This is a genomic window from Cupriavidus sp. HPC(L), from assembly GCF_000307735.3.
GTDB lineage: Bacteria > Pseudomonadota > Gammaproteobacteria > Burkholderiales > Burkholderiaceae > Cupriavidus.
This window is the reverse complement of record NZ_AMPR02000046.1, coordinates 1-44,844: the sequence shown is the minus strand read 5'-3', so window position 1 is coordinate 44,844 and position 44,844 is coordinate 1. Positions and strand designations below refer to the sequence as shown.

Annotated in this window: 28 protein-coding genes and 3 tRNA genes; 18 read left to right on the top strand and 13 right to left on the bottom strand. The window is 68.1% G+C overall.

Going from position 1 to position 44,844, the window contains the following annotated elements; translation table 11 throughout:
* Positions 1-90: 90 nt before the first annotated feature.
* Both hpnD and hpnC read right to left on the bottom strand, forming a co-directional pair.
* Positions 91-927, bottom strand: coding sequence for a presqualene diphosphate synthase HpnD (gene hpnD / locus B551_RS04330; RefSeq protein WP_006578558.1), 837 nt, complete (start codon positions 925-927; stop codon positions 91-93).
* Positions 928-1,025: 98 nt separating this feature from the next.
* Positions 1,026-1,913 (bottom strand): squalene synthase HpnC, encoded by an 888-nt coding sequence (gene hpnC / locus B551_RS04325; protein ID WP_006578559.1) that lies wholly within the window; start codon positions 1,911-1,913, stop codon positions 1,026-1,028.
* A 469-nt stretch (positions 1,914-2,382) separates the two neighbouring features.
* Between hpnC and B551_RS04320 the strand changes: the two genes are divergently transcribed.
* From B551_RS04320 to B551_RS04300, 5 genes are all read left to right on the top strand, one after another.
* Entirely contained in the window at positions 2,383-3,516 is a 1,134-nt protein-coding gene (locus tag B551_RS04320; protein ID WP_023263548.1) for an efflux RND transporter periplasmic adaptor subunit, read from the top strand.
* Positions 3,517-3,526: 10 nt separating this feature from the next.
* Positions 3,527-6,634, top strand: coding sequence for an efflux RND transporter permease subunit (locus B551_RS04315; RefSeq protein WP_023263547.1), 3,108 nt, complete (start codon positions 3,527-3,529; stop codon positions 6,632-6,634).
* A 219-nt stretch (positions 6,635-6,853) separates the two neighbouring features.
* A tRNA-Leu gene (locus B551_RS04310) sits at positions 6,854-6,940 on the top strand.
* 167 nt (positions 6,941-7,107) lie between these two features.
* The gene (locus B551_RS04305) at positions 7,108-7,428 is read left to right on the top strand and encodes a PXPV repeat protein (protein ID WP_023263546.1); all 321 of its coding nucleotides are present in this window, start codon (positions 7,108-7,110) and stop codon (positions 7,426-7,428) included.
* Between the two features lie 184 nt (positions 7,429-7,612).
* Positions 7,613-8,086, top strand: a complete 474-nt coding sequence (locus tag B551_RS04300) for an aminoacyl-tRNA deacylase (RefSeq protein WP_023263545.1) — start codon at positions 7,613-7,615, stop codon at positions 8,084-8,086.
* A gap of 40 nt (positions 8,087-8,126) precedes the next feature.
* Here the strand turns inward: B551_RS04300 and B551_RS04295 are convergent, their stop codons facing one another.
* A complete protein-coding gene (locus B551_RS04295; RefSeq protein WP_006578564.1) occupies positions 8,127-8,984 on the bottom strand; it encodes a 23S rRNA (adenine(2030)-N(6))-methyltransferase RlmJ in 858 nt (285 codons plus the stop codon).
* Between the two features lie 95 nt (positions 8,985-9,079).
* Here B551_RS04295 and mnmC point away from each other — a divergent pair, with 95 nt between their 5' ends.
* The 8 genes from mnmC (at position 9,080) to B551_RS04255 (ending at position 20,222) form a co-directional block, all read left to right on the top strand.
* Positions 9,080-11,131: a bifunctional tRNA (5-methylaminomethyl-2-thiouridine)(34)-methyltransferase MnmD/FAD-dependent 5-carboxymethylaminomethyl-2-thiouridine(34) oxidoreductase MnmC gene (gene mnmC, locus B551_RS04290; RefSeq protein WP_023263544.1), complete on the top strand. Its 2,052-nt coding sequence runs from the start codon at positions 9,080-9,082 to the stop codon at positions 11,129-11,131.
* A 230-nt stretch (positions 11,132-11,361) separates the two neighbouring features.
* Positions 11,362-12,720: a trigger factor gene (gene tig / locus B551_RS04285; protein WP_023263543.1), complete on the top strand. Its 1,359-nt coding sequence runs from the start codon at positions 11,362-11,364 to the stop codon at positions 12,718-12,720.
* 94 nt (positions 12,721-12,814) lie between these two features.
* Positions 12,815-13,465 carry an ATP-dependent Clp endopeptidase proteolytic subunit ClpP gene (gene clpP / locus B551_RS04280; protein WP_006575957.1) on the top strand — a complete coding sequence of 217 codons (651 nt, stop codon included), beginning with the start codon at positions 12,815-12,817 and terminating at the stop codon, positions 13,463-13,465.
* 233 nt (positions 13,466-13,698) lie between these two features.
* Positions 13,699-14,973, top strand: coding sequence for an ATP-dependent Clp protease ATP-binding subunit ClpX (gene clpX / locus B551_RS04275; protein WP_006575958.1), 1,275 nt, complete (start codon positions 13,699-13,701; stop codon positions 14,971-14,973).
* A 241-nt stretch (positions 14,974-15,214) separates the two neighbouring features.
* On the top strand, positions 15,215-17,629 hold the full coding sequence (gene lon, locus B551_RS04270) for an endopeptidase La (RefSeq protein WP_023263542.1): 2,415 nt from the start codon (positions 15,215-15,217) through the stop codon (positions 17,627-17,629).
* Between the two features lie 252 nt (positions 17,630-17,881).
* Positions 17,882-17,957 (top strand) — tRNA-Val (locus B551_RS04265).
* A gap of 69 nt (positions 17,958-18,026) precedes the next feature.
* Positions 18,027-18,103: transfer RNA gene (locus tag B551_RS04260), tRNA-Asp, on the top strand.
* Between the two features lie 184 nt (positions 18,104-18,287).
* Positions 18,288-20,222: a SurA N-terminal domain-containing protein gene (locus tag B551_RS04255; RefSeq protein WP_006575959.1), complete on the top strand. Its 1,935-nt coding sequence runs from the start codon at positions 18,288-18,290 to the stop codon at positions 20,220-20,222.
* 146 nt (positions 20,223-20,368) lie between these two features.
* Here the strand turns inward: B551_RS04255 and B551_RS04250 are convergent, their stop codons facing one another.
* Positions 20,369-21,076, bottom strand: coding sequence for an arylesterase (locus B551_RS04250; protein ID WP_023263541.1), 708 nt, complete (start codon positions 21,074-21,076; stop codon positions 20,369-20,371).
* On the opposite strand from B551_RS04250, the gene B551_RS04245 reads away from it, so the two are divergent.
* Positions 21,075-21,773 carry an ABC transporter ATP-binding protein gene (locus B551_RS04245; protein ID WP_023263540.1) on the top strand — a complete coding sequence of 233 codons (699 nt, stop codon included), beginning with the start codon at positions 21,075-21,077 and terminating at the stop codon, positions 21,771-21,773. The genes B551_RS04250 and B551_RS04245 overlap by 2 nt on opposite strands.
* A 30-nt stretch (positions 21,774-21,803) precedes the next feature.
* On the opposite strand, the gene pgi is transcribed toward B551_RS04245, so the two are convergent.
* The 8 genes from pgi to B551_RS04205 all read right to left on the bottom strand — a co-directional run bounded on the left by pgi (position 21,804) and on the right by B551_RS04205 (position 32,099).
* Positions 21,804-23,465, bottom strand: coding sequence for a glucose-6-phosphate isomerase (pgi, locus tag B551_RS04240; protein ID WP_023263539.1), 1,662 nt, complete (start codon positions 23,463-23,465; stop codon positions 21,804-21,806).
* 135 nt (positions 23,466-23,600) lie between these two features.
* On the bottom strand, positions 23,601-24,545 hold the full coding sequence (locus B551_RS04235; protein WP_023263538.1) for a DMT family transporter: 945 nt from the start codon (positions 24,543-24,545) through the stop codon (positions 23,601-23,603).
* Positions 24,542-26,185 carry a bifunctional ADP-dependent NAD(P)H-hydrate dehydratase/NAD(P)H-hydrate epimerase gene (locus B551_RS04230; RefSeq protein WP_023263537.1) on the bottom strand — a complete coding sequence of 548 codons (1,644 nt, stop codon included), beginning with the start codon at positions 26,183-26,185 and terminating at the stop codon, positions 24,542-24,544. The genes B551_RS04235 and B551_RS04230 overlap by 4 nt, the downstream gene beginning before the upstream one ends.
* A 33-nt stretch (positions 26,186-26,218) precedes the next feature.
* Entirely contained in the window at positions 26,219-27,493 is a 1,275-nt protein-coding gene (locus tag B551_RS04225; protein WP_006579484.1) for a D-amino acid dehydrogenase, read from the bottom strand.
* Positions 27,494-27,499: 6 nt separating this feature from the next.
* Complete coding sequence (locus tag B551_RS04220; protein ID WP_006579483.1) at positions 27,500-28,798, bottom strand: TRAP transporter large permease; 1,299 nt, start codon at positions 28,796-28,798, stop codon at positions 27,500-27,502.
* Between the two features lie 81 nt (positions 28,799-28,879).
* Entirely contained in the window at positions 28,880-29,392 is a 513-nt protein-coding gene (locus B551_RS04215; RefSeq protein ID WP_006579482.1) for a TRAP transporter small permease, read from the bottom strand.
* Positions 29,393-29,573: 181 nt separating this feature from the next.
* A complete protein-coding gene (locus B551_RS04210; protein WP_043437308.1) occupies positions 29,574-30,563 on the bottom strand; it encodes a TRAP transporter substrate-binding protein in 990 nt (329 codons plus the stop codon).
* A 165-nt stretch (positions 30,564-30,728) separates the two neighbouring features.
* On the bottom strand, positions 30,729-32,099 hold the full coding sequence (locus tag B551_RS04205) for an amidase (protein WP_023263535.1): 1,371 nt from the start codon (positions 32,097-32,099) through the stop codon (positions 30,729-30,731).
* Positions 32,100-32,424: 325 nt separating this feature from the next.
* Here B551_RS04205 and B551_RS04200 point away from each other — a divergent pair, with 325 nt between their 5' ends.
* Complete coding sequence (locus tag B551_RS04200) at positions 32,425-33,048, top strand: winged helix DNA-binding protein (RefSeq protein WP_006578849.1); 624 nt, start codon at positions 32,425-32,427, stop codon at positions 33,046-33,048.
* Positions 33,049-33,174: 126 nt separating this feature from the next.
* On the top strand, positions 33,175-36,840 hold the full coding sequence (locus B551_RS04195; RefSeq protein ID WP_023263534.1) for a hydantoinase B/oxoprolinase family protein: 3,666 nt from the start codon (positions 33,175-33,177) through the stop codon (positions 36,838-36,840).
* 165 nt (positions 36,841-37,005) lie between these two features.
* Here the strand turns inward: B551_RS04195 and B551_RS04190 are convergent, their stop codons facing one another.
* The gene (locus B551_RS04190; protein ID WP_023263533.1) at positions 37,006-39,522 is read right to left on the bottom strand and encodes an alkaline phosphatase; all 2,517 of its coding nucleotides are present in this window, start codon (positions 39,520-39,522) and stop codon (positions 37,006-37,008) included.
* Positions 39,523-39,863: 341 nt separating this feature from the next.
* Here B551_RS04190 and purL point away from each other — a divergent pair, with 341 nt between their 5' ends.
* The gene (gene purL, locus B551_RS04185) at positions 39,864-43,910 is read left to right on the top strand and encodes a phosphoribosylformylglycinamidine synthase (RefSeq protein ID WP_006578285.1); all 4,047 of its coding nucleotides are present in this window, start codon (positions 39,864-39,866) and stop codon (positions 43,908-43,910) included.
* A 146-nt stretch (positions 43,911-44,056) separates the two neighbouring features.
* Positions 44,057-44,844: type VI secretion system protein TssA (gene tssA / locus B551_RS04180; protein WP_023263532.1), on the top strand; the 788-nt coding region annotated here is incomplete at its 3' end.

Below are 44,844 nucleotides of genomic sequence, written 5' to 3'. Positions count from 1 at the left end.
CGCCGCCAACGACGCCGACCGCGCCGACCGCGCCGCCGGTCCGCGGCGACGTTGCGTCGGGCGTGGCGGTGCGTTCCGCCATCGCGAGGTTCAGCGGTTGCGTATCCACGTCTTCCATGCGATCCACAGCTTGCGCATGGGTGTCAGCGAAATGCGCTGGTTCAATACCTGGAAGCCGCTGGCCTCGATCTCGTCGAGCAGGGCGTGATAGATCGCGCCCATCAGCAGGCCGGCGCGCTGGGCGCGGCGGTCGCTATCGGGCAGCAGCGCCAGCGCCTCGCGGTAGAAGGTGCGCGCGCGTTCGGCGTGATACTCCATCAGCGCGACGAAGCGCGGCGAATGGCGGCCCTGCATGATGTCGGCGGCCGGCACTTCGAAGCGCTGCAGCACATTGACCGGCAGATAGAGCCGGCCGCGCCGCGCGTCCTCGCCGACGTCGCGGATGATATTGACCAGCTGCAGCGAGCGCCCCAGTTTCTCGGCGAATTCGAGCGTGCGCGGATCGCGGTAGCCGAAGATGCGCGCGCTCATCGTGCCGACCACGCCGGCCACGCAATGGCAATAGCGGTCCAGGCCCGCCTCGTCCAGATAGCGCGTCTGCATCAGGTCCATCTCCATGCCCTCCAGCACCTCGGCGAGCATCGGCTGCGTCAGGCCGCAGGAGGCCAGATGCGGCTGCAGCGCGAGCGTGGTCGGATGGGTCGGTTCGCCGGCGAACAGGCGCTTGAGCTCGCCGTGCCACCAGGCCAGCTGCTGTTGGGCGACGGTCAGGTCCTGGGTCTCGTCGACGACGTCGTCGACCTCGCGGCACCAGGCATAGAGCGCGGTAATGGCCCGCCGCCGTTCCGGCGGCAGGAACAGGAAGCTGTAGTAGAAGCTGGAGCCGCTCTGGGCGGCCTTGTCTTGACAGTACTGGTCGGGCGTCAAAGCGGTCTCGCGCTCGCTAGGGGACACACTCGGTGGACTCGATCGGCGGCTCGGTCCGGGGGGGCGATCCCGGACTCCATCCGGGCTCGATCCCGAGTTCAATGAACGGGCTTGCTCGCCGCGGTGCCACTCCGGTAGCGCGCTGCCGCCCGCCATGCCAGCAGCAGCCAGTCGGCGGGCCCGAGCGTCGGACGGCGCCGGAAGACATCGTAGCCGACGGCCTCGATGCGTTCCAGCACGCGCAGGCCGCCTTGCACCACCAGCCGCAGCTCCCAGCCGATACGCCAGTCCACCGTGCGAGGCAGGTCCAGCGCGAGCGAAGCGCCGGATTGTAGCATCGCCTCCGTGCGGATCTTCAGCTCCTCCATCAGCGCCAGCCAGCGCACATCGCAGCGGCCCTCGGCCAGCGCATTTTCGTCGACGCCGTGGCGCGCCATCGCGTCGGCGGGCAGGTAGATGCGGCCGCGCGCGAAGTCGATCGCGACGTCCTGCCAGAAGTTGACCAGCTGCAGGCCGGTGCAGATCGCATCGGCACGCGCGAAGCGGTCCGGCGTGGCCGCGCCGTACAGATGCAGCATCAGCCGGCCCACCGGATTGGCGGAGCGGCGCGAATAGTCGAGCAGACTGTCCCAGTCGGCATGGCGGTGCACGGTCACGTCCTGCCGGAACGCGTGGAGCAGATCGTGGAACAGCGGCAGCGGCAGCCGGTATTCGGCGATGACCTCGGCCAGCGCGCGCATCATCGGCGTACCGGGATCGGTGCCGGCGGCGATGCGTTCGAGCGCATCGGACAGGGCGCCAAGCGCGGCCAGCCGCTCGGCGGGCCCCGCATCGCCCTCGTCGGCCAGATCGTCGGCGGTGCGGGCGAAGCGGTAGATCACCGCCACTGGCCGGCGCAGCGGCCGGGGCAGCAGCACGCTGGCCACCGGAAAGTTCTCGTAGTGGTCGACGGCATAGCCTTCCGCGGCCGCGGGGGCGTCCGGCATTGACGCCGGCATCGGGGACGGCGTTTGCGGGGTATCGGCGGAAGGCGCGTCGGGCTTGGACATGGCGGCAGCATTGTAACCACGCGGCCTGCTTGAGAGGGCATCCGGGGGCGCCCTGCACCCTACCGAGTGGGGGCGTCTCGACACGCAACACGCGCCAATTGGGGCCTAAATCGATCGTTTCACCCCCCAAATGGGGTGGTTCGTCGCGTCGCGTTTGACGCACCCCGAAGGGGTCGATATATTGCTGACCGGTCGGTTATTTACTGCCGGACCCGCCGTCCCTCGGGCGGCGCCATTGTCGTGTCGCGCGGCAGCGTTGCAGCTCGCCGCCAGTCCGGCCGTGCCGGCGCGCGTCGCCCCTCGTCATGCCGTTGCACCCGTCTTATCGCCATCCATGCCAGTGCCTTGTCCCGGGCCGGAAGTCGCGGCCGTCAACGCTTTGAAGCCCCTGCCGTCGACCGTCGGCATGGTGTTGCCGTTGTTGCTTGCCCTGCTGGTGCTCGGCGGCTGCTCGCGCGAGGCCGAGCGGGCGCCCGACGTCCGGCCCGTGCGCCTGCTGCAGCTGCAGTCGGCCACCGGCCAGTCCGCATATGAGTTTTCCGGCGACGTGCGGCCGCGCATCGAGTCCCGGCTCGGCTTCCGCGTCGGCGGCAAGATCGCCGCGCGGCTGGTCGACGTGGGCGCGACGGTGCGGCGCGGGCAGCCGCTGGCCCGGCTCGATCCGACCGACCTGAACCTGGCCGAGCAGGGCTCCCGCGCGCAGTACGAGGCGGCGCGAACCGATCGCGACCTGGCGGCGGCCGACCTGAAGCGCTACAACGATCTGTTCGCCAAGGGCTTCATCAGCGCGGCCGAACAGAACCGTCGGCAGGCCAGCTACGAGGCCGCCGCCGCGCGGCTGCGCCAGGCCGAGGCCGCGCTGCGCGAGCAGAGCAACCAGACCGGCTATACGGTGCTCGCTGCCGATGCCGACGGCGTGGTTACCGCAATCGACGCGGAAGTGGGGCAGGTGGTCAGCGCCGGACAGTCGGTGGTGCGGGTCGCGCAGACCGCCGAGAAGGAGGTCGCGATCGGGTTGCCCGAGGATCAGGTCGACTGGCTGCGCGACATCCGCGACGTCAGCGTGCGGACCTGGGCCGAGCCGGAGCGCAGGCTGCCGGGCCGTGTGCGCGAGATCGCGGCGGCCGCGGATCCGGTCACGCGTACCTACGCGGCACGTATCACCGTGCCCAATCCGCCCGCCGACCTGAAGTTCGGCATGACCGCGATGGTCACCTTCGTGCGGACCGGCGCATCGCCCGCGGTGCGCGTGCCGCTGACCGCGCTGTTGCAGCAGCAGGGCACCAACCAGGTCTGGGTCTACGACGGCGCGGCCGGCACGGTACAGCCGGTCGCCGTCACGCTGGGCCAGCCGATCGGCAACGAGATCGAAGTCAGCAGCGGGCTGCGTCCCGGCCAGACCATCGTCACCGCGGGCGTGCATCTGCTCAAGCCGGGCCAGAAGGTGCGGCCGCTGCAGACCATAGCGCCAGCGTCGGCACCGGTTCCGACTGCCGCTCCGGCCGGCGCCCCGGCCAGCGCGCCGGCTGCCCGCAGCTAAGGGCGCCGCGATGGAGCATTCCCGATTCAACCTGTCGCGCTGGGCGCTCGAGCACCAGGCGCTGACCCGCTATCTGCTGGTGGTGCTGCTGCTGGCCGGGCTGATGTCGTACTTCCAGCTGGGCCAGGACGAGGACCCGCCGTTCACCTTCCGCGTGATGGTGGTGCAGGCCTTCTGGCCCGGTGCCACCGCCGAGCAGATCGCGGTGCAGGTCACCGACAAGCTCGAACGCCAGCTGCAGGAGGTGCCGTACGCGGACAAGATCCGCAGCTTCTCCAAGCCGGGCGAGACCACGGTGATCTTTCAGCTGCGCGACGATGCGCCGGCCAAGGAGACCGCGCAGATCTGGTACACGGTGCGCAAGAAGATCGGCGATATCGCCGGCACGCTGCCCGCCGGCGTGCGCGGGCCGTTCTTCAACGACGAGTTCGGCGATGTCTACGGCACCATCTATGCGCTGTCGGCCGACGGCTTCACCTACAAGGAGCTGCGCGAGTACGCAGACCTGGTGCGGCAGCAGTTGCTGCGCGTGCCGTCGGTGGCCAAGGTGTCGCTGATCGGGCTGCAGGACGAGAAGATCTATATCGAATTCAATCAGACCCGCTTCGCGCAGCTCGGCCTGGACCTGAACGCGATTGCCGACCAGATCGCCGAGCAGAACAACCTGACCGCCAGCGGCGTGCTGGTGACGCCCAGCGACAACGTGCAGGTACGCGTGTCGGGCCAGTTCGCCGATGTCGCCGACCTGCGCAACATGGTGCTGCGCGGCCCCAATGGCGCGGCCAACATCCGGCTCGGCGATATCGCGCGGGTCTATCGCGGCTATGTCGATCCGCCCGCCCCACGCATGCGCTTCAACGGCAAGGACGTGATCGGCCTGGGCATCTCGATGGAGAAGGGCGGCGACATCATCGCGCTGGGCGAGGCGCTGCGCGCCGAGGCCGACGCGCTGCGCAAGCAGCTGCCGGTCGGCATCGAGATGGAGCAGGTGCAGGACCAGCCCGAGGCCGTCAAGCGTTCGGTGGGCGAGTTCGTGCGCGTGCTGATCGAGGCCGTGGTGATCGTGCTGGCGGTCAGCTTCATCTCGCTGGGCCTGCACACGAAGCCGCTGCGGCTCGATGCGCGTCCCGGCCTGGTGGTGGCGCTGACGATCCCGCTGGTGCTCGCGGTCACCTTCCTGTTCATGAACGTGTTCGACATCGGCCTGCACAAGGTATCGCTGGGCGCGTTGATCATCGCGCTGGGCCTGCTGGTCGACGACGCGATCATCGCGGTCGAGATGATGGTGCGCAAGCTCGAGGAAGGCTTCTCCAAGATGGAGGCCGCGACCTTCGCCTATACCTCGACCGCGATGCCGATGCTGACCGGCACCTTGATCACCGCCGCCGGTTTTCTGCCGGTGGGGCTGGCGCGTTCGACGGTCGGCGAATACACGTTCGCGATCTTCGCGGTGACGGCGCTCGCGCTGGTGCTGTCGTGGCTGGCGGCGGTCTATTTCACGCCGTACCTGGGCTACCTGCTGCTGAAGGTCAAGCCGAGCGAGGGCGGCCATCACGAGGTGTTCGACACGCCGTTCTATGCGCGCTTCCGGCGCGCGGTGGACTGGTGCGTGGACTGGCGCAAGACCGTGATCGCGATCACGCTGGGAACCTTCGCGCTCGGCATCTTCGCCTTCCAGTTCGTCGAGAAGCAGTTCTTCCCCGATTCCAGCCGGCCCGAGCTGATGGTCGAGATGTGGCTGCCCGAGGGCGCCAGCTTCGCGCAGAGCGAGGCCGAGGCCAGGCGCTTCGAGGCGGCGCTGCGCGGCGATGCCGATGTCGGCAGCATCACGACGTTCGTCGGCACCGGCGCGCCGCGCTTCTACCTGCCGCTGGATCAGATCTTCCCGCAGAGCAATGTGGTGCAGCTGATCGTGCTGCCGGTCGACGTCGAGGTGCGCGAGCGGCTGCGCCAGCGCATCATCGCGCTGCTGGCGAGCGACTTCCCGCAGCTGCGCGGCCGCGTGAAGCTGTTGCCGAACGGGCCGCCGGTGGCCTATCCGGTGCAGTTCCGCGTGATCGGGCCCGAAGCGGCGGCGGTGCGCCGGATCGCCGACCAGGTCAAGGCGATCATGAGCGCGAACCCGAACACCGTCGGCGTCAACGACAACTGGAACGAGAGCGTCAAGGTGCTGCGCCTCGACATCGACCAGGAAAAGGCCCGCGCGCTCGGCGTGACCACCAATGCGATCGCCCGCGTCACCCAGACCGTGCTGACCGGCGCGCCGGTCGGGCAGTATCGCGACGGCGACAAGCTGATCGACATCGTGATGCGCTCGGCCAAGGACGAACGCGAGGCACTGGCCGATCTGCACAACGTGCAGGTGCCGACGAGCAGCGGCCGCGCGGTGCCGCTGACGCAGGTGGCTCGCATCGGCATCCGCTCCGAGCCGGGCATCGTCTGGCGCGAGAATCGCGATTTCGGCGTGACCGTGCAGGCGGACGTGGTCGACGGTATCCAGGGGCCGACCGTGACGGCGCAGATCGATCCGCAGCTCGACAAGCTGCGCGCCGAGCTGCCGGCCGGCTACCTGATCACGGTGGCAGGGGCGGAGGAGGAGAGCGGCAAGGCCGGCGCGTCGATTGCCGCGCAACTGCCGCTGTGCGTGTTCCTGATCTTCACGCTGCTGATGCTGCAGCTGCATAGCTTCTCGCGCGCCGTGATGGTGTTCCTGACTGGCCCGCTCGGGCTCATCGGCGCCGCCGCGACGTTGTTGCTGCTGCGCTCGCCGATGGGCTTTGTCGCCCAGCTCGGCATCACGGCGCTGGTCGGCATGATCATCCGCAACTCGGTGATCCTGGTCGACCAGATCGAGCAGGACATCCGCGCCGGCGTGCCAGCCTGGACCGCGATCGTCGAGGCCGCGGTACGCCGGTTCCGGCCGATCATGCTGACCGCGGCGGCCGCCGTGCTGGCAATGATCCCGCTGTCACGCTCGGTGTTCTGGGGGCCGATGGCGGTCGCGATCATGGGCGGGCTGATCGTCGCCACGGTGCTGACGCTGCTGTTCCTGCCGGCGCTGTACGCCGCCTGGTTCCGCGTGCGGCGGCCGGAAGAGGGCAGTGGCGTGATGGCCTGATGGTGCGTTGACCGCCGGATGCCCGCCGGCTGCCCGGGGGACTGGATTCGCGCGAAACCATGCGCTACAATCCGCGGTCTTTGCCGGGCAGCGGTGCAACGCCGCAGGCCGGTCGGAGAAGCAGGGGGCGGCAAGCGGTTCCGGTCGCCTCTTTTGTTTTTTCGGCCCGATGTTCGGCAGACACGCGGCGCCTCCCTTCAGGACGGCACCGCCTGGACCGCGAGGGTGGCGAAATTGGTAGACGCACCAGGTTTAGGTCCTGACGCCAGCAATGGTGTAGGGGTTCGAGTCCCCTCCCTCGCACCACACCGCTTCATCGCTTCGATCGGAACCGGCATGCCCCGGCCGTTGTGATCGGCGAAACATTTGCTTACCGTCGTTTCACCTTCTGCCTCGCCGCGGACCGGTGCCGGCGCTAATCTCCCAGACAAGAAGAACTGCGCATCACGCCCGCGTCGAGGCGGGACACGATCATGACCGCTACCGCAAAGTCCCTCTGTCTCGCCGCCTTGCTCGCCCTGCCGCTGGCCGCCCAGGCCGACCCCTGGAAGGACGAAAGCGGCCATGGCAAATGGCGCGGCCATCACCATGGCGGCGACTACAAGGAAGAGTACTGGGACGGTAACTGCAAGGTCGAACGCAAGTTCAAGGGCAACGGCGACTACAAGGAAGAGCGCAAGTGCAAGGGACCGCGCTATGGCTACTACGGTCCGGCGCCGGTCTATGTCGAGCCGGCCCCGGTCTATGTGCCGCCGGGCGTCACCGTGCACGGTACCGTGACCTTTCCCCGCTGATTTCCCTCCGCATCGGGCGGCGCGATCGCCGCCGTCCCGTTCCCGCGCCACGTCCCCCGCGTCCTATAGTAGATACCCGCAGGCCAGCGTTGCACCGGCGCCCCCCAGTGATGGCTGATGGACGGCGCGCCACGCGCCTCACGCCAGTGCGCGCCATCCCTGTATCTCGATGAGGGGACCCATCATGGCACTGGCAACCACCCTGGCGACTTGCCTGAGTAGCAAGAACAGCCATTTCGATATCATCCGCCACCCCTATGCGCTGGGCAGCATGGCCACCGCGCAGGCCGCCCATGTGCCGGGCGATCGCCTGGTCAAGACTGTACTGCTCGAGGACGAGGCGGGCTACGTGGTCGCGGTGATGCCGTCGACTCGCCTGCTCGACCTGGCGGAACTATGCGAGCGCACCGGCCGCCGGCTGACGATGGCCAGCGAGGACGAGGTGCGCGAAGTGTTCAAGGACTGCGTGCTCGGCGCGATCCCGCCGGTCGGCATGGCCTATGGCATGCGCACCTATATCGACGACAGCCTGCTCGGCCAGCCCGAGGTCTATTTCGAGGCGGGCGACCACGAGGAACTGATCCATATGACGACGGAGGCCTTCCTCGAACTGATGTCCGGCGCCGAGCGAGGGCAGTTCACCCGTCGCATGATGTAGCGGGGAGGGCGCAGCGCCGGCAGGCAGCGCTGTCCTGCGCTCAAGGCTGTTCGCCTTCCAGCGTGAAGGTGGCGCCGGCGTCCTGGCCGAGCAGTTCGGCCAGCGCCGGCAGCGCCGCCTCCAGCGCCGCGCGCAGGGTCCACGGCGGATTGGCGACGAACATGCCGCTGCCGTGCAGGCCTAGCCCGCCGGGCACCGGATGCTTGACGGTCAGCGTCGCGTGCAGCCAGCTCTTGAACGGCAGCGCCTTCATCTGGACCGGCAATTGCACGGACTCGCGCCGCTGCACCTGCGGATACCAGACGGCATAGGTGCCGGTCGCAAACCGCTGCAGGCCGTCGCGCAGGCATTGCACGGTGCGGGCGTAGTCCTGCTTGTCCTCGTACGACGGATCGATCAGCACCAGCGCGCGGCGCGGCGGCGGGGGAAGGATGGCCTTGATGCCGCCGAAGCCGTCGCCGTCATAGAGCATCACGCGGCGGCCCGCGCCGCGGAAGTTGTCGCGCAGCACCTGGATTTCGGTGCTGTGCAACTCGAACAGCCGCAGCCGGTCCGCTTCGCGCAGCATCTGCCAGGCCAGCCACGGCGAGCCGGGATAGTGCCGCAGGCGGCCGTCGGGGTTCAGCGTGCGTACCTGGTCCAGATATTCCTGCAGCAGCGGCGGCAGCGCGCGGCCGTCCGCGGCGGCGCGCCACAGCGGCCCGATGCCGGTTTCGAACTCCGACTTCTTGGTCGCGTAGCCCTCGTCCAGCGCGTAGAGGCCGGCGCCGGCGTGCGTGTCGATATACCAGAACGGCTTGTCCTTCTGCGTCAGGTAGTCGAGCAGTTGGGTGACGATGGCGTGCTTGAGAACGTCGGCGTGATTGCCGGCGTGGAAGGCGTGGCGATAGCTGAGCATGGCAGGGGCGGGCGGAGCAGGGCGCCATGCTACCATCCGGCCGGCTTTGCGGCGGCGTCCTTCTGCCGTTCGCCACCCTGTTTTCCGTTCGCTCCATGCCCCGCGCCCTCGATCCCGCCGAGCCGATCCTGTCCGACCAGGGGACGCCGTACTCGCCCCGCTATGACGACGTCTATCACAGCGTCGAGGGCGGGCTGGCGCAGGCGCGCCATGTCTTTCTCGGCGGCAACGGGCTGCCGCAGGCCTGGCAGGGCCGCGAGCAGTTCGTCATCGTCGAGACGGGCTTCGGCCAAGGCCTTAATTTCCTCGCGACGTGGCAGGCCTGGCGCGACGATCCGCGCCGCTGCGCGCGCCTGCATTTCGTCTCGATCGAGAAGCATCCGTTCACGCGCGAGGGGCTGGCCGAGCTGCACGTCGGCCTCGACGAGCTCGCTCCATTGGCGCGGCAGTTGCAGGCCGCGTGGCCGTTGGCGTTGCCCGGGCTGCATCGGCTCGCCTTCGACGGCGGCGCGGTGGTGCTGACGCTGGCGCTGGGCGACGTGCAGGCGCTGCTGCCGCGGCTGGCCGTCGGCGCCGACGCCTTCTATCTGGATGGCTTCGCCCCGGCGCGCAATGCCGACATGTGGGACCCGACGGTGATGAAGGGGCTGGCCAGGCTGGCCCGTCCCGGCGCCACGCTGGCGACCTATACGGCCGCCGGCTTCGTCAGGCGCGGGCTGCAGGCGGCCGGCTTCGCAGTCAGCAAGGTGCCCGGCTTCGGCAGCAAGCGCGACATGACGGTCGCGCACATGCCCGCCGAACGCCGCCGTCGCCATGCCCCGCCGATGCCCGGTGCCTGGACGCGGCGCCACGCGATCGTGATCGGCGCGGGCCTGGCTGGTTGCGCGGTGACCGAGCGGCTGGCCGCGCGTGGCTGGCGCGTGACGCTGATCGATGCGCACGACGGTCCGGCGCGCGAGACCTCGTCGCATCGCGCCGCGGCCATGCATCCGCATCTTTCGCCGGACGACAGCGTGCTGTCGCGGCTGTCGCGCGCCGGCAATCAGTACGCCTTGCGCGCCTGGCGGGCGCTGGCCGAAGCGGGGCATCCGGTCGGCTGGAAGGGGTGCGGCGTGCTGCAGGTCGGCCAGGACGACGATGACTCGGCGCTCCAGCAGCGCGCGTTGGCCGACCTCGGCTTGCCGCCGGAGTACGTGCAATGGATGAGCGCGCCGCAGGCGGCCGCCGAGCATGGCGCGACGGTGGCGCGCGGCGGCCTGTGGTTCCCGCAAGGCGGATGGGTCGCGCCCCCCGACGTCTGCCGCGCGCAGCTGGCGATGGCCGGCGCGGCCGTGGAGACACGGTTCGGCTGCCGCATCGCCTCGCTGCGCCACGCCGATGACGGCTGGCAGGTGTTCGACGAGGCCGGAGAGCGGGTGGCCGAAGCGCCGGTGCTGGTGCTGGCCAACGCGCACCACGCGAGCAAGCTGTTGCGGCTGCGCCATCTGCCGATCCGCCGCGTACGAGGGCAGTTGACGACGCTGGAGCCCGGCGATGTGGCCCGACTGGGCCGCTGGCCCGACTGCGTGGTGACGGGTAGCGGCTACCTGCTGCCGAGCGACGGGGACGGCAGCGCCAGGATCGGTTCCAGCTACGAGCCCGACGAAGGGCCGCTGATCGAACGGGTCGAGACCCATGCCGACAATCTGCGCCGGCTGTCGACGCTGCTGCCGGACAGGGGCGCGGCCTTGGATGGGTTGGACCCGTCTGCGCTGCATGGCTATGTCGGCGTGCGCAGCGTCTCGCACAATCGCCTGCCGTGGGTCGGCCAGGTTGCCGATGAGGCCGAGTGCGAGCGCCGGGCGGCCTCGCTGCGCGGCGCGCATCTGCGGGATCTGCCGCGGCTGCCGGGCCTGTATGTGGCGCTGGCCTTTGCCTCGCGCGGGTTGACCTGGGCGGCGCTGGCCGGGGAACTGCTGGCCAGCCGGATCGAAGGCGAGCCGCTGCCGCTGGAAAGCGAGCTGGCCGACGCGCTCGATCCGGCGCGGCTGCTGCTGCGGGCGCTGCGGCATGGGCAGCACGGTGGCGCCGACCAGGATGCCGGGCACGAGGCCGGGCAGGGCGATGAGGGCCTCGGTCCGAGCCCCGGTCAAGCCTTGTCAGGGTAAAAACTGCCGGAACCGATTCGAAACCGTGCGATAATCCGCGTTTTCCGTTTGCGCGGTGTGTTTGTTTGCGCGAGTTCGCGATCGGGGCTCAGGCGGCTTGCCCGCGTGCCTCATGCGTGGCTGGTGCGTGCGAACCGTTCGACGGCCTGAGGGAGAAAACCCCTGCACGCAGGCACGCAAGCGGAACGCGCTGACGAACACAACAACATTTCTGGATTGGATTGACGACCATGTCGAATGTGATTGAAAACCTCGGCAAACTCGACCGCAAGGTGACCCTGGCCATCCCGAAGGCCGAGGTCGAGAAGGAGAAGCAGGAACGCCTGGTTCGCCTGTCGAAGACGGTCAAGATGGCCGGCTTCCGCCCGGGCAAGGTGCCGATGAAGATGGTCGAGAAGCAGTACGGCCAGCAGGTCGAGTTCGAAGTGCGCTTCGACAAGGCCGCCCGCAAGTTCTTCGACATCACGCAGCAGCAGGACGTCAAGGTCGCTGGCCAGCCCAAGTTCGAGATCAAGACCGAAGGCGTGGCGGACGACGAAGTGGCATTCGACGCCACCTTCGAGGTCTACCCGGAAGTCAAGATCGGTGACCTGTCGGCCGCCGAGGTGACCCGCACGAAGACCGAGATCACCGACGCCGAGATCGACAAGACCATCGACATCCTGCGCAAGCAGCGCGTCCACTACCACGCCCGCGGCGAAGCCGGCGAGCATGGCGATGGCGGCGGCGAAGTCGCAGCCAAGAATGGCGACCGCGTGACGGTCGACTTCGTCGGCAAGATCGACGGCGTCGAGTTCGCCGGCGGCAAGGCCGAGGACTTCGTCTTCGTGCTGGGCGAAGGCCGCATGCTGCCCGAGTTCGAGCAGGCCGCGCTGGGCCTGAAGGTCGGCGAGAGCAAGACCTTCCCGCTGGCCTTCCCCGAGGACTATCACGGCAAGGAAGTCGCCGGCAAGACCGCTGAATTCACCATCACGATGAAGCAGGTCGAGTGGGCGCACCTGCCCGAGGTCGACGACAACTTCGCCAAGTCGCTGGGCATCGCCGACGGCAGCGTCGAGAAGATGCGCGCCGACATCCGCGAGAACCTGGAGCGCGAGGTCAAGCGCCGCACGCACGCGATGCTGAAGGACCAGGTCATGGAAGCGCTGCTGAAGGCCAGCGAGCTGGACGTGCCCAAGGCCCTGATCGAACAGGACCAGGAGCGCCTGGTGCAGATGGCCCGCCGCGATCTGGAGCAGCGTGGCATGCCGAACGCCAAGGACATGCCGATTCCGCCGGAGATGTTCGCGCAGCAGGCCGAGCGCCGCGTCAAGCTGGGCCTGATCCTGGCCGAGATCGTCAAGGCCAACGGCCTCGAAGCGAAGGCCGACCAGATCAAGGCCGAGATCGAGGAGTTCGCCAAGAGCTACGAGGATCCGAAGGAAGTCATGCGCTGGTACTACGGCGACCAGCAGCGCCTGGCCGAGATGGAAGCCTACGTGCTCGAAAACAACGTGGTAAATTTCGTGTGCGAGAAGGCCAAGGTTACCGACAAGTCGGTGTCCTTCGAGGAGCTGACGGCCGAAGGCAACGGCGGCCAGCAAGCCTGATCGACAGCCGCCTCAGGGCAAAGCCGCCTTCGGGCGGCTTGTTTGCCTTTTGCCGAGGCCACTGGCCTGCCACCGAATTCCTGGAGAACTCTGCATGACCCGCAATGATTTGCTCGATCGTCTCGCCACCACGCAAGCCTCGGCGCTGGAGACCATGGGCCTCGGGCTGGTGCCGATGGTGGTCGAGCAGTCCGGTCGGGGCGAGCGCGCCTATGACATCTACTCGCGCCTGCTCAAGGAGCGCCTGGTGTTCATGGTGGGCGAAGTCAACGACCAGACCGCCAATCTGGTGATCGCGCAGCTGCTGTTTCTGGAGAGCGAGAATCCCGACAAGGATGTCTTCCTCTACATCAACTCGCCGGGCGGTTCGGTCTCGGCCGGTCTGGCGGTGTACGACACGATGCAGTTCATCAAGCCGGACGTGTCGACGCTGTGCATGGGCATGGCCGCCAGCATGGGCGCGTTCCTGCTGGCCGCCGGCGCCAAGGGCAAGCGCCTGGCGCTGCCCAACTCGCGGATCATGATCCATCAGCCGCTGGGCGGCGCGCGCGGCCAGGCATCGGACATCGAGATCCAGGCGCGCGAGATCCTCTATCTGCGTGAACGCCTGAATTCGATCCTGGCCGAGGTGACCGGTCAGCCGGTCGAGAAGATTGCCCGCGATACCGACCGGGACAATTTCATGAGCGGCGACCAGGCAGTCGATTACGGCCTGATCGACAAGGTGATCGCCCGCCGCGGTTAAGCCGGACGCGGCGGCCCGGTTTTCCGGGGCCGCCGGCTTTCGAGTCCCGGCCTGGCCTCAAACGGCCAAGCCTACACCACAAAACGAGGCCCCGCGCCTCGTTTGTGGTGTTTGCCCCCACACCTTGGGGGTTCCGCCCGCTGCCCTAAAGGTTTTGGCGTATGATGCGTTTGACGCGTATCGCCAAGGTCCTTTCTGCGCCCTGGCGCGCCCCTGCTAATGTGACGATTCCTATGGCGGACAAAAAAGGTTCATCCAGCGAGAAGCTTCTGTATTGCTCCTTCTGCGGCAAAAGCCAGCACGAGGTCAAGAAGCTGATCGCCGGCCCGTCGGTGTTCATCTGCGACGAATGCATCGACCTGTGCAACGAGATCATTCGCGATGAAGCCGCCGGCGCCGACAAGGACGCCCCGGCCGCGGCCAAGTCGGACCTGCCGACGCCGCACGAGATCCGCGAAAGCCTGGACCAGTATGTGATTGGCCAGGAGCAGGCCAAGAAGATCCTGGCCGTGGCTGTCTACAACCACTACAAGCGGCTCAAGCATCTCGGCAAGAAGGACGATGTCGAGCTCTCCAAGAGCAATATCCTGCTGATCGGCCCGACCGGTTCGGGCAAGACGCTGCTCGCCCAGACGCTGGCACGCCTGCTCAACGTTCCCTTCGTGATCGCCGACGCGACCACGCTGACCGAAGCCGGCTATGTCGGTGAGGACGTCGAGAACATCATCCAGAAGCTGCTGCAGAACTGCAATTACGAGGTCGAGAAGGCCCAGCGCGGCATCGTCTACATCGACGAGATCGACAAGATCTCGCGCAAGTCGGACAACCCGTCCATCACGCGCGACGTGTCGGGCGAGGGTGTGCAGCAGGCGCTGCTGAAGCTGATCGAGGGCACCATGGCCTCGGTGCCGCCGCAAGGCGGGCGCAAGCATCCAAACCAGGACTTCCTGCAGGTCGATACCACCAATATCCTGTTCATCTGCGGCGGTGCCTTCGATGGACTGGAAAAGGTCATCATGCAGCGCTCGGACAAGACCGGCATCGGCTTCGGCGCCCAGGTCCAGAGCAAGGAAGAGCGCGATGTCAGCGAGGTGCTGCCGCAGACCGAACCCGAGGATCTGATCAAGTTCGGCCTGATTCCCGAACTGATCGGCCGCCTGCCGGTGGTCGCGACGCTGTCCAAGCTGGACGAGGCCGCACTGGTGCAGATCCTGATCGAGCCGAAGAACGCGCTGGTCAAGCAATATCAGAAACTGCTGGCGATGGAAGGCGTCGAACTGGAGATCCGGCCGGCGGCGCTGTCCGCGATTGCCCGCAAGGCCATCAAGCGCAAGACGGGTGCGCGCGGCCTGCGTTCGATCCTCGAACAATCGCTGATGGATGTCATGTACGACCTGCCGAATTACAAGGGCGTGCAAAAAGTCGTGATCGACGAAAGCACGATCACCGGCGACGCGCCCCCCTTGCTGATGTACGAGGAGCAGCCCAAGGTGGCTGGCTCCAACTGACGCGAACGCCGGCGCAAGGGCGTATCCCGCCGGCAGCCAACCGACAGGCCGTTCGCGAGAAGCGAGCGGCTTTTTTTCTTCATTTCGCCAAACGAACGGGACGAAACGCGGGTATGCTGTTTGCGCGGGATTCGCAAGTGTCGGGGCCGTCATTTGACTGATGCTGCGAACCGGTAATTGCTGTCTTGTAATCGGTTCGTGCGACCCAATTTACGCCTTAAATGACTGACTGGGGAAACTGATGTCTGGAACACAACTCCTCCCGGCTGAGCCGATTCGCCTCCCACTGTTGCCGCTGCGCGACGTGGTGGTGTTTCCGCACATGGTGATCCCGCTGTTCGTGGGTCGCCCGAAGTCCATCAAGGCGCTGGAAACTGCGATGGAGTCGGGCAAGAGCATCATGCTCGTGGCCCAGAAAACGGCGGCGAAGGATGAGCCCACCGCCGAAGACCTGTACGAGGTCGGCTGCATCGCCAATATCCTGCAGATGCTGAAGCTGCCGGACGGCACCGTGAAGGTGCTGGTCGAAGGCACGCAGCGCGCGAATATCCGCGAAGTGAGCGAGGACGACTCGCACTTCATGTGCGAGGCCGTGCCGGTGCCCCTGGGCCCGGGCGAGAGCGCCGAGACCGAGGCCCTGCGCCGCGCGATCGTGTCGCAGTTCGACCAGTACGTGAAGCTGAACAAGAAGATCCCGCCGGAGATCCTGACCTCGCTGTCGGGCATCGACGAGCCGGGCCGCCTGGCCGATACCATCGCCGCGCATCTGCCGATCAAGCTCGAGCAGAAGCAGAAGATCCTGGAGATGGTCAACGTGACCGAGCGCCTGGAGAGCCTGCTGTCGCAGCTCGAGGGCGAGATCGACATCCTGCAGGTCGAGAAGCGCATCCGTGGCCGCGTCAAGCGCCAGATGGAGAAGAGCCAGCGCGAGTACTACCTGAACGAGCAGGTCAAGGCCATCCAGAAGGAACTGGGCGAAGGCGAAGAGGGCGCGGATCTCGAGGAACTCGACAAGCGCATCAAGGCCGCCCGCATGCCGAAGGAGGCCAAGAAGAAGGCCGAGGCCGAGTTCAAGAAGCTCAAGCTGATGTCGCCGATGTCCGCCGAGGCGACCGTCGTGCGCAACTACATCGACACGCTGGTCAACCTGCCGTGGCGCAAGAAGAGCAAGGTCAATAACGACCTGGCCAACGCCGAGCGCGTGCTGGACGAGGACCACTACGGTCTCGAGAAGGTCAAGGAACGGATCCTCGAATACCTCGCCGTGCAGCAGCGCGTCGACAAGGTCAAGGCGCCGATCCTGTGCCTGGTCGGGCCGCCTGGGGTCGGCAAGACCTCGCTGGGCCAGTCGGTGGCGCGTGCGACGAACCGCAAGTTCGTCCGCATGGCGCTGGGCGGCGTGCGCGACGAAGCCGAGATCCGCGGTCACCGCCGTACCTATATCGGTTCGATGCCCGGCAAGATCCTGCAGAGCCTGACCAAGGTCGGCGTGCGCAATCCGCTCTTCCTGCTCGACGAGATCGACAAGATGGGCATGGACTTCCGCGGCGACCCGTCGTCGGCGCTGCTCGAGGTGCTGGACCCGGAACAGAACCACACGTTCCAGGACCACTACATCGAGGTGGACTTCGACCTGTCGGACGTGATGTTCGTGGCCACGTCGAACTCGCTGAACATTCCGCCGCCGCTGCTCGACCGGATGGAAGTGATCCGGCTGTCCGGCTACACGGAGGAAGAGAAGGTCAATATCACCCAGCGCTATCTGCTGCCGAAGCAGATCCGCAACAACGGTCTGAAGCCGGGTGAGATCGAGGTCAGCGAAGCGGCGATCCGCGACATCATCCGCTACTACACCCGCGAAGCCGGCGTGCGCTCGCTGGAACGCGAGGTGTCGAAGATCGCCCGCAAGGTCGTCAAGATGCTGCTGCTGAAGAAGGAGAGCGGCACGGTCAAGGTCGACTCGGAGAACCTGGACAAATTCCTCGGCGTGCGCAAGTACGACTTCGGCCTGGCCGGCAAGGAAAACCAGGTGGGCCAGGTCACCGGTCTGGCGTGGACCGAGGTGGGCGGCGATCTGCTGACGATCGAGGCGGCGCTGATGCCGGGCAAGGGCAATATCACGCGCACCGGCTCGCTGGGCGACGTGATGAAGGAATCGGTCGAGGCCGCGCGTTCGGTGGTGCGTTCGCGCGCCCGCCGGCTCGGCATCACCGACGAGATGTTCGAGAAGCGGGACATCCACATCCACGTGCCCGAGGGCGCGACGCCGAAGGACGGTCCGTCCGCCGGTATCGCGATGACGACGGCGCTGGTGTCGGTGCTCAGCGGTATTCCGGTGCGCGCCGATGTGGCGATGACCGGCGAGATCACGCTGCGCGGCGAAGTGCTGCCGATCGGCGGTCTGAAGGAGAAGCTGCTGGCCGCCCACCGCGGTGGCATCAAGCTGGCGCTGATTCCGGAGGAGAACGTCAAGGACCTCGCCGAGATTCCGGACAACGTCAAGAACAACATCGAGATCGTTCCGGTGCGCTGGATCGACAAGGTGTTGGAAATGGCGCTCGAGCGCGTACCCGAGCCGCTGCCGGAAGAGGTCGCCAGCCCTGCCGAAGTCAAGGACAAGGGCGCGGCCGCCACGCACGAGATGATTCACCACTGATCGTGCCGAGCGTGCGCCGGCCGGGCGATTCCACCCGCCGGCACCGCAAAGACCGCAGGGTTCGCCCTGCGGTTTTTTTTGCGCGCCGCGCGGTGTTCGGCTTGGCAAAGCCAAACACGCTGTATTACACTTGCGGCCTCGCAGCGCAAACGGCAGTCGACGGCTGATACGTGCGCGGCGATACAGCCGGATTGGCGGCATTGCGGCCACATGGTGGAAACATCGGGTGGCAACATCGCGGCAACATCGAGCGGGTGCTTAGCTCAGCTGGTAGAGCGGCGCCCTTACAAGGCGTAGGTCGGGGGTTCGATCCCCTCAGCACCCACCACTCTCTCGATGGCCCGATCGTCATGCTTCAACTTATCGGGCCGTGTCGCCGGGCAGCGAGACCGACATCGGAGTGGTAGTTCAGTCGGTTAGAATACCGGCCTGTCACGCCGGGGGTCGCGGGTTCGAGTCCCGTCCACTCCGCCACATTGCATCCGGGCACCGCCAGGTGGCCGGCCGAATCAGCCGCCTCCATGCGGCTGTTTTCATTTGCAGACCCGGTCTGTAGCCCACCCTTAGCGGCCGCCGACGCCACATCCACCGGGCGGCCCCGCGCAGCCTGCTAGAATCGCGGAGTTTGACCTCCGTCCCAACTTGATCCCGAGTCAGCATGCTTGATTTCGTTCGCAACAACCGGCGCCTGATGCTTTTGCTGCTGCTGGTGCTGGTGTTTCCGTCGTTCGTGTTCTTCGGCGTGGAAAGCTATTCGCGCTTCATGGACAGTTCGCACGACGCCGCCAAGGTCGATGGCCGTGCCATCACCCAACAGGAAGTCGACAACGTGCTGCGCGAGCAGTCCGAGCGGATGCGTCAGGTGCTGGGCGCCGCCTACGATCCGCGCCAGTTCGAAGGTCCGGAAGCGCGCAAGGCCGTGCTGGACCAGCTGATCCTGCAGCGCGTGGTCGCCAACGAGGTCAATCGCGAGCATCTGACCGTGTCGAACGAGCGCCTGTACGAGGCGATCGTGAATATTCCTGCGATCGCGCAGCTGCCGAAGAAGGCGGACGGGCGGGTCGAGGACAAGGCCTATCTCGAACTGCTGGCCTCGCAGGGCATGACCCCCGAACAGTTCGACGCGCGCATGCGCTTCGACCTGGCGACGCAGCAGCTCGGCCAGTCGATCGGCGCGACCGCCTTCATGCCGAAGTCGTTGCTGGACCGCCTGATCGCCGCGCGCGACCAGCAGCGCGAGGTCCAGCCGCTGCTGCTGAAGGCCAGCGACTACGCCGCCAAGGTGTCGGCCGACGACGCCGCGCTGAAGGCGTACTACGACAAGCATCGCCAGGCCTTCAGCGTGCCCGAGCAGGCCAAGGTCGAATACCTGGTGCTGTCGGCCGATGCGCTGGCCGCGGGCATCAGCATCACGCCCGAGCAGCTGAAGTCCTACTACGACAGCAATATCGCGCGCTTCCGTACCGACGAGGAGCGCCGCGCCAGCCATATCCTGATCGCGGCGCCGAAGGATGCGCCCGCCGCCGAGCGTCAGGCCGCCAAGGACAAGGCCACCAGGCTGCTGGAAGAACTGCGCAAGCACCCGGACACCTTCGCCGATGTCGCGCGCAAGCAGTCGCAGGATCCGGGCTCGGCGGAGAAGGGCGGTGACCTCGGTTTCATGGGCCGCGGCGCGCTGGTCAAGCCGTTCGAGGACGCGATGTACGCGCTGCAGCCGAACCAGCTCAGCGATGTGGTCGAGACCGACTACGGCTATCACATCATCAAGGTGACCGAGGTCAAGCCGTCGCAGACGCGTCCGCTCGAGTCGGTCAAGGCCGAACTCGAGGCCGAACTGCGCAAGCAGCTCGCGGCCAAGCAGTTCACCGAGCAGGCCGATGCCTTCGGCAATACCGTCTACGAGCAGTCTGACAGCCTGAAGCCGGCCGCCGACAAGTTCAAGCTGACGATCCAGACCGCCGACAACGTGACCCGCGCGCCGAACCCCGCGCTGGGCGCGAACAATCCGCTGAACAACGAGAAGGTGCTGACCGCGCTGTTCAGCGACGACGCGATCAAGAACAAGCGCAATACCGAAGCGATCCAGGTCGGTCCGGAAACGCTGGTCGCCGGCCGCGTGGTCGAGTATCGCCCGGCGTCGGTGCGTCCGTTCGACGCGGTGCGCGATCAGGTCCGCGCGCAGTACGTCGCCGAGCAGGCCGCCGAACTGGCGCGCAAGGACGGCGAAGCGCAGCTGGCCAAACTGAAGCAGAGCGGGTCGGCCGATGGCTTTGGCGGCGCCGTCACAGTGTCGCGGCAGCAACCGGCCGGTCTCGCGCCGAAGGCGGTCGAGGCCGTGATGCGCGCCGATGCATCGAAGCTGCCGGCGATGGTCGGCGTCGATCTGGGCGCGCAGGGCTATGCGATCTATCGCATCGCCAAGGTTTCGCAGCCGGCGCAGGCCAATCCGGCGCAACGCCAGGCGGATGCCCAGCAGCTGTCGCAACTGGCCGGCCAGAGCGAGCTGGAAGCGTTCTTCGAGAGCCTGAAGGCGCGTTCGGACGTCGAGGTGCTCAAGCCCGCGGCGCCGGCGGAATCGCAGCCGGCAGGCTGACGACGATTGACGTGGCCGGCCGCACAGGTCGGTCCTGCAGCGATGAAGAAGGGGCCCCGCGGGGCCCCTTTGTCATGCGCCGATGTCATGCGCCGATGTCATGCGCCGGTGTCATGCACCGGCGGCCGACGCCGCCGGCCCGCCGTTCATCCGCGCCGTTGCTGCGCCTTGCCTTCCTCCGCGCTGCGCCGCTGGCGCTTGAGCAGCGGCTCCAGCTGCGGCCACACGGTGTCGAGCAGCGCCGGCTGGGCCTGCGCGGTCGGATGGATGCGATCGTCCTGGAACCAGTCCGGCCGCGTCACCACCTTGTCCAGCAGGAAGGGCACCAGCGGCAGCTGGTATTCCTTGGCCAGCTTCGGATACAGCGCGAAGAAGCGCTCGGTGTAGTCGGGCCCGTAGTTCGGCGGGATCCGCATGCCGATCAGCAGCACATTGGCCTTCGCGGCCTTGGCGCTGGTGACGATCTGGCGCAGGTTGGCCTCGGTGCTCTGCAGCGGCAGGCCGCGCAGCGCGTCGTTGGCGCCGAGTTCGACGACCACCACGGCGGGCCGGTGCCGGGACAGCAGATCGGGCAGACGGGTCTTGCCGCCTACCGTGGTCTCGCCGCTGATGCTCGCATTGACGACGCTATAATCGAACCTCTCCGCGCGCAGGCGGTCTTCCAATAACTTGACCCATCCTGCGCCGCGCGCGATGCCGTATTCCGCCGACAGGCTGTCGCCAAGCACCAGGATCGTGGGCGCGCGTTGCGCCAGCGCGGGCATCGCTGCCAGCGCCAGCAGCCCGCCCAGCACCAGGGCGCGCCAGCGTCCACCGATGTCCCGCCAGAAACCGTTCCGGAAACCCTTGCTCATGTCCTCATCCATTCTTGCTGTCGAATCCTTGGGAAAGACCGTGACGGACGCGACCGGTTCGCTGACGATTCTGCACGACGTGTCCTTTTCCGTCACGCCCGGCGAAACGCTGGCCATCGTCGGCGCCTCGGGGTCGGGCAAGTCGACGCTGCTCGGGCTGATGGCCGGGCTCGACCTGCCGAGCCGCGGCACCGTGTCGCTGCACGGTCACGACCTGTTCGCGCTGGACGAGGACCAGCGCGCCGCGCTGCGGGGGCGGCATGTCGGCTTCGTGTTCCAGTCGTTCCAGCTGGTCGGCCATCTGACCGCGCTGGAGAATGTGATGCTGCCACTGGAGCTGCGCGGCGAGGCCGACGGCGTGCGAGAGCGCGCCAAGGCGATGCTGGAGCGGGTCGGCCTGGGCGCGCGGCTGTCGCACTATCCGCGCACGCTGTCGGGCGGCGAGCAGCAGCGCGTCGCGCTGGCCCGTGCCTTCGTCACGCGGCCCGACATCCTGTTCGCCGACGAGCCGACCGGCAGCCTCGACACCGCGACCGGCGAAGCGGTGATCGCGCTGATGTTCGAACTGAATCGCGACGCCGGCTCGACGCTGGTGTTGGTCACGCACGATCGCTCGGTGGCGGCCCGCTGCGGTCGCATCCTGACGATCGAGGCAGGCAAGGTCGCCAGCGACGAGTGGATGGGCGCGGAAGTCTGAGAACGCGAAATCGAGGGCAAGGGCAGGCCCTCAGCCTCCCCGGGCCAGCGCGCCTCGCGCGCGCGCGATCAGCGCGCTGGTGGACGGATCGTGCGGCCCCTCGGCGCGTCCGTTCAGCTCGGCCTCGATCGGCCGCGCCAGCAGCTTGCCCAGTTCGACACCCCACTGGTCGAACGAATTGATATTCCAGATCGCGCCCATCACGAAGGTGCGGTGCTCGTACAGCGCGATCAGCGCGCCCAGCGCGCGCGGCGTGATGCCGTCGATCAGCAGCATATTGCTGGGCCGATTGCCCTCGAAGCGCATATGCGCGATACGGTCGGGCTCGACGATGCCGGCCGCGCGCAGTTCTTCCTCGGTCCGCCCGCGCATCAGCGCCTCGGCCTGCGCGAAGCAGTTGGCCAGCAGCTTGGCATGATGGCCCGGCAGCGTGCGCGGCGCGGACAGCGGTGCAACGAAATCGACCGGCACGATCTGCGAGCCCTGGTGGATCAGCTGGAAATACGCGTGCTGGCCATTGGTGCCGGCCGTTCCCCAGACCACCGGCGAGGTGTCCACGCGCACCGGCTGGCCATCGCGCTGCACCGACTTGCCGTTGCTCTCCATTTCCAGCTGCTGCAGGAAGGCGGGAAACAGTTCCAGCGAGGTCGAGTAGGGCGCCATGCAGCTGGTCGGCAGGCCGAACACATTGCGGTACCAGACCCCCAGCAGGCCAAGGATCACCGGCATGTTGCGCGCGAGCGGTGCGCTGCGGAAGTGCTCGTCCATCTCGCGGCCGCCGGCCAGCAGTTCCGCGAAGGCTTCGAAGCCGAGCGCCAGCGTGATCGACAGCCCGACCGAGGACCACAGCGAGAAGCGTCCGCCGATCCAGTCCCAGAACTCGAACATATTGGCCGGATCGATGCCGAAGGCGCGCACCGCTTCCAGGTTGGTCGACACCGCGACGAAATGGCGCGCCAGTCCGCTCTCCGGCACGCCGCGCGCGATAAACCATTGGCGCGTGCTGTTGGCGTTCGCCATCGTCTCCAGCGTGGTGAAGGTCTTCGAGCAGACGATCACCAGCGTGCGTTCGGGATCGAGCCGCGCCAGCGTCTCGGCCAGTTCGGTGCCGTCGACGTTGGACACGAAATGCACGCGCGGGCCAGAAGCCGCGCTACCGCTGCTGTCACCACGGCCATCGCCCGCAAGGTGCGCCAGCGCCCGGCACACCATGCGCGGCCCGAGGTCCGAGCCGCCGATGCCAAGGTTGACCACGTCGGTGATGGTCTTGCCGCCATGGCCCTTCCATTCGCCGCTGCGCACGCGCTGCGAGAAGTCCCGCATGCGCGAGAGCACATCGTGCACGGCCGGCATCACCGGCTTGCCGTCGACCTGGAACGGCGCGTCCGGTGCGGCACGCAGCGCCATATGCAGCGCGGCGCGGTCCTCGGTCGCATTGATATGTGTGCCAGCGAACATGGCATCGCGCCGCGCGGGTACCTTGGCCTCTTCGGCGAGCTGGACCAGCAGGTCCATCGTCTCCGGCACGATGCGGTTTTTCGAATAGTCCAGGAACAGGCCGGCCGCTTCCAGCGAGAACCGGTCGACCCGCTCGCCGGCGTCGGGCGCGGCAAACCAGTCGCGCATCCGCTGGTCGCGGATCGCTTGGTAGTGCTGCTGCAGACGTGGCCAGGCGGGAAGGTCAGTGGGCATTGCGAAATACGGGCGGAAAAGGGTCGAGCGGATAGTACGACCGGGTAGTACGACCGGATAGTACGAGCGCAGAAGACGCGGAACGTGCCGAGTATAGCGTGCACATTCGGCGAAAACTGTCAGACAACGCCGCAATCAGCGCGTTCCGCCGAGGCTGCGGGCCACCAGCCGCAATGCCGATTCGCCGCCCGCGACCCACAGGCCGCCGGCGCAGATCACCGCAATCCCCAGCGCCGTGGTCCAGTCCGGCAACTGGCCGAAGGCGAGGAAGCCGACCGTGGTCGCCGAGATGATCTGCAGATAGAGGAAGGGACTGAGGAACGAGGCGTCCGCGTACTGGAACGCACGGATCACGAAGTAGTGCCCGAGCGACCCGGTGATGCCGGCGGACAGCAGCAGCGCGCATTGCAGCGGCGTCGGCATCGCGGTGAACCAGAAGAAGGGCACCAGCAGCGTCGTCAGCGCGGCGCCGGTGATGCCGCTCCAGATCAGCGTGGTCATCGGCGCGTCGTGGGCCGCCATGCGTCGCGTCAGCATTTGCAGCAGCGCGAACAGCAGTGCCGAGGTGAGACCCAGCGCCACGCCGCCCGGCGTCAGCTCGCCGCCGGGGCGCACCACCACCAGCATGCCGGCAAAGCCGATCAGCACGCCGCTCCAGCGCATCAGGCGGGCGTTGCGCCCCGGCCGTTCGCCGAGCAGCCATGGCGACAGCGCGACCACGAACAGCGGCGCGCAGAAGTTCAGCGCGGTGGCGGTCGCCAACGGCATCAGCTTCAGCACCGAAAAGAACACCAGCGTCGACGCCAGCATCAGGGCGCCGCGCATCCATTGCAGCCTCGGCTGGCCGGTGCGGGCCTGGGCCCGGAAGCGCGCGGGACCGAGCAGCAGAAAGATGGCGACCACATGGCCCACGTAACGGACCCAGGCCACCGCCATGATCGGCAGGCCCTGCTGGGTCAGCGTCTTGCCGGTGGCGTCGAGCAGCGTCAGGATCCATTGGCCGAGCACCAGCAACGCGATGCCGGTCAACAGCTGCCGGCGGCTCGGCGCTGCGCTCTGTACCGGGATCGCGCCGCTCATCGCCGCGGGCCCGGCATGCTAGGCACCTTCATCGCGTTCAACGCATTGAGTTCGTGCCGCGCGGCGCGGGGCAATTCGCCGGCGGTCAGCCCGGCCGGACCTTCGCCGCCGGCCACCAGGCGATCGGCGGCGCGGCCATGCAGCCAGACCCCGGCCAGCGCCGCAGGCTCGGCAGCCATGCCCTGCGCCAGCAGCGCGCCGATCATGCCGGCCAGCACGTCGCCGGTGCCGGCGGTGGCCAGGCCCGCATTGCCAGTGGGATTGATGGCGACCGCGTTCCCGTCTCGCCGGGCGATCACGGTACCCGAGCCCTTCAGCACAACCACCGCTTGCCACTGCTTGGCCAGCGCGCGCGCCGCGCCGAGTCGATCGCGCTGGATTTCCGCCACGGTGCAGCCCATCAACCGTGCCGCTTCGAGCGGATGCGGCGTCAGCACGCGCGGTGCGGCGCCGGCCTTCGCCAGCGCGGCCAACGCCGCGTCTGCGGCCAGCAGGTTCAGCGCATCGGCATCGAGCACGGCCGGCGTACCCGAACGCAGCACCGTCTCGAGCCATCGGCGCGCGTCCTCGCCGGTTCCCATGCCGGGGCCCGCCACCAGCGCCGACATCTGTTGCAACTGCAGCCGGTCGACCGGATGCAGCATCAGCTCGGGATGCACCGGATCGAATGGCGGCGCGGGGTCGGCCAGAAAGCCGATATGCACGCGCCCGGCGCCCAGATGCAACGCGGCCCGCGCACCCAGCAGAGGCGCGCCGACCATGCCGATGCTGCCGCCGATCACCGCAAGCGTGCCGAAGCTGCCCTTGTGGCTGGCATGCCGCCGGCCGGGCAGCGCCGCGGCGAAGCGGGCAGGCGTATTGGTCCACGCGGCCCAGGCCGCCGCTGCATCCTGCGGCGGATAGTCGAGGCCGAGCGGCGCGATATCGAGTTCGCCGGCACAGTCGCGGCCGTCCAACGTCAGCAGGCCCGGCTTCGCGGCGATGAAGGTCAACGTCCGGGTCGCGCGCACCGCGGGCGTACCGGCGCCGGTATCGGCCGACAGGCCGCTCGGCACGTCGAGCGCGAACACCGGCACCCCGTCGTCGGCCAGTGCGCACAGCCGCGCGATCCATTCGGCCAGCACGCCGCTGGCGGGACGGTTCAGGCCGATACCGAGCAGGCCGTCGACCACCGCGGCAAAACGCGGCGCCGACGAAGGCCACGGCGGCGCGGTTTGCGGCGAGGCGGCATCGGGCACCAGCACCTGCAGCGGCACGCCGGCATCGTTCGCGTCCTGCCACGCGCGTGCGGCGTCGGCGGGCAGGCGCGCGGGATCGGCCAGCAGCCATGCCTGTACCTCGCGGCCGGCCTGATGCAGGTGCGTCGCCGCGACCAGCGCGTCGCCGCCGTTATTGCCGGGGCCCGCCAGCAACAGCAGCGGGCCGGCCGGTGCATGGGCGCTCAGCCAGGCGGCAGCGGCAGCCCCGGCACGGGCCATCAGCGTGAACGGCGACAGGGTGGCGTACGCCGCCTGTTCGAGCCGGCGGATCGCGGCGCTGTCGAACAGCGGAATGGACGTGGCGCTGGCCGGATCGAAGCGCAACCAGTCCGCGGCCTCGGCGGCCGTCCCGGCAACGGCGGGAGAGGAGAAGGGCGTCATCGGCGCATTATCGCAGCGCCGCCGGCAAACGGCTCATCGCCGCGGGCCCAGGCCGTAGCGGTCCGGCGTCAGGCCTTCCAGGTCGATCTCGGCCGGCGCGCCGGACACCTGGGCCGCAAGCAGCTTGCCGGAGCCGCAGGCCATCGCCCAGCCGGTGGACCCATGGCCGAGATTGAGGAACAGCCCGGGCACGGCGGTGGCGCCGATCAGCGGCGGGCCGTCCGGCAGCATCGGGCGGGCACCGGTCCACAACGACGCCTCGGCGTAGTTCGCCGCGCCCGGGAACCAGTCGCGGCCGACCTTCAGCAGGGTGCGTACCGCGGCCTGGCGCAGGTCCAGCTTGCGCGAGCCGAGCTCGGCGGTGCCGGCCAGCCGAATGCGATTGCCCATGCGGGTGATCGCGACCTTGTACGACTCGTCCATCAGCGCGCCCAGCGGCGCCTGCAGGGCATCGCGCACCGGCACCGTCGCCGAATAGCCCTTGACCGGATAGAGCGGCACGCGCAGGCCGAGCGGGCGCAGCAGCGCGGCACTGGCGACGCCGGCGGCAACCACGACGTGCTGCGCGCGCAGTGTCGACTCGCTGCCCTGGTGCCGCATCGATACGGAAAGCATGCCGTCGCGAGGCGCGCCGATGCCCTGAACGGTGGTGTCCATCAGGAACCGCACGCCGGCCGCTTCGGCGAACTGCCGCAGCCGGCGCGTGAACATCGGGCAATTGCCCGATTCGTCCTCGGGCAGATGCAGCCCGCCGGCCAGCGCGGTGTCCGGAGCCAGCCCAGGCTCGAGCCGGCGGCATTCGGCCGCATCGACCAGCCGATGGGGCACGGCGTTCTCGCGCAGCAGCGCCAGCGCGGGCTGGGCCATCTGAAGGTCGCGCTCGGTCCTGAACAGCTGCAGATAGCCCTGCGACTGCTCGTAGTCGATCTGCAGCTGGTCGCGCAACTGGTGCAGGCAGGCGCGGCTGTAGAAGGCCAGCCGCTGCATGCGCAGCTTGTTGACGCGGTAGCGCTCGAGCCGGCATTCGCCGAGCCAGCGCGCGATCCAGCGCCACATCGCGGGGTCGGCGCTCGGCCGGAATACCACCGGCGAGGTACTGGCGAACAGGGTGCGCAGTACCTTGGCCGGCATCCCCGGCGCGGCCCACGGTGTCACATAGCCGGGCGCGATGACGCCGGCGTTGCCGAAGCTGGTCTCCTGGGCCGGAGAGGCGCGCCGGTCCAGCACGGTGACCTCGAATCCGGCCTCGCGCAGATACCAGGCCGAGCACACGCCGATCACGCCGGCCCCGATCACGATGGCGCGCATGGGGATCTACATCTTCATCTGCGCGGGCAGATAGGTCACCAGGCCGGGGAAGGCCCAGATCAGCAGCACCGCCACCACCATCAGCACGAAGAAGGGGAAGGCGGCCCAGGCGATATAACTGATATTGCGCCGGGTCATCCCCTGCAGCACGAACAGGTTGAAGCCGACCGGCGGCGTGATCTGCGCCATCTCGACCACCAGCACGACAAAGATGCCGAACCACAGCAGGTCGATGCCGACCGCCTGGATCGTCGGCAGCAGCACCGACATCGTCAGCACCACCATCGAGATGCCGTCGAGGAAGCAGCCGAGGATGATGAAGAACACCATCAGCGCGACGATCAGCAGGAACGGCGTCAGGTTCAGGCCGACGATCCATTCGGCCAGGTGGCGCGGCAGGCCGATGAAGCCCATCGCCAGCGTCAGGAACGACGAGCCCGCCAGGATCAGCGCGATCATGCAGTACAGCCGCGTGGCGGACATCAGCGAATCGCGGAAGGTCTGCCAGGTCAGCGTGCGCTGCGCCAGCGCGAGCACCAGCGCACCGACCACGCCGAGCGCCGCCGCCTCGGTCGCGGTGGCGACGCCCGCGTAGATCGAGCCCAGCACCGCGCCGATCAGCAGCACCACCGGAATCAGATGGCGGGACTCGGCCAGCTTGGCGTGCAGGTCCAGCCGATGCTCGGGCACCGGGATCGCGTCGCGATGGCGCCAGCCCCAGACCGCGACATAGCCCATGAACAGCAGCGCCAGCAGCAGGCCCGGCAACACGCCGGCGATGAACAGCTTGCCGATCGACACGTCCGCGGTGACGCCATAGACGATCATGATGATCGACGGCGGAATCAGCAGCCCCAGCGTGCCGGCGCCGGCCAGCGAGCCGATCGCCATCGAATCGGGATAGCCGCGCTTGGCCAGTTCGGGCAGCGAAATCTTGCCGATCGTCGCGCAGGTGGCGGCGCTCGAGCCCGACACCGCGGCGAAGATCGTGCAGCCGATCACGTTGACATGCAGCAGCCGGCCCGGCAGGCGCTGCAGCCACGGTGACAGCCCCCGGAACATGCCTTCGGACAGTTTGGTCTTGAGCAGGATCTCGCCCATCCAGATGAACAGGGGCAGCGCCGTCAGCGTCCAGCTTGACAGCGAGCCCCAGACCGTCAGCGCCATCGATTCGCCGCCGACCTTGTTGGTGAACAGCTCCATCGCTATCCATCCGACGCCGAGAATCGCGATGCCGATCCAGACGCCGGCGCCGAGCACGGCGAAGATCGCGACGATCAGGAAGAGGGTGATCCAGAGATCCATGTTGTTGCGTTCCTGTGGGGATGCCGTTCAGTCGAGATGGCCGGCTGGTGCGATACGGAGGCTACGTGTCGGTACGCGGCGTCATTCGGTGCGCGCCATTTCGCCGCTTTCCTCGCGCGGCAGACGGCGCGTGCGCAGCACGTAGACGAATTCCTCGGCGAAGGCGACGAACAGTCCGAACAGGCCCACCGCCATCGACAGCTGCGGAATCCACAGCGGCGTGGCGTCAGTGTTCTGCGAGATGTCGTGATAGATGTACGAGTCGTACGCGAGCTTGCCCGCGTAGTAGGTGAAGTACGCGGTCAGCAGCGTGGCCACCGCCAGACAGAAGATCTCCACCCAGACGCGCGGCTTGCCGTGCAGGCGCTGCAGGACCAGCGTCACGCGGATATGGTCGCCCTGGCGCAGCGTCGCGGCCAGCGCGAGGAACGACCCGGCCGCCATGAAATAGCCGGCGTAGGCATCGCCGCCATCGATCTGGAAATGGGCGAAGCGCCCGACGATGATGGCCAGTTCGATCAGCAGCGTCAGGCAGATGAAGACGGCCGCCAGCGCGCCGAGCGCCTGGTAGAACCACTGGAAGCGGGAAGTCATGGTGCGTCCGGGAGGCTAGGAGGAGAAGGCGAAGGCCGCGGCCGGATGTCGGACTCCAGCAGCACGTCGTCCCCGCGAAAGCGGGGACCCAGCGGCTTGCACCAAGACACTGGGCCCCCGCCTGCGCGGGGGCGACGAAGTGGTGGAGCAAGCCGGGGCCGGCATCGCGGAAACGTTCGCCTTACTTGCGATACGCCGAGATGATTTCCTTGCCGTCGGGCCCGGCCTTCTTTTCCCATTCGGCCAGCAGTTCGTCGCCGATCTTCTTCATGTCGGCCTGCAGTTGCGGCGTGGGCTTGACGATGGTCATCTTGTTCTTGGCCAGCGTGTCCAGCGATTGCTGCGTGTATTCGCGCATCCGCTGCCAGCCGCGCGTCTCGGCGGCCTGAGCGGCCTTGATCAGCGCCTCCTGCGACGGCTTGTCGAGCTTGTCGAACTCGCGCTTGTTGACGATCACCATGTTCTTCGGCAGCCAGGCATCGACCGTGTGGAAGTGCGACAGGCTTTCCCAGACCTTGCTGTCGACGCCGGTAGCGCCCGAGGACATGAAGCTGTCGACCACGCCGGTGGCCAGCGCCTGCGACAGCTCGGCGGCCTGGATCGTCATCGGCTGCGCGCCGACCGCCTGCGCGATGCGCGTGGTCGCCGGATTGTAGGCGCGCCACTTCAGGCCCTTCATGTCGGCGCCCGAGCGGATTTCCTTCTTCGCGTAGATGCCCTGCGGCGGCCAGGCGACCGCGTACAGCAGCTTGATGCCCTGGCGGTCCAGCAGGCGGTCGATCACGGGCCGCTGCGCCTGCCACAGCTTGTACGACGCATCGAAGCCGGTGGCGAGGAAGGGCACGGCGTCGACGCCGAACAGCGCATTCTCGTTTTCCAGCAGCGACATCAGCACCTCGCCGGCCTGGGCCTGGTTGCTCTGCACCGCGCGCTTGATCTCGTTGGCCTTGAACAGCGAACCGTTCGGATGCAGCGTGATGGCCAGCTTGCCCTGCGTGGCCGCGCTGACCTCCTTGGCGAACTGGTCGAGGTTGACCGTGTGCGGGTTGTTGGCCGGATAGCCGGTCGGCAGATCCCATTTGACCTGGGCCTGCGCCAGCGGCGCCATCGCGAAGGCGCAGGCGAGCAGCCCGCACGCAGACATCGACTTGAGCAATCCCTTGCGCTGCATCATTTCTCTCCTGGTTGTGTCAGTACCGCGTCGTTGCGCGTGACCGCGCGTGGTGGCGCATCCTGGTGCGCACGCGTCCGTGGATCTTGCGCCGCCAGCGGTGGCTCGTCCACTGGGTCGTCCACTAGGTTGTCGCGCGTCGTTGGCCCCGTCCCGCGCGCCGGCTCAGGCCTGCTGCGGCATGAGGTCGAGCACGGCCTCCAATGCAAGCGCCGTGCCCAGCAGCGGCGCGTCGCGCATCGGGCCGTGCGCCAGCATCAGCCCGACCGGCAGTTCGTCCGGCTGGTGGCACGGCAGCGAGATCGCGCAGCCGTCGAGGAAGTTGATGGTCGAAGGATTGCGCAGCAGCAGCGCATTGGTGCGCGTAAACAGCGCATCGTCGGCGACCAGCGGTGCGATCGGTGGCGCCACCACCGGCACGGTGGGGCAGGCCAGCGCATCGAAGCCGTCGAGCCGCGCCATCACGCGCTCGCTCCAGGCGGCGCGGGCGCGCACCAGATCGACATAGTCGGCCGCGCCGATCGCGGCACCGCGGTCGATGCGCGCCGCCACGCGCGGGTCGTACAGCGCGCGCCGCGACGACAGCGTGCCGCGGTGGATCGCATAGGCCTCGGCCGCGGTCAGCCCGCCTTGCGCGTTCAGCGTCGACAGTTCCAGCAGTTCGGGCAGGTCAACGTGTTCGATCTGCACGCCGGCTGCGGACAGCCGTCCCAACGTGCGATCGAATGCGCGCGACACGGTCTCGTCGAGATCGTCGAGCAGCAGCTGGCGTGGCACGGCCAGCCGCAGCGCGCCGGCGGCCTTGCGCACGGGCACCAGCGCCTGATCGGCGATCACGCCGTCGACCAGCACGCAATCGGCCACGGTGCGCGCCATCGCGCAGGCGGTATCGAGCGAGAACGACAGCGGAAACGCGCCCGTCAGCGGCACACGCCGCGCGGTCGGCTTGAAACCGGTCAAGCCGCACAGCGCAGCCGGGATGCGGATCGACCCGCCGGTATCGCTGCCCAGCGCCGCCACCGCGAGGCCAAGCGCCACCGAGGCCGCCGCGCCCGATGACGAGCCGCCGCAGATGCGCGCCACCGTGCTGTCGTGCGGATTGACCGGCGTGCCGTAGTGCGGATTGATGCCGACGCCGGAGAAGGCGAACTCGGTCATATTGGTTCGGCCGACCAGCGCGGCGCCCACCGCTCGCAGCCGCGCCACCACGGGCGCGTCATCGAGCGCCGGCGCGGCATCGGCATGCACCGTCGAGGCGGCGCGCGTGATATCGCCGCCGATATCGAACAGATCCTTGATCGATACCGGCAGCCCCGCCAGCGGATGCAGCGGCTTGCCGGCCAGTGCCGCGGCATCGGCGGCCTGCGCCGCGCTGGCTGCGGTATCGAAGCTGGTCTGCAGGAATACCGCGTGCGCCGACGGCTCCTTCGCCCGGGCCTCGGCCTGCTGCAACAGCACCGCGCGCGACAGTCGGCCATCGCGGGCCAGGCGGTTCAGCGTGTCGATATCGGGGAGCAGCGCGGCAGGCATCGTCATCGGTACAGGTTCGGGTTGTGTGTCCGGATGGTGTGTCCGGGCAGTGCGCTCGGGCGTCGTGGAAGCCAGGAACGGAGGATGGGGCCGTACTCGTTGCCGCTTGCCCCGCAGCAGTGCGCGGCCCGCCGGATGCCCAGAATTCGTGCGCGAATCGAGTCGGAGGCGGCCGTTTCAGTGCCGCGCAATCCCCATCGTTACCGGGTACTCATGCTCATAATTTGTCGATAAACTGTCAAGCTGAAATTACTGCCGCGGCCCCCGGGAAATCCCTACACGGCGTGCCTGATCGTTCGTTCTCCGCTGTCCTTCTGCAGGAGTGCTGTCCATGGCCCGAAAGCCGAGCCGCCGCGACGAGGTTGCGTCTCCCGATGTTGCCGCTGCCGACCTGGTTTCCGCCGATATCGCATCGGCCGATGCCGCGGCTGCCGAAGCGGTTGTTCGTCCGAGCAGCGCCGGTATCGTGTCGTCCGCCCATCTGGTGTCCTCGCGCAGTCCCGAACTGTCGGAATTCGAGTTCGGCCTGAACACCGCCTACAACGCCTATAGCCGCTGGGTCGTGCGCTGCATGGGCGCGGCCGGCGTACGCGACCTGACCTTCCTCGACGTGCTGGTGCTCCATCACGTCAACCACCGTGGGCGCGCCAAGCGGCTCGCCGACATCTGCTTCGTGCTGAACGTCGAGGACACCCATCTGGTGACCTACTCGCTGAAGAAGCTGCAGGGCATGAGCCTGGTCGCCGGCGTGCGCGTGGGCAAGGAGGCGACCTACAGCACCACCGCGGCAGGCACCGAGGCGTGCGCGCGCTATCGCGAAATCCGCGAGCAATGCCTGACCAGCAATATGACCCCGGGCAGCGCGGAGAACGCCGAGATCGGCGAACTGGCACGGCTGCTGCGGGTGCTGACCGGACTGTACGAGCAGGCGGCGCGCTCGGCGACGTCGCTGTAGCGCGCCCCCATCACATCGCCTACGCGAAAGCGGGGGGGCCAGCGTCTTGCAGCAGCACGCGAGCCACTGGGTCCCCGCCTGCGCGGAGGACGACAGACAACCATCCCTATCGCGAGGTAGTTCAGCGTGTCTTCTTTCGCATCGCAAGCCGCATCGCAAGCCGCATCGCCAACGCCTTCGACCGACCCGCGCTGGCAGTTCTGGATCGATCGCGGCGGCACCTTCACCGATATCGTCGGGCTGCGTCCGGACGGCACCGTGGTCACGCACAAGCTGCTGTCGGAGAACCCCGAGCAATACGCCGATGCGGCGGTCGCCGGCATCCGCCATCTGCTTGGCCTGGCCGCCGGCGAGCCGATCACGCCGCGCCTGGTGTCCGCGGTGAAGATGGGCACCACGGTGGCCACCAACGCGCTGCTCGAGCGCAAGGGCGAGCCGACCGCGCTGTTCATCACGCGCGGTTATCGCGACGCGCTGCGGATCGCCTACCAGAACCGGCCGCGGCTGTTCGACCTGAATATCGTGTTGCCCGAGCTGCTGTACCGCGAGGTGGTGGAGGTCGACGAGCGGATCGGCGCGCATGGCGACGTGGTGCGGCCGCTGGACGAGACCGCGCTGCGCGAACAGATGACGCGCGTGCTGGCCGACGGTATTCGCGCCGTGGCGATCGTGCTGATGCACGGCTATCGCCATTCGGATCACGAGGCGCGCGCGGCGCGCATCGCGCGCGAACTGGGCTTCGCGCAGGTATCGGTGTCGCACGAGGTATCGCCGCTGATGAAGCTGGTGCCACGCGGCGACACCACGGTGGTCGACGCCTATCTGTCGCCGATCCTGCGCCGCTATGTCGAGCAGATCGAGCACGAGATGCCGGGCGTGAACCTGCAGTTCATGCAAAGCAGCGGCGGCCTGACCGACGCGCATCGCTTCCAGGGCAAGGACGCGATCCTGTCGGGACCGGCTGGCGGCATCGTCGGCATGGTGCGCGCGTCGCAGCGCGCCGGCTTCGGTCGCATCATCGGCTTCGACATGGGCGGCACTTCCACGGACGTGTCGCACTTCAGCGGCAAGCACCCGAATGACTTCGAGCGCGTGTTCGAGACGAGCGTGGCCGGGGTGCGCATGCGCGCGCCGATGATGAGCATCCATACGGTGGCGGCGGGCGGCGGTTCGGTGCTGCATTTCGACGGCAGCCGCTATCGGGTCGGCCCCGATTCGGCGGGCGCGAATCCAGGGCCGGCCAGCTATCGGCGCGGCGGCCCGCTGGCGGTGACCGACTGCAACGTGATGCTGGGCAAGATCCAGCCGGCGCATTTCCCGGCGGTGTTCGGCCCCCGCGCCGACGCGCCGCTCGATCGCGATGCCGTGGTCGCGCGCTTCGAGGACCTGGCGGCGCAGATCGCCGAGCATACCGGCGACCGGCGCACGCCCGAGCAGGTCGCCGAGGGCTTCATCGAGATCGCGGTCGGCAACATGGCCAACGCGATCAAGCAGATCTCGGTGCAGCGCGGCCACGACGTGACCGGCTACACGCTGACGACCTTCGGCGGCGCCGGCGGCCAGCATGCCTGCCTGGTGGCCGATGCGCTCGGCATGCAGACCGTGTTCGTCCATCCGCTGGCCGGCGTGCTGTCGGCCTACGGCATGGGCCTGGCCGACCGCACGGCGATGCGCGAGCTTTCGATCGAAGCGAAGCTGGACGAGGCCGCGGTGCCGATGCTGGCGCAGCGGCTCGACGCGCTCGCGCAGCAGGCGCGCGACGAGCTGCTGGAGCAGGGCGAGGACGCTGGCCGCGTCGAGGTGCTGCGGCGCGTCCATCTGCGCTACGAGGGCACCGATTCTGCGCTGGTGGTGCCGTTCGGCGACGCCGGCGCGATGCGGGCGGGCTTCGAGGCCGCCTACCGGCAGCGCTATGCTTTCCTGATGCCGGACAAGGGGCTGATCGTCGAGGCGGTCTCGGTCGAGGCGGTCGGCGTCGCGCAGGCGCCGCAGGAGCGGCCGCCCGAACTGGCGCCGCGCGAAGGCCCCCCGCAGCCGGTGGAGACGGTGCGCATGTTCAGCGGCGGCGCCTGGCACGACACCGGCCTCTACCGCCGCGATACGCTGCGCCCGGGCGACCGGCTCGCCGGTCCGGCCATCATTGCCGAGCAGAACGCCACCACCGTGGTCGAACCCGGTTGGCAGGCGCTGTTGACGGGGCAGGACCATCTGGTGCTGACGCGCGCGGTGCCGCGGCCCCAGCGCCGCGCCATCGGCACCGAGGCCGATCCGGTGATGCTCGAGGTCTTCAACAACCTGTTCATGTCGATCGCCGAGCAGATGGGACTGCGGCTGCAGAACACCGCCTACTCGGTCAACATCAAGGAGCGGCTGGACTTCTCCTGCGCGATCTTCGACGCCGAGGGCAACCTGATCGCCAACGCGCCGCATATGCCGGTGCATCTGGGTTCGATGGGCGAAAGCATCAAGACCGTGATCGCGCGCAATGCCGGGCGGATGAAGGACGGCGATGTCTACGTGCTGAACGACCCGTACAACGGCGGCACGCATCTGCCGGACGTGACGGTGATCACGCCGGTGTTCGATGCCGACGGCCGCGAGGTGCTGTTCTACGTCGGCTCGCGCGGCCACCACGCCGATATCGGCGGCATCACGCCGGGCTCGATGCCGCCGGACTCGACGGTGGTCGAGGAGGAGGGCGTGCTGATCGACAACTTCCTGCTGGTCGATGGCGGCGTGCTTGACGACGCCGGCATGCGGGCGCTGCTGGCCGGCGCGCGCTATCCGGCCCGCAACGTCGACCAGAACATGGCCGATCTGCGCGCACAGGTCGCGGCCAACGCGAAGGGCGTCGAGGAACTGCGCAAGATGGTCGCGCACTTCGGCCTGCCGGTGGTGCGCGCCTATATGGGTCATGTGCAGGACAACGCCGAGGAAGCGGTGCGGCGCGTGATCACGGCGCTGAAGGACGGCGGCTATACCTATCCGCTCGACAATGGCGCGCAGATCCGTGTGCGCGTGACCGTCGATCGGCAGCGCAGGGAAGCGACCGTCGATTTCACCGGTACCTCGGACCAGCTGCCGAACAACTTCAACGCGCCCCGCGCGGTCTGCATGGCCGCGGTGCTGTACGTGTTCCGCACGCTGGTCGACCAGGACATCCCGCTGAACGCGGGTTGCCTGAAGCCGCTGCATGTGGTGATTCCCGAGGGCTCGATGCTCAATCCGCGCTATCCGGCCTCGGTGGTGTCGGGCAATGTCGAGACGTCGTCGTGCATCACCAACGCGCTGTATGGCGCTCTGGGCGTGGTCGCGGCCAGCCAGGGCACGATGAACAATTTCACCTTCGGCAACGCGCGCTACCAGTATTACGAGACGATCTCGGGCGGCAGCGGCGCCGGCAACGGCTTCGACGGCTGCGACGTGGTGCAGACGCATATGACCAACTCGCGCCTCACCGATCCCGAGGTGCTGGAATGGCGCTTCCCGGTACGGCTGGACAGCTACGAGATCCGGCATGGATCGGGCGGTGCGGGGCGCTGGCACGGCGGTAATGGCGGCGTGCGCAAGGTACGTTTCCTCGAGCCGATGACGGCGTCGATCCTGTCGAACAACCGTGTCCATGCGCCGTTCGGCATGGCGGGCGGCGAGCCGGGCGCGACGGGCCGCAACCGCGTGATCCGCGCCGACGGCAGCGAGGAGACGCTGCCGCATGTGGCGCGGACCGAGATGGGCGCCGGGGATGTGTTCGTGATCGAGACGCCCGGGGGTGGGGGATTTGGGGCGGTGTAGGCGGGGAGGGCCGGCGGTTGCCCTCTCCCCCAGCCCCTCTCCCGCAAGCGGGAGAGGGGAGCGTCGTGTGCGTTGTGACGTAAGTCTATCGGTCCGCCGATTTTCTCCCCTCTCCCGCGGGCGGGAGAGGGGCCGGGGGAGAGGGCAAGAGCGGCCAGCGTATCGCTACCGCTCGATCGATACCGCCGCCGTATCCCGCGGCACCGTCGCCTTCACCGTCCGCGCCACCACCGCGGCCGGCGCCCTGCCGCCGACCAGCCGGTTGACGTGCCTGAACTCGCAGGTCAGCGCGGCCGGCGTGACGGTCACCACCGCATAGCCCTGCGCGTCGGTATTGGCGTACTGCAGCCACGGATTGCTGCGCAGTGCCGCCAGCTGCTGGCAAAGCGGCACGACCTGCTGCACGAAGCCCGCATCGGCCTGCAGCGCGGCCAGCACCGCATCGGTGGTCGCATCGAGCTGTCCCTCGGCCACGCCCCGTGCCGCCAGCGCGCCGCGCAGTGAGATCCGCAGCGATTCGGCAACGGTGGCGGCGGTGACCGTCGACGGCGCCAGCGTATGGTCCAGCAGGTTGACGTCGACCGACACCGGCTCGCTGCCCACCGCGGGAACGGGCAGCGACAGCGTGCGGTAGACCAGCGTCGACAGGCTCTCCGACAGCGCGCCGACCGCCGACTTCAGATACGAGAAGAACGAGTCCGAGCTGATGCCGGCCGTGACCAGGTCGACCATCACCGGCGTGCCGCCGCCCTCGGCGTCGTAATCGTCGTGCACGGTGCCAGCGTAGAACGCATGAATGTCGCCGGTCAGCGCCACCACATTGCGGATGCCGTTGTCCGCCAGATGCCGCATCAGGGCCTTGCGCTCGGCGTTGAAGCCGTCCCACTGGTCGGCGTTCAGCAGGAAGCGCTGGAAGAAGGCCGCCAGCGCCGTCTTCTGCGCCGCTGGGATAAAAGCCGACTTTTCGCGATTGGCCAGCACGTCCGGCTTCACGTAGCCGAACGCGATCGCCTGTGAGGCCGCGCCGATCTGCGCCGCCACGCCGCCGGCGGCAGCGGCCTTGGCCTGCTCGAAGGCCAGCACTGCGATGCCGGCCTGCGCTGCGGTCAGTCCGGCGCCGATGGCGGCCGCGGTCTTGTCGCCTGCGGTGGCGTCGGCCATCGCAATTGCCTGCGCTGCTGTCGCTGCGCTGGCCTGAGAGGCGCCGGCCGTGACGGCGGCGACCACCGCCGCGGCGACCGGCGCATTGCCGCCGGTCGAGGCCAGCGCGCCCCGGATGCTGGCCGACAGCGTGCCGACGGCCTGCAGCGCGACCAGCGTCGCAATGGCGTTGCAGCCGTCGATGCCCATGCGCAGCAGCGAGACCTCGTTGCCCCACAGCTTCCAGATTGCCGGCGAGCGTGCCATCGTGTCGCGCCACCAGTTGCGCTGTTCATTGCCGAGGATCGACGTCAGCGCCAGCGGGTCGGCGGATCCAGCGGCGGCCATCTTGGCCGCCTCGGCGGCGGCCAGCGCCGCCGCCGGCACCATGTAGCGGGCGCCGATGCTACCCAGCGGCGCGCCGGTGGCGGGGTTGATCGCCGACTCGGGCAGCACGTGGTCGGTGCGGTACAGCCGCTCGTCGGTCATCACCAGATGGGCCAGCTTGCCGAAGCGCAACTCGCGGTAGATGCGGATCGCATGGATGCCGTCCTGCGTCTCGTCGAACACGATGTCGGCCGGCATGAATTCGAACCAGGCGCGGCTCGCGGCGCGCCGGCGGGCGGGCTGGTGCTGCTTGACGCCGTTGCCCGCCGCGTTGTAGGTCTCGGCGTCGCCCCAGCAGTCGTCGCTGAACTCGTGGTCGTCCCAGGTGGCGACCATGGCGAAGCGCTCGTGCACCGCCTGCAGGCGCGGGTCGCTGCGGTAGCGCTTGTACAGGTAGCGGTAGTCGTTCAGCGTGGTCGCGTACTTGGCGCCGCTGCTGCCGTTCTTGAAGGTGCCGTCCGGTAGCACGAGGGCGGTGTGCAGGCTTTCGACCGCGCCGGTCTGGAAGTCCTCGCCGACGGTCTCGTAGATGTAGTCCCCCAGATGGACGACGAAATCGAGCTCCTCGGCCGCCAGCGCTTCGAACGTGCCCCAGTGGTTGATGCTCCAGTCCTGGCAGCTGAGGAAACCGAGGCGCAGCTGCGACACGTCGGCATCCGCGGCAGGGGCGGTGCGGAAGCGTCCGACGCGCGAGCGGACCTCGCCGGCAGTGAACTGGTAGTAGTAGGTGCGTCCGGCATCCAGGCCGGTGATCTTGTGGCGCACCGTGCAGTCGTAGGCGCCGGACACCGGGATCGCGGCATCGACGACCGCGGCGCCGGCCAGCGCCGTGGTAGTGCCGAGCGCGCCGGCATTGTCGGCGGCCGTCACGCGCAGCCGGATCGCAAAGCTGGCGTCGAGGCTGGCCGCCGCGGCATCGTCGACGTTCGCCGGCACGACGCGGGTCCACAGCAGGATGCCGTCCGGCCTCGGATCGCCCGACGCCACGCTCTGCGGGAATTTCCAGTTCGTGCCGGTGGCCGGTGGCGCGGCCGGCGTCCCGCCATCCGGGTTGCCGTCGGCGTGGTCGTCGCCCCCGCATGCCGCCAGCCCGCCCGCCGTGGCCACCGACACCGTGATGAAGCCGCCCAGCTTCAGAAATCGCCTTCTGTCCATGTCTTGTCGTTCTCGTTGGGAGTGGCTCGGGAGCGCGTCCCGAAGGGAAAAAAGCCGTGAACGGCCGTGGACGAGCCGCAGCGGCCGTCAAAAGGGGATTGGAGCAGGGCGTTGTGACAGCGGCGTGATGCGCAGGGCGCACCCCGGGGGGCGGCCCGGTGGCTGGTCGGTGCTGGATCGGCGGCCGCCGGGGGCTGAAATCGGGCGGATGCTGCGCCGCAAGGATTACCGCCCGGCAAGGTACAATAGCGGTTTTCGCCGGACTGTCCCGGCTGGCGCCACCCCCGCGCCAGCGGCCCGGCCGCCGTCTTACCCTCCATCGCCCTCCGACCGCTCAGATCATGGCGCATTTCTCGTGCTTCCCCGGCGCATTGGCCCTGTCGGCCTTCCGCCAGCAACGCCTGCTCACCGCCCTGCAACAGATCGACGCCGACATCGAGTCGGTGCACGGCCAGTTCCTGCACTTCGTCGACACCGACCAGCCGCTGGACAAGGGCGATACCGACCGTATCCGCGCGCTGCTGACCTATGGCGCGCCGTTCGCCGAGCAGGCCGAGGGCGACCGCTTCGTCGTGATCCCGCGTTTTGGCACGATTTCGCCGTGGGCCAGCAAGGCCACCGATATCGCGCACAACTGCGGCCTGTCGCATGTGCACCGGATCGAGCGCGGCATCGAATTCACGGTGATCTGCAAGAAGGGCCTGCTGCGCGGGCGCAAGACGCTGGATCCGCTGACGCGCGATGCCGTCGCCGCGCTGCTGTTCGACCGGATGACCGAGACCGTGGTCGCCACGCGGGACGCCGCGGCCGGGCTGTTCGAGGAACTGCCGGCCAAGCCGCTGCGCTTCATCGACCTGGCGGGCGGCCGCGCCGCGCTGGCCGAGGCCAACGTCGCGATGGGCCTGGCGCTGTCCGACGACGAGATCGACTATCTGGTCGATGCCTACGCGAACCTGGGCCGCAATCCGACCGACGTCGAGCTGATGATGTTCGCGCAGGCCAACAGCGAGCACTGCCGCCACAAGATTTTCAACGCCACGTGGACGATCGACGGCGAGGAACAGGACAAGTCGCTGTTCGCGATGATCCGCAATACGCACCAGCTGAACCCGCAGGGTTCGATCGTCGCGTATTCGGACAACTCGGCGGTGATGGAAGGCGATGTCGCCGAACGCTGGTTCCCGCGCGGCGACGCGCATCAGTATGGCCGCCATCAGGCGCTGACCCATACGCTGATGAAGGTCGAGACGCATAACCACCCGACCGCGATCTCGCCGTTCCCCGGGGCATCGACCGGCGCCGGCGGCGAAATCCGCGACGAGGGCGCGACCGGCCGCGGCGCCAAGCCGAAGGCCGGCCTGACCGGTTTCACGGTGTCCAACCTGATGCTGCCCGACGCGGTCGAGCCCTGGGAGAACGCGCGCGACGCCGCCCAGCCGCTCGCCTTCCGCAATCCCGACGAGCGTCCCGCGGTGACCGGCAAGCCGGAGCGCATCGCCTCGCCGCTGCAGATCATGATCGAAGGCCCGCTCGGCGGCGCCGCTTTCAACAACGAGTTCGGCCGCGCCAACCTGGGCGGCTATTTCCGTGTCTACGAGCAGAACGTCGGCGGCACCGTGCGCGGCTATCACAAGCCGATCATGATCGCCGGCGGCATCGGCAATATCGACGCCTCGCATACGCACAAGGAGCCGCTGCCGGCCGGTTCGCTGCTGATCCAGCTGGGCGGCCCCGGCATGCGCATCGGCATGGGCGGCGGCGCGGCCAGCTCGATGGCGACCGGCGCCAATACGGCCGACCTCGATTTCGATTCGGTCCAGCGCGGCAACCCGGAAATGGAGCGGCGCGCGCAAGAAGTGATCAATGCCTGCTGGCAGCTTGGCGACGAGAACCCGATCCTGTCGATTCACGACGTCGGTGCGGGAGGCCTGTCCAATGCCTTCCCCGAAGTGGTCGACGGCGCCGGCCGCGGCGCGCGCTTCGAGCTGCGCCAGATCCATCTGGAAGAGTCCGGCCTGTCGCCGGCCGAGATCTGGTGCAACGAATCGCAGGAGCGCTATGTGCTGGCGATCGCGCCGGACAGCTTCCCGCGCTTCGCTGCGATGTGCGAGCGCGAGCGCTCGCCGTTCGCGGTGGTGGGCGTGGCGACCGAGGAAAAGCAGCTGCAGCTGGTCGATGCCAGCGTCGACCAGGCGCTGAAGGAACACTACGCGGTCGACATGCCGATGGACGTGCTGCTCGGCAAGCCGCCGCGCATGCATCGCGACGTCAAGCGGGTCGAGCAATCGCTGCCGGCGGTGGATGTCACCGGCATCGCGCTGGATCAGGCGGTGCGCGACGTGCTGCGCCATCCGACCGTCGCCAGCAAGTCCTTCCTGATCACGATCGGCGACCGCAGCGTCGGCGGCATGAACGCACGCGACCAGATGGTCGGCCCGTGGCAGGTGCCGGTGGCGGACGTCGCGGTCACCACGCTTGACTATCAGGGCAAGGCCGGCGAGGCGATGACGATGGGCGAGCGCACGCCGCTGGCCGTGATCGACGCGCCCGCATCGGGCCGCATGGCGATCGGCGAGGCGCTGACCAATCTGGCCGCCGCGCCGGTCAAGGACCTCGGCAAGGTCAAGCTGTCGGCCAACTGGATGGCCGCCTGCGGCGTCGAGGGCGAGGATGCGAAGCTGTATGACACGGTGCGTGCGGTCGGCATGGAGCTGTGCCCGGCACTGGGCATCAGCATTCCGGTCGGCAAGGATTCGCTGTCGATGCGCACCAAGTGGGACGATGCGGGCGTGGCCAAGGAAGTGGTCGCGCCGGTGTCGCTGATCATCTCGGCGTTCGCCGCGGTCGACGACGTCGACCGCACGCTGACGCCGCAGCTGCGCACCGATCTGGGCGATTCGGTGCTGATCGCGATCGACCTGGGCCGCGGCAAGAACCGCCTGGGCGGCAGCATCCTGGCGCAGGTCACGCAACAGGTCGGCGACAGCGTTCCCGATGTCGACGACGCCGCCGATCTGCGCAACTTCTTCAATGCGATCCAGCGGCTGAACCGCGAGGGCAAGCTGCTGGCCTATCACGACCGTTCGGACGGCGGGCTGATGGCGACGCTGGCCGAGATGGCGTTTGCCGGCCATTGCGGCCTGTCGCTGAACGTCGACATGCTGACGCTCGATCCGACGCAGGAACAGGACTACGGCGACGCCAAGAACTGGGCCCAGCAGATCGCCGAGCGCCGCAACGACCAGACGCTGCGTGCGCTGTTCTCCGAGGAGCTGGGCGCGGTGATCCAGGTCAAGCTGGAAGACCGCGACGCCGTGTTCGCCGCGCTGCGCGAGGCCGGCCTGTCCGCCTGCAGCCATGTGGTCGGCAAGCCCAATGGCAGCGACCAGATCGAGATCTACCGCGACGCGAAGAAGGTGTTCGGCGCGCCGCGCGCCGAGCTGCAACGTGTCTGGAGCGAGGTCAGCTGGCGCATTGCCCGGCTGCGCGACAACCCGGCCTGCGCCGACAGCGAATATGAACTGCTGCTCGACGCCGCCGATCCCGGCATCACGCCGAGCCTGACCTTCGATCCGGCCGAGGACATTGCCGCGCCGTTCATCGCCAGCGGCGCCCGGCCGCGTGTCGCGATCCTGCGCGAGCAGGGCGTCAACTCGCAGATCGAGATGGCCTACAGCATGGACCGCGCAGGCTTCGACACCTACGACGTCCATATGAGCGACCTGATCGCGGGCCGCGCGAAGCTGGACGACTTTGTCGGCTTCGTCGCGTGCGGCGGCTTCAGCTACGGCGACGTTCTGGGCGCCGGCGAAGGCTGGGCCAAGACCATCCTGTTCAACGGCGCGATGGCCGAGCAGTTCGCGGCCTTCTTCAACCGCACCGATACCTTCGCGCTGGGCGTCTGCAACGGGTGCCAGATGATGAGCAATCTGGCGCCGATCATCCCGGGCGCTGGCGCGTGGCCGAAGTTCACCCGCAACCAAAGCGAGCAGTACGAAGCCCGCTTCGTTACGGTCGAGGTCCAGCAGTCGCCATCGATCTTCTTCGCCGGCATGGAAGGCAGCCGCATCCCGATCGTCGTCGCGCACGGCGAGGGCTATGCCGACTTCTCGCAGCAGGGCGACAAGGGCAAGGTCGACGTATCGCTGCGCTTCGTCGACAACCGCGGCGCGGTGACGCAGGCCTATCCGCTGAACCCGAACGGCTCGCCGGACGGCATCACCTCGGTGACCACGGTCGACGGCCGCTTCACCGTGCTGATGCCCCATCCGGAGCGCGTGTTCCGCGCCGCCACGATGAGCTGGGCCCCGGACGCCTGGAAGCAGATCCCCGACGGCGCCAGCCCGTGGATGCGCATGTTCCGCAATGCCCGCAAGTGGGTGGGGTAAGGCGTTCCGGTACCGATCTCGGTTGAGGTTGGTTTGAAGCAAGAAGGCCCGCACGATGCGGGCCTTTTTGCTTTGTCTGGCCCCATGTTTGGCCGGCGAAGCGGCAGGCGCTAAACTACCCGCCATTCCATTTCCTGCGGGCTGACATGGCGACTCTTTCCTTCGACCGTTTGCTGCAACCTGTTTCGGGCGACGACCCTTGCGGCGAGGATCTGTTGTTCTCGGCCGAATTCGACCGCATTCAGGAGGCGCGCCGTTTCGACGATCCTTCGCTGGATCAAGGCGAGTGGGTGACCGAGTTGAAGGAGGCGGACTGGCGCCAGGTGGTCGACCTGTCGACGCGGCTGCTGTCCGAGCGGACCAAGGATCTGCGGCTGGCGGTGTGGCTGACCGAGGCGCTGGCCAAGACCAGAGGGTTTGCGGGTTTGCGCGATGGCTATACGGTGACCGCGCAGCTGTGCGAGTCGTTCTGGAGCGGGCTGCACCCGCGTGCCGACGAGGAAGACCTTGAGTACCGCACCGGCAGCGTGGCCTGGCTGGCGACGCGCTCGCGCCAGCTGATCCGCGAGATTGCGCTGGTCGATGAGGCCGCCGGCGGCTATGGCTATGTCGACTGGGAGGTCGCGACCGCGCTGACCGAGGCGATCCGCCGCGATCCGGACCATGCCGACGAACTGTCCGAGGGCAAGGTCACGCAGGAGGCGTTCGAGGCCGCGCGCAAGGCGACGCCGGCCGAATTCCATGTGGGGCTGCTGCAGGACGTGGTGTCATGCCAGCAGGCGCTGGCAAGGCTCAGCGATGTGCTGGACGCCAAGGCCGGCGAGCATGCGCCGAGCTTCCGGCAGGCGCGCGAGGCGCTGGAAGCGGTGCGGGCGCTGGTCGAGCGTTTTGTCGGCAAGCCCGCCGCACCGGCCACTGTCGCCGGCGACGCGCA

Bases quoted from the DNA above. Each gene is read 5' to 3' on its own strand.
- hpnC (WP_006578559.1), bottom strand. From the start codon at position 1,913: ATGCCGGACGCCCCCGCGGCCGCGGAAGGCTATGCCGTCGACCACTAC.
- B551_RS04320 (WP_023263548.1), top strand. From the start codon at position 2,383: ATGGTGTTGCCGTTGTTGCTTGCCCTGCTGGTGCTCGGCGGCTGCTCG.
- B551_RS04315 (WP_023263547.1), top strand. From the start codon at position 3,527: ATGGAGCATTCCCGATTCAACCTGTCGCGCTGGGCGCTCGAGCACCAG.
- B551_RS04305 (WP_023263546.1), top strand. From the start codon at position 7,108: ATGACCGCTACCGCAAAGTCCCTCTGTCTCGCCGCCTTGCTCGCCCTG.
- B551_RS04300 (WP_023263545.1), top strand. From the start codon at position 7,613: ATGGCACTGGCAACCACCCTGGCGACTTGCCTGAGTAGCAAGAACAGC.
- B551_RS04295 (WP_006578564.1), bottom strand. From the start codon at position 8,984: ATGCTCAGCTATCGCCACGCCTTCCACGCCGGCAATCACGCCGACGTT.
- mnmC (WP_023263544.1), top strand. From the start codon at position 9,080: ATGCCCCGCGCCCTCGATCCCGCCGAGCCGATCCTGTCCGACCAGGGG.
- tig (WP_023263543.1), top strand. From the start codon at position 11,362: ATGTCGAATGTGATTGAAAACCTCGGCAAACTCGACCGCAAGGTGACC.
- clpP (WP_006575957.1), top strand. From the start codon at position 12,815: ATGACCCGCAATGATTTGCTCGATCGTCTCGCCACCACGCAAGCCTCG.
- clpX (WP_006575958.1), top strand. From the start codon at position 13,699: ATGGCGGACAAAAAAGGTTCATCCAGCGAGAAGCTTCTGTATTGCTCC.
- lon (WP_023263542.1), top strand. From the start codon at position 15,215: ATGTCTGGAACACAACTCCTCCCGGCTGAGCCGATTCGCCTCCCACTG.
- B551_RS04255 (WP_006575959.1), top strand. From the start codon at position 18,288: ATGCTTGATTTCGTTCGCAACAACCGGCGCCTGATGCTTTTGCTGCTG.
- B551_RS04245 (WP_023263540.1), top strand. From the start codon at position 21,075: ATGTCCTCATCCATTCTTGCTGTCGAATCCTTGGGAAAGACCGTGACG.
- B551_RS04250 (WP_023263541.1), bottom strand. From the start codon at position 21,076: ATGAGCAAGGGTTTCCGGAACGGTTTCTGGCGGGACATCGGTGGACGC.
- pgi (WP_023263539.1), bottom strand. From the start codon at position 23,465: ATGCCCACTGACCTTCCCGCCTGGCCACGTCTGCAGCAGCACTACCAA.
- B551_RS04235 (WP_023263538.1), bottom strand. From the start codon at position 24,545: ATGAGCGGCGCGATCCCGGTACAGAGCGCAGCGCCGAGCCGCCGGCAG.
- B551_RS04230 (WP_023263537.1), bottom strand. From the start codon at position 26,185: ATGACGCCCTTCTCCTCTCCCGCCGTTGCCGGGACGGCCGCCGAGGCC.
- B551_RS04225 (WP_006579484.1), bottom strand. From the start codon at position 27,493: ATGCGCGCCATCGTGATCGGGGCCGGCGTGATCGGCGTGTGCTCGGCC.
- B551_RS04220 (WP_006579483.1), bottom strand. From the start codon at position 28,798: ATGGATCTCTGGATCACCCTCTTCCTGATCGTCGCGATCTTCGCCGTG.
- B551_RS04215 (WP_006579482.1), bottom strand. From the start codon at position 29,392: ATGACTTCCCGCTTCCAGTGGTTCTACCAGGCGCTCGGCGCGCTGGCG.
- B551_RS04210 (WP_043437308.1), bottom strand. From the start codon at position 30,563: ATGCAGCGCAAGGGATTGCTCAAGTCGATGTCTGCGTGCGGGCTGCTC.
- B551_RS04205 (WP_023263535.1), bottom strand. From the start codon at position 32,099: ATGACGATGCCTGCCGCGCTGCTCCCCGATATCGACACGCTGAACCGC.
- B551_RS04200 (WP_006578849.1), top strand. From the start codon at position 32,425: ATGGCCCGAAAGCCGAGCCGCCGCGACGAGGTTGCGTCTCCCGATGTT.
- B551_RS04190 (WP_023263533.1), bottom strand. From the start codon at position 39,522: ATGGACAGAAGGCGATTTCTGAAGCTGGGCGGCTTCATCACGGTGTCG.
- purL (WP_006578285.1), top strand. From the start codon at position 39,864: ATGGCGCATTTCTCGTGCTTCCCCGGCGCATTGGCCCTGTCGGCCTTC.